52 protein-coding genes and 5 pseudogenes (1 of these 57 running past the window's edge) are annotated in these 57671 nt (G+C 57.6%); 28 read left to right on the forward strand and 29 right to left on the reverse strand.

Features of this window, described 5'->3' with window-relative positions:
* From repA to EYD00_RS23305, 4 genes are all read left to right on the forward strand, one after another.
* Complete coding sequence (gene repA, locus EYD00_RS23290; protein ID WP_051674229.1) at positions 1-1224, forward strand: plasmid partitioning protein RepA; 1224 nt, start codon at positions 1-3, stop codon at positions 1222-1224.
* Positions 1221-2246 (forward strand): plasmid partitioning protein RepB, encoded by a 1026-nt coding sequence (gene repB, locus EYD00_RS23295; RefSeq protein WP_034499240.1) that lies wholly within the window; start codon positions 1221-1223, stop codon positions 2244-2246. The genes repA and repB overlap by 4 nt, the downstream gene beginning before the upstream one ends.
* 196 nt (positions 2247-2442) lie before the next feature.
* Positions 2443-3657, forward strand: coding sequence for a plasmid replication protein RepC (gene repC, locus EYD00_RS23300; RefSeq protein ID WP_034499242.1), 1215 nt, complete (start codon positions 2443-2445; stop codon positions 3655-3657).
* A gap of 607 nt (positions 3658-4264) precedes the next feature.
* Positions 4265-4465, forward strand: coding sequence for a hypothetical protein (locus EYD00_RS23305; protein ID WP_034499244.1), 201 nt, complete (start codon positions 4265-4267; stop codon positions 4463-4465).
* 105 nt (positions 4466-4570) lie between these two features.
* Here the strand turns inward: EYD00_RS23305 and EYD00_RS23310 are convergent, their stop codons facing one another.
* The 9 genes from EYD00_RS23310 to EYD00_RS23350 form a co-directional block, all read right to left on the reverse strand.
* Entirely contained in the window at positions 4571-5128 is a 558-nt protein-coding gene (locus EYD00_RS23310) for a hypothetical protein (RefSeq protein ID WP_131258940.1), read from the reverse strand.
* Positions 5125-5580 (reverse strand): hypothetical protein, encoded by a 456-nt coding sequence (locus EYD00_RS23315; RefSeq protein ID WP_107341555.1) that lies wholly within the window; start codon positions 5578-5580, stop codon positions 5125-5127. The genes EYD00_RS23310 and EYD00_RS23315 overlap by 4 nt, the downstream gene beginning before the upstream one ends.
* A gap of 224 nt (positions 5581-5804) precedes the next feature.
* Positions 5805-7010, reverse strand: coding sequence for an arsenite efflux MFS transporter ArsK (gene arsK, locus EYD00_RS23320; RefSeq protein ID WP_034499249.1), 1206 nt, complete (start codon positions 7008-7010; stop codon positions 5805-5807).
* The gene (gene arsH / locus EYD00_RS23325; RefSeq protein ID WP_034499250.1) at positions 7007-7732 is read right to left on the reverse strand and encodes an arsenical resistance protein ArsH; all 726 of its coding nucleotides are present in this window, start codon (positions 7730-7732) and stop codon (positions 7007-7009) included. Before arsH ends, arsK begins: the two co-directional genes overlap by 4 nt.
* Positions 7707-8129 carry an arsenate reductase (glutaredoxin) gene (arsC, locus tag EYD00_RS23330; RefSeq protein ID WP_022557054.1) on the reverse strand — a complete coding sequence of 141 codons (423 nt, stop codon included), beginning with the start codon at positions 8127-8129 and terminating at the stop codon, positions 7707-7709. Before arsC ends, arsH begins: the two co-directional genes overlap by 26 nt.
* Positions 8130-8134: 5 nt before the next feature.
* Positions 8135-9175, reverse strand: a complete 1041-nt coding sequence (gene arsB / locus EYD00_RS23335) for an ACR3 family arsenite efflux transporter (RefSeq protein WP_022557055.1) — start codon at positions 9173-9175, stop codon at positions 8135-8137.
* Entirely contained in the window at positions 9151-9624 is a 474-nt protein-coding gene (locus EYD00_RS23340) for a GNAT family N-acetyltransferase (protein ID WP_286084905.1), read from the reverse strand. The genes arsB and EYD00_RS23340 overlap by 25 nt, the downstream gene beginning before the upstream one ends.
* The gene (locus EYD00_RS23345) at positions 9621-10151 is read right to left on the reverse strand and encodes an arsenate reductase ArsC (protein ID WP_034499253.1); all 531 of its coding nucleotides are present in this window, start codon (positions 10149-10151) and stop codon (positions 9621-9623) included. Before EYD00_RS23345 ends, EYD00_RS23340 begins: the two co-directional genes overlap by 4 nt.
* Positions 10148-10504, reverse strand: a complete 357-nt coding sequence (locus EYD00_RS23350) for an ArsR/SmtB family transcription factor (RefSeq protein WP_022557058.1) — start codon at positions 10502-10504, stop codon at positions 10148-10150. The genes EYD00_RS23345 and EYD00_RS23350 overlap by 4 nt, the downstream gene beginning before the upstream one ends.
* A gap of 41 nt (positions 10505-10545) precedes the next feature.
* Here EYD00_RS23350 and EYD00_RS23355 point away from each other — a divergent pair, with 41 nt between their 5' ends.
* The 3 genes and pseudogenes from EYD00_RS23355 (at position 10546) to EYD00_RS23365 (ending at position 12576) form a co-directional block, all read left to right on the forward strand.
* Entirely contained in the window at positions 10546-11067 is a 522-nt protein-coding gene (locus EYD00_RS23355; RefSeq protein WP_034499255.1) for a DUF6428 family protein, read from the forward strand.
* Between the two features lie 221 nt (positions 11068-11288).
* Positions 11289-11348: pseudogene (locus EYD00_RS26455) on the forward strand (DUF7673 family protein); the annotation flags it as partial.
* A 138-nt stretch (positions 11349-11486) separates the two neighbouring features.
* Positions 11487-12576: pseudogene (locus EYD00_RS23365) on the forward strand (site-specific integrase).
* A 75-nt stretch (positions 12577-12651) separates the two neighbouring features.
* Here EYD00_RS23365 and EYD00_RS23370 read toward each other — a convergent pair.
* The 7 genes and pseudogenes from EYD00_RS23370 to EYD00_RS23400 all read right to left on the reverse strand — a co-directional run bounded on the left by EYD00_RS23370 (position 12652) and on the right by EYD00_RS23400 (position 17871).
* Positions 12652-13065 (reverse strand): PIN domain-containing protein, encoded by a 414-nt coding sequence (locus EYD00_RS23370; protein WP_034499257.1) that lies wholly within the window; start codon positions 13063-13065, stop codon positions 12652-12654.
* A complete protein-coding gene (locus EYD00_RS23375; RefSeq protein WP_034499259.1) occupies positions 13062-13310 on the reverse strand; it encodes a type II toxin-antitoxin system VapB family antitoxin in 249 nt (82 codons plus the stop codon). The genes EYD00_RS23370 and EYD00_RS23375 overlap by 4 nt, the downstream gene beginning before the upstream one ends.
* Positions 13311-14353: 1043 nt before the next feature.
* Entirely contained in the window at positions 14354-14884 is a 531-nt protein-coding gene (locus tag EYD00_RS23380; RefSeq protein ID WP_051674232.1) for an isocitrate lyase/phosphoenolpyruvate mutase family protein, read from the reverse strand.
* Positions 14802-14999: pseudogene (locus EYD00_RS23385) on the reverse strand (helix-turn-helix domain-containing protein); the annotation flags it as partial. The pseudogene EYD00_RS23385 and the gene EYD00_RS23380, both read right to left, overlap by 83 nt.
* Before the next feature lie 67 nt (positions 15000-15066).
* Positions 15067-15138 (reverse strand): annotated as a pseudogene (locus tag EYD00_RS26235) (type II toxin-antitoxin system VapC family toxin); the annotation flags it as partial.
* Between the two features lie 952 nt (positions 15139-16090).
* Positions 16091-16612 carry an AAA family ATPase gene (locus tag EYD00_RS23395; protein ID WP_051674234.1) on the reverse strand — a complete coding sequence of 174 codons (522 nt, stop codon included), beginning with the start codon at positions 16610-16612 and terminating at the stop codon, positions 16091-16093.
* A 113-nt stretch (positions 16613-16725) separates the two neighbouring features.
* A complete protein-coding gene (locus EYD00_RS23400) occupies positions 16726-17871 on the reverse strand; it encodes a tyrosine-type recombinase/integrase (RefSeq protein ID WP_034499261.1) in 1146 nt (381 codons plus the stop codon).
* Between the two features lie 201 nt (positions 17872-18072).
* On the opposite strand from EYD00_RS23400, the gene EYD00_RS23405 reads away from it, so the two are divergent.
* Together EYD00_RS23405 and EYD00_RS23410 are read left to right on the forward strand one after the other, a co-directional pair.
* Positions 18073-19212: an RHE_PE00001 family protein gene (locus tag EYD00_RS23405; RefSeq protein ID WP_131258944.1), complete on the forward strand. Its 1140-nt coding sequence runs from the start codon at positions 18073-18075 to the stop codon at positions 19210-19212.
* 106 nt (positions 19213-19318) lie between these two features.
* Positions 19319-22939, forward strand: coding sequence for a YobI family P-loop NTPase (locus EYD00_RS23410; protein ID WP_502685805.1), 3621 nt, complete (start codon positions 19319-19321; stop codon positions 22937-22939).
* Between the two features lie 52 nt (positions 22940-22991).
* Here the strand turns inward: EYD00_RS23410 and EYD00_RS26240 are convergent, their stop codons facing one another.
* Together EYD00_RS26240 and EYD00_RS26245 are read right to left on the reverse strand one after the other, a co-directional pair.
* Positions 22992-23462, reverse strand: coding sequence for an NUDIX hydrolase (locus EYD00_RS26240; protein WP_286084915.1), 471 nt, complete (start codon positions 23460-23462; stop codon positions 22992-22994).
* Positions 23463-23546: 84 nt separating this feature from the next.
* A pseudogene (locus EYD00_RS26245) lies at positions 23547-24071 on the reverse strand (P-loop NTPase family protein); the annotation flags it as partial.
* A gap of 699 nt (positions 24072-24770) precedes the next feature.
* Between EYD00_RS26245 and EYD00_RS23425 the strand changes: the two are divergent.
* Complete coding sequence (locus EYD00_RS23425) at positions 24771-25703, forward strand: DUF4238 domain-containing protein (RefSeq protein WP_034499265.1); 933 nt, start codon at positions 24771-24773, stop codon at positions 25701-25703.
* On the opposite strand, the gene EYD00_RS23430 is transcribed toward EYD00_RS23425, so the two are convergent.
* Complete coding sequence (locus tag EYD00_RS23430) at positions 25648-26148, reverse strand: DUF5677 domain-containing protein (RefSeq protein ID WP_131258946.1); 501 nt, start codon at positions 26146-26148, stop codon at positions 25648-25650. The two genes, EYD00_RS23425 and EYD00_RS23430, sit on opposite strands and share 56 nt — an antisense overlap.
* Positions 26149-27134: 986 nt before the next feature.
* On the opposite strand from EYD00_RS23430, the gene EYD00_RS23435 reads away from it, so the two are divergent.
* Positions 27135-28076: a hypothetical protein gene (locus EYD00_RS23435; RefSeq protein ID WP_131258948.1), complete on the forward strand. Its 942-nt coding sequence runs from the start codon at positions 27135-27137 to the stop codon at positions 28074-28076.
* A gap of 193 nt (positions 28077-28269) precedes the next feature.
* Here the strand turns inward: EYD00_RS23435 and EYD00_RS23440 are convergent, their stop codons facing one another.
* Genes EYD00_RS23440 through EYD00_RS23450 form a run of 3 tightly spaced genes read right to left on the reverse strand, consistent with a single transcriptional unit; the run spans position 28270 to position 31644 of the window.
* Positions 28270-28731: a Mov34/MPN/PAD-1 family protein gene (locus tag EYD00_RS23440; RefSeq protein WP_051674236.1), complete on the reverse strand. Its 462-nt coding sequence runs from the start codon at positions 28729-28731 to the stop codon at positions 28270-28272.
* Positions 28706-30430, reverse strand: a complete 1725-nt coding sequence (locus tag EYD00_RS23445; RefSeq protein WP_051674238.1) for a ThiF family adenylyltransferase — start codon at positions 30428-30430, stop codon at positions 28706-28708. Before EYD00_RS23445 ends, EYD00_RS23440 begins: the two co-directional genes overlap by 26 nt.
* Positions 30427-31644: a nucleotidyltransferase domain-containing protein gene (locus tag EYD00_RS23450; RefSeq protein ID WP_034499270.1), complete on the reverse strand. Its 1218-nt coding sequence runs from the start codon at positions 31642-31644 to the stop codon at positions 30427-30429. The genes EYD00_RS23445 and EYD00_RS23450 overlap by 4 nt, the downstream gene beginning before the upstream one ends.
* A gap of 109 nt (positions 31645-31753) precedes the next feature.
* Between EYD00_RS23450 and EYD00_RS23455 the strand changes: the two genes are divergently transcribed.
* The 7 genes from EYD00_RS23455 to EYD00_RS23490 all read left to right on the forward strand — a co-directional run bounded on the left by EYD00_RS23455 (position 31754) and on the right by EYD00_RS23490 (position 40459).
* On the forward strand, positions 31754-32887 hold the full coding sequence (locus tag EYD00_RS23455) for an SAVED domain-containing protein (protein WP_034499272.1): 1134 nt from the start codon (positions 31754-31756) through the stop codon (positions 32885-32887).
* Positions 32888-32977: 90 nt separating this feature from the next.
* Positions 32978-34303, forward strand: coding sequence for an AlbA family DNA-binding domain-containing protein (locus tag EYD00_RS23460; RefSeq protein ID WP_034499273.1), 1326 nt, complete (start codon positions 32978-32980; stop codon positions 34301-34303).
* Positions 34304-35837: 1534 nt separating this feature from the next.
* Entirely contained in the window at positions 35838-36791 is a 954-nt protein-coding gene (locus EYD00_RS23470; RefSeq protein ID WP_034499276.1) for an N-acetylglucosamine kinase, read from the forward strand.
* The gene (locus EYD00_RS23475) at positions 36788-37654 is read left to right on the forward strand and encodes an amino acid ABC transporter permease (RefSeq protein WP_034499278.1); all 867 of its coding nucleotides are present in this window, start codon (positions 36788-36790) and stop codon (positions 37652-37654) included. The genes EYD00_RS23470 and EYD00_RS23475 overlap by 4 nt, the downstream gene beginning before the upstream one ends.
* Positions 37651-38433 (forward strand): amino acid ABC transporter ATP-binding protein, encoded by a 783-nt coding sequence (locus EYD00_RS23480; RefSeq protein WP_034499280.1) that lies wholly within the window; start codon positions 37651-37653, stop codon positions 38431-38433. Before EYD00_RS23475 ends, EYD00_RS23480 begins: the two co-directional genes overlap by 4 nt.
* Positions 38434-38593: 160 nt before the next feature.
* Complete coding sequence (locus EYD00_RS23485; RefSeq protein ID WP_286084907.1) at positions 38594-39385, forward strand: ABC transporter substrate-binding protein; 792 nt, start codon at positions 38594-38596, stop codon at positions 39383-39385.
* A 66-nt stretch (positions 39386-39451) separates the two neighbouring features.
* On the forward strand, positions 39452-40459 hold the full coding sequence (locus EYD00_RS23490; RefSeq protein ID WP_034499283.1) for an SIS domain-containing protein: 1008 nt from the start codon (positions 39452-39454) through the stop codon (positions 40457-40459).
* Here EYD00_RS23490 and EYD00_RS23495 read toward each other — a convergent pair whose 3' ends face one another.
* From EYD00_RS23495 to dctP, 6 genes are all read right to left on the reverse strand, one after another.
* Positions 40460-41641: an ROK family transcriptional regulator gene (locus EYD00_RS23495; RefSeq protein WP_131258950.1), complete on the reverse strand. Its 1182-nt coding sequence runs from the start codon at positions 41639-41641 to the stop codon at positions 40460-40462. It lies immediately after the preceding gene.
* A gap of 325 nt (positions 41642-41966) precedes the next feature.
* The gene (locus tag EYD00_RS23500) at positions 41967-42821 is read right to left on the reverse strand and encodes an ROK family protein (RefSeq protein ID WP_034499284.1); all 855 of its coding nucleotides are present in this window, start codon (positions 42819-42821) and stop codon (positions 41967-41969) included.
* Positions 42822-42824: 3 nt separating this feature from the next.
* Positions 42825-43940: an L-tyrosine/L-tryptophan isonitrile synthase family protein gene (locus EYD00_RS23505; protein WP_034499285.1), complete on the reverse strand. Its 1116-nt coding sequence runs from the start codon at positions 43938-43940 to the stop codon at positions 42825-42827.
* Positions 43937-45196, reverse strand: a complete 1260-nt coding sequence (locus EYD00_RS23510) for a TRAP transporter large permease (protein ID WP_286084908.1) — start codon at positions 45194-45196, stop codon at positions 43937-43939. The genes EYD00_RS23505 and EYD00_RS23510 overlap by 4 nt, the downstream gene beginning before the upstream one ends.
* A 29-nt stretch (positions 45197-45225) precedes the next feature.
* Positions 45226-45702 carry a TRAP transporter small permease gene (locus EYD00_RS23515; RefSeq protein ID WP_034499287.1) on the reverse strand — a complete coding sequence of 159 codons (477 nt, stop codon included), beginning with the start codon at positions 45700-45702 and terminating at the stop codon, positions 45226-45228.
* A 3-nt stretch (positions 45703-45705) separates the two neighbouring features.
* On the reverse strand, positions 45706-46701 hold the full coding sequence (gene dctP, locus EYD00_RS23520; protein ID WP_193604433.1) for a TRAP transporter substrate-binding protein DctP: 996 nt from the start codon (positions 46699-46701) through the stop codon (positions 45706-45708).
* Positions 46702-46929: 228 nt separating this feature from the next.
* Here dctP and EYD00_RS23525 point away from each other — a divergent pair, with 228 nt between their 5' ends.
* From EYD00_RS23525 to EYD00_RS23535, 3 genes are all read left to right on the forward strand, one after another.
* On the forward strand, positions 46930-47790 hold the full coding sequence (locus EYD00_RS23525) for a helix-turn-helix transcriptional regulator (protein ID WP_051674243.1): 861 nt from the start codon (positions 46930-46932) through the stop codon (positions 47788-47790).
* A gap of 45 nt (positions 47791-47835) precedes the next feature.
* Positions 47836-48870 carry an SIS domain-containing protein gene (locus EYD00_RS23530; protein ID WP_081859555.1) on the forward strand — a complete coding sequence of 345 codons (1035 nt, stop codon included), beginning with the start codon at positions 47836-47838 and terminating at the stop codon, positions 48868-48870.
* 519 nt (positions 48871-49389) lie between these two features.
* Positions 49390-49818, forward strand: a complete 429-nt coding sequence (locus EYD00_RS23535) for an ATP-binding protein (protein ID WP_286084909.1) — start codon at positions 49390-49392, stop codon at positions 49816-49818.
* A 198-nt stretch (positions 49819-50016) separates the two neighbouring features.
* Here the strand turns inward: EYD00_RS23535 and EYD00_RS23540 are convergent, their stop codons facing one another.
* Positions 50017-50856: a sugar phosphate isomerase/epimerase family protein gene (locus tag EYD00_RS23540; protein ID WP_051674244.1), complete on the reverse strand. Its 840-nt coding sequence runs from the start codon at positions 50854-50856 to the stop codon at positions 50017-50019.
* Between the two features lie 396 nt (positions 50857-51252).
* Between EYD00_RS23540 and EYD00_RS23545 the strand changes: the two genes are divergently transcribed.
* The 7 genes from EYD00_RS23545 to EYD00_RS23575 all read left to right on the forward strand — a co-directional run.
* Positions 51253-52251 (forward strand): asparaginase, encoded by a 999-nt coding sequence (locus tag EYD00_RS23545; protein ID WP_034499294.1) that lies wholly within the window; start codon positions 51253-51255, stop codon positions 52249-52251.
* Between the two features lie 117 nt (positions 52252-52368).
* Positions 52369-53115 carry a GntR family transcriptional regulator gene (locus tag EYD00_RS23550; protein WP_051674245.1) on the forward strand — a complete coding sequence of 249 codons (747 nt, stop codon included), beginning with the start codon at positions 52369-52371 and terminating at the stop codon, positions 53113-53115.
* A 203-nt stretch (positions 53116-53318) separates the two neighbouring features.
* Complete coding sequence (locus tag EYD00_RS23555) at positions 53319-54089, forward strand: amino acid ABC transporter ATP-binding protein (RefSeq protein WP_051674248.1); 771 nt, start codon at positions 53319-53321, stop codon at positions 54087-54089.
* A 97-nt stretch (positions 54090-54186) separates the two neighbouring features.
* On the forward strand, positions 54187-55038 hold the full coding sequence (locus tag EYD00_RS23560; protein WP_034499296.1) for a transporter substrate-binding domain-containing protein: 852 nt from the start codon (positions 54187-54189) through the stop codon (positions 55036-55038).
* Positions 55039-55103: 65 nt separating this feature from the next.
* Positions 55104-55763, forward strand: coding sequence for an amino acid ABC transporter permease (locus EYD00_RS23565; RefSeq protein ID WP_034499298.1), 660 nt, complete (start codon positions 55104-55106; stop codon positions 55761-55763).
* Positions 55764-55766: 3 nt separating this feature from the next.
* Entirely contained in the window at positions 55767-56501 is a 735-nt protein-coding gene (locus tag EYD00_RS23570) for an amino acid ABC transporter permease (protein WP_051674250.1), read from the forward strand.
* Positions 56502-56511: 10 nt separating this feature from the next.
* A protein-coding gene (locus EYD00_RS23575; protein WP_051674251.1) for an MmgE/PrpD family protein crosses the window boundary here: on the forward strand, positions 56512-57671 show its 5' portion. It continues 244 nt past the right edge of the window; only the first 1160 of its 1404 coding nucleotides appear in the window; it begins with the start codon at positions 56512-56514; the stop codon falls past the right edge of the window.

The raw sequence follows: 57671 nt of genomic DNA on the forward strand, positions 1-57671 counted from the left end.
ATGGCGATAGCGAATAAGATCGAAGCGGCGATTGTGCAGAAGGAAGATGCGGGCGGAAAGATAGCACGTCACGCAAGCCTTTTGTCGCAGCAATTGCAGGAACTGCGAACACGCATGTATCCGCCTAAGTCAGAAAAAAGCCTGCGCCCCTTCCTGACCAACGAAGTATCCAAACTGACGTCCATTCCTGATTCTACCCTGAAACTTCTTTCGAGTGAGGGGCGCGGTCCTGTTCCCGGACGGCTGGAAAACAATCATCGCGTCTACACCCTGGCCCAGATCAACGAATTGCGGGAGCTTTTCGCAAGCCAGAAGCCTGCCGATGCATTGAGATTCTTGCCCCGGCGCCGCGAGGGTGAACACCTTCAGGTGGTGGCAATCGCCAACTTCAAGGGTGGCAGCGCCAAGACCACGACCTGCGTCCACCTTGCGCACTATCTCGCCTTGCAGGGCTATCGTGTCCTCGCACTGGACCTCGATCCGCAGGCGTCACTTTCCGCTCTCTTCGGCGCCCAGCCTGAATTTGACGTCGGCGCCAATGAGACCATCTATGCGGCGTTGCGCTATGACAATGCAGAGCGTCGTCCGATCCGCGACATCATTCGCAAAACATATTTCGACGGCATCGACCTGATACCGGGCAACCTCGAGGTCATGGAATATGAGCACGAGACGCCCAGGGTTCTGGCGCAGAAATCCGGCTCAGGGGCAATTTTCTTCGAGCGCTTGAAACTGGCATTGGCCGAGGTGGATCAGGACTACGACGTCGTGATTCTCGATACCCCTCCTTCCCTTGGGTTCCTCACCCTCAGCGCGATCTACGCCGCCACCAGCATGATCATCACCGTCCATCCGGCAATGCTTGACGTGGCTTCGATGAGCCAGTTCCTGTTGATGATGGGAGACCTGATCAGCGTGCTGAACGAAAGCGGCGCACAACTCGATCAGGATTTCATTCGCTATCTGGTTACCCGCCACGATCCGAACGACGCGCCGCAGTCGCAGGTAGTTGCGATGATGCGTCATCTGTTTGGCACGGATGTCCTCCTGCCGACCTTGATCGAGAGCACGGCTGTGGAGGCAGCGGGGCTTGCGAAGCGCTCCATCTATGAACTCGAAATGGGCCAAATCGGTCGTGACACGCATAAACGTGCTCGCGAGGCGGTTGACGCCGTGAACGAAGCGATCGTGAAACTCATCAACACAAGTTGGGGGCGTACATGACGAGCAAGTCGCGCAAATCGATTGTGGCAAACTTCGGTTTGCTTTCTGCCGAGTTGGAAAACCGGCTCTCGACTGAGAACCCGACCCCCGCTCCCCAGCCCGTGCCAACTGCGCGAGTGGGCGCAGGCGTGATCGGTGCGGCGCATCGGGCGATCGACGACATCAAATCTGAACGCGACCGCCTGAAGGCGCTGGTCGAAGCCGGCGGAGGCACGATCCGCGAACTCGATCCCTTAAGTATCGACCCCTCGCCCTTTCCTGATCGTCTTCCTGACGATGATGCGGCCGATTTCGAGGCGTTCCGGAACTCGATACGGTCCGAAGGCCAGAAGGTTCCCATACAGGTCCGCAAATCACCTTCGTCTCCCGACCGCTATCAGGTGATCTACGGCCACCGCCGGCTCCAGGCAGCCAGAGACCTTGGAATTCCGGTCAAGGCGATCGAGGTCGAGATTTCCGACATCGAACTTGCTATCGCACAGGGTATTGAAAATGCTGATCGCCAGGATCTGACCTGGATCGAGCGCGCCCTCTTCGCCCGCCGCATGGATGATGCTGGTGTAAAGCCTCGGGATATCAAGGCTGCGCTGTCTATCGATGACCCCGAACTCGCTCGCATGCGGTCCGTCTACCGTGTCGTCCCGACCGAAATCATCGAAGCAATCGGGCGGGCGGGCAAGGTCGGTCGCCCGAGGTGGGCCGACTTTGCAAAGAACTATTCCGAAAGGCCGGATCTCCACGATGCATTGAGGAATGTTTTATCCGGCAGCGCCGAAAAGCGCCTGGGATCGGACCAGAAGTTTCTTGCAGCATTCAATGCTCTCAAACCTGAGGCCCCCCAGAAGGACACTGGAAAGTCCATTGCTGGACCCGCAGGCGAGCAACTGGGCAGGCTTGTTCGCACCGCGAACGAGGTTCGTATTTCAGCGCACACAGCGTCAGCGAAGGAATTCCTGAGCTTTATTGAATCGGAATTGCCGACGCTGGCTGAGCGCTTCAGTCGTGAGAAGTCTAAGAACTGATCGAAGCCGCAAGCGGATTTCGACGCGAATTCAGGAAGGAAAGCGCGCAAAAGAAAAAGGCCCCCGAAACGTTGCCGTCATGGAAGCCCTTCTCGTTGTGTGAGAGCTTGAGAATCGCATTTCCATGAATCCTAGTCAAGAGTCTTTGGCACCGTTTTGGTGAGGGTTTTTCTTTTGCCTTTTGAGAGGCGAGGACATGGAAGGTGGACAAGTAACGACGCCCTTTGGGCGGCGACAGGTTACCCTTGCGCTTGTGAGGCGGCAAATTGCCACGAGCAGGATCGAGGAAGGTAAATCGGCAAACAAGTGGAAGGTTTTTCGCGACGCATCTGAAGCTCGAGAGGTGCTTGGTCTGCAGGATCGCAGCCTCGCGGTTCTCGATGCGCTTTTGAGCTTCTATCCGGAGAACGAACTGCGCCAAGACGCGCAGCTCGTCGTCTTTCCCTCGAACATTCAGCTGTCAATTCGTGCCCATGGCATTGCAGGCGCGACCTTGCGCCGGCATCTTGCGGCCCTCGTTGATGCCGGCTTGATTATCCGCAAGGATAGCGCCAACGGGAAACGCTACGCGAGAAAAGGCGACGATGGCTCGATCGAGCACGCGTACGGATTCGACATATCACCTCTTCTTATGAGAGCTGAGGAGCTTGCGTGCCTCGCACAGCAGGTTGCTGCCGATCGGATCGCCTTTAGACAGGCAAAGGAAAATCTGACGATCTGCCGGCGGGATATCCGCAAGCTGATCGCTGCAGCTGTTGAAGAAGGGGCAGCAGGCGATTGGGACGGAATAGAGGAGCGCTATATCGCGATCGTGGGAGAAATTCCGCGCAATCCCACCTTGGCTGAACTCAAGGACCTCGGTCTCAGGATGAGCCGTCTACGTGAGGATATCGTCAAACTCCTGAATTCTGAAGATTTTTCGTCGAAAATGAACGCCAATGATGTTCATATTGAGCGTCACATACAGAATTCAAATACCAACCCTCCTAATGAACTTGAACCTAGCTCTCGAAACGAGCAGGGAGCGAAGCCGAGTGAGGACGGGCAGCCCCAGCATGTGCCGATCAAGGCTTTCCCAATCGGACTTGTGCTGCGGGCCTGCCCCGAAATTTCAAACTATGGGCCCGATGGTCAAATTCGGAACTGGCGTGAACTCATGACAGCCGCAGTGGTCGTCAGATCCATGCTTGGGGTCAGCCCGTCTGCATATCAGGAAGCCTGCGAGGCAATGGGCCCAGAGAACGCGGCGGTGACGATTGCCTGCATTTTGGAGCGCGGTGGTCACATTAATTCACCGGGCGGATATCTCAGAGATTTGACAAGCAAGGCTAAGCGAGGCGAATTTTCACTTGGTCCGGTCCTAATGGCTCTGCTGCGTGCCGGGGGCCACAACGTCAAAGCCACTGGGTAATGTTGAGGCAACATAAGTGCGGGGGGAACAAAAATTGTTCCTCCAGGCAAGCTGAAGCCAAACGGACCGTGAATTCTAGGCGGAGCGCAGGTTACTGTGCGAATACCCTCGGTCGAGGAGACACTGGTGGCTGTACTGAGCCAGAATCGCAGGTGAGAATTGACGCGTAGGATCGTAGTTGGGGGACCAGCACATAGTGCCAAGTTCTGTCGCGGACTAGAATGCATCGATGCTAACCACGGTGGGGCGATCGCGGACACCCATGAATTTCAGTTCGTCGATACAAGGCGTGCTCGGATGTCGTGCCGTCATTGGTTTCAACATGACCGAAATCTGCTCCCAGCCCCGACCCTCGTCGCCTATCCCTGCGGGGACTCAGCCTGGCAATGTCACGTCGGCAGGCGGCCGGGCGCTGCTTGGTGACCCGTAGCTGTTCTCGTTTTCTAGGCGCTGGGCGGCAAGAGCCTCGATCTAGGCCGACCGTGCCAGACGCTTGTTTGGCCCCCTGTTGCGACGTCGGAGATCGGGAAGTTTTGCGTAAACCAAAATCTTCCCATTGGCGCGAACCTGCCGTCTCCTCTGGTGCAAGCCTTCGAGAAGACAGAGCATGATGGACAAAGTGCGGGCGACACAGCGCTTACGATTTACCGACAGTTTCCTCGCTTCCAGCGACCGTGCAGGTATCGCTGGCGACAGGCTTTCATTCGCACCTAACTTGAACGAGATATCCCGCTTCTCGGGCCGAGTGTTCCCCTGCGCCATGCTCATCCGGTACGACCTGCGCTCGCCGCGCTTGCTGCGCCAATGAACTGCACCTTCACCCGACAGAATCGTCAATGTCGCTCCCGAGGGGGGTAGCGCGTCGAAAGAACGAGCCGTTCAACGCAGGTCAGCATGAGGATTGATAACAGGCTCATGAAGCCCACCAGTTCAATATCAGAAATGGGCGCGGGGCATCGGGGGTGGATACGAATATGTCACCGCGGCCGCAATGGTCACCGCAACGCATTCCCAAATAGCGAATTTGTACGGTGCGAACTGGTTTTCCGTTGTCGGTGAATACTGCCGCTATCCCGTTCTCGATCAGCTCGAGCACCAGGTACGTCCAGTCGACCCCGGCATTTCCATCGGCTCTTCCTACACAATCGCTTAAACGAGCCGTCGGTTTGAGCGCTTCAAGCAGCTCTTCTGCGCGCTTACCCCGAATTTTTCCGAGCCGGTCAGCTTCGCTCCGCGGCTGACGCGGAGACGAGTTGGCGAGAGTCTCAAGATCCGCGTGCGATAGCGCCACTGAAATTAGACCGAATGAGGCCTCGGCGCACGGAGCGGGCGTGGCCTCCAACAAGCGAATCGTTTGAGTTCGATCGACATCCCCGCCAGGCATGGGCCTTCCGGATTCTGCCGAAGTTGATCCAAGACTGCCGATGAGCAAAGCAAGAACACCAAAATTCGTTTTGCTGGCTGAAATCATAGTGTTTCGGGTAGCCGAGGAAATTCAGCCGATGTCACCATGACCGAAAAATTGTGCTTGAAATCGTGGTCTCCAACGTATGTTCGTGCGATCTTGCCAAACCACGTGATCTTGAAACGATTGGAATTGCCGATCCGGTCGAATTTGATTTTGTGCTTGGCAACCGTATCATGGCCGAGCAGGTATATCTGAAACGCGAAATCATTCCGGTCTGTTATCGTTTCCGGGCTGGGGTCAATAAGCAGTTCGAGGCCGTCGAGAAACTCCGGCGTATATTCATCCTTGGAGCAGATTCTAATCCGCCCATTGTGCCAGTCATCCGACGACAATACGCAGGATTGATAGTTTTCCCAAGAGTAAGGTGCGTCCCAGTCGCTGGCGTAGTTCGAACTATCCTTTATATCACGCTCTGAATTGTAATTTGCCGTCTCGAGATGAATGTCGAACCACACTTCTCCGTCGATCTCTTTTGCTGACCATAAAGCTCTTTGATTGGATGTCCCTCTGGCCAGGGATTACCTTCGAAGTAGATCCTGTTTGATTCCATATATGTTTCTCCTCTTTCAATCAGGCGTGACTTGAGAAAATTCAGTCAGTCGCTTCGGGAGAACCCGAGAGACCACGGCGGCAAGTGGCGCGACTACGATGGCGAAACCCTTGCCGCCAACGCCTCGCGCTATCCGGAGGTGAGAACGGTCCGGGTGGCCCGCTGCAACGGGAAGATCAGTCCGAACATGACGATCGCTGCGCCGCCAAGTATGGCTACGACTATTAGAGAGACGGGGATGCTGAAATTCGCCATCGCGGACGCCATCACGAACGGCGCCAAGGCCGACAGCACCAGCTTGGACGCCATGGTCTTTCCCTGCAGCTTGCCATAGCCATCACTGCCGAACAGGTACAGAGGTAGAGTGCCGGCGACGATGCTCAGCAGGCCGTTGCCCATGCCGAAAATCACCGCAAACACCATGGCGCCGGGTACCGACGGGGCGAGCGCCAACAGGATCAGAGTGCCGCCGGGAATCAGGACGGCCGCGACAATCGCCAGAGAAAGCGCCGGCAAGTTCTTGCCGAACACCATGTTGATGAGGCGGCTGGCAACCTGGGATGGGCCGAAGAGCGTACCGACCAGGGCGGCCGTGGTGCCGAGTCCGAGACCGGAGAGCAACGGCACCATATGCACCAATACAGCCGCGCTGGAGAGCGACAGCAGCGAAAACGCCGTGACCATCAGTGCGAAGCCAGCGCGGCGTTGTTCTGGTGGCAGTATTCCTTCAACCCGCTGCGGCGGAGCTTTGGTCGTCGACCGGCGCGCGGTAACGCCGTGCGAAAGCCAGGCGTGGATCGGCAGACATATGAACAGGTTCAGACCGGCATAAAGCAGATAAATATTTTGCCAGGAGATGTGCGCATGGAGAGCCGTCGTGATTGGCCAGAACATCGTGGAGGCGAAGCCGGCGAGCAGCGTCAGGTAGGTAATACTGCGCGAGGCCACATGCGGTCTGATCTGGACCAGGAGCGCGAACGCGGCGCCGTACTGCACCAGGTTGGCTGCCACCTGGATTGCGATAAGGGCAACGACGTAGGCCGACTTGCTTGTTGCAAAAGCGCAGGCTGCAAGGGCGACGGCGGCGATCGCCGATCCTATGGTCATGATCCGTCCGGCCCCAATGCGGTCGAACAAGCCGCCGAGCCAAGGCGCCGTCAGGCCGCCGATCAGGAGCGCAACCGATAGCGCTCCGAAGATCCATTCGGTCGACCAGGCAAAATCCGCGGCCATGTCGGGTGCTAGGATGCTGAAGCTGTAATAGAGGGTGCCGTAACCGATGTTCTGCGTGACACCGAGCGCGACAATAGCGGCGACGGGAGCGCGCTCGCTCATATGGATTTCAGGCTCACGCGCTGCTCCAGCTTTTCGGCTTCTTCTTTTCGCTCGCTGTAGCGATCGGTGAGGTAGGCAGAGACGTCACGGGTCAGGATCGTGAACTTCACCAGTTCCTCGCAGACGTCGACGACGCGATCATAATAGGAAGACGGCTTCATGCGGCCGTCGGTGTCGAACTCTTGGAAAGCCTTGGCCACCGACGACTGGTTCGGGATGGTGATCATCCGCATCCAGCGACCGAGGACCCGCAGCTGGTTGACCGCATTGAACGACTGCGAACCACCGGAAACCTGCATAACGGCCAGGGTCTTGCCCTGCGTCGGCCGCACCGAACCAACCGAAAGCGGGAGCCAGTCGATCTGCGCCTTCATGATACCGGTCATGGCGCCGTGGCGTTCCGGACTAATCCAGACTTGGCCTTCCGACCAGGCAGAAAGCTCACGCAGCTCCTGCACCTGTGGATGGCTCACCGGCGCCGCATCGGGAAGCGGCAGGCCCGCTGGATTGAAGATCCGAACCTCGCAGCCAAAATGTTCGAGCAGGCGCGCCGCCTCATTCGCCAGGAGCCGGCTATAAGATACGGCGCGCAGGGAACCATAGAGGATCAGAATGCGCGGCTTGTGCGATGATAATGGAGGACGCAGGGCGCCCAAATCTGGCTGACAAAGATGCGAGAGGGATGCGGCAGGAAGATCAGACAATGCGTTTGCCCTCCGCATCGAGGACCTGCTCACCATCTTCTTTGGTGAAGGCGCCCTTGTGGGTGTCGGGCAGAATGTCCAGCACCACTTCGGATGGTCGTGCCAAGCGCGTGCCAAGCGGCGTCACGACCAGAGGCCGGTTGATTAGAATCGGGTTTTTAAGCATCGCGTTGAGCAGCTGATCGTCGCTCAGCTCCGGATTGTCGAGGTTCAACTCCGCATAGGGCGTGCTCTTTTTACGGATGGCGCCGCGCACCGTCAGGCCGGCATCAGCGATCATCTGCACAAGCTGTGCGCGCGTCGGCGGGGTTTTCAGGTATTCGATCACCGTGGGCTCAATGCCGGCGTTGCGGATCATCTCAAGGGTGTTGCGCGACGTTCCGCAGGCGGGGTTGTGATATATTGTGACGTCCATGGTCGTCAGGCCCTTTCGATGGTGGAAGTGGAGGAGCGGACGGCGGCGCCGCGCTCGTACCAGCCCTTGCTGCGGTTGACGATCCAGACCACTGACAGCATGACCGGCACTTCGATCAGCACGCCTACGACGGTCGCCAGGGCTGCTCCGGAATCGAAACCGAACAGGCTGATGGCCGCTGCCACCGCCAGTTCAAAGAAGTTGGATGCGCCAATGAGAGCGGAAGGGCCTGCAACGCAGTGCTGCTCCCCACTCGCGCGGTTGAGAAGGTAGGCCAGGCCGGAGTTGAAATAGACCTGGATGAGGATCGGCACGGCCAACAGGGCGATCACGCCCGGCTGCGCGAAGATCTGCTCGCCTTGAAAGCCGAACAATAATATCAGGGTCGCCAGTAGAGCGACCAGGGATACCGGCTGCAACCTGGCAGCGAGACGGTTTACGTCGGTCAGCCGACGCAGGATTTGCGCCGAGATTACCGGCAGGACGATATAGAGCACGACCGACAGGATAAGAGTATTCCACGGGACCGTAATGGCCGAAAGGCCGAGTAGCAGCCCGACGATCGGTGCGAAGGCCAACACCATGATCACATCGTTTAACGCGACCTGGCTCAGCGTGAAATGCGGCTCGCCTTTGGTCAGGTTCGACCAGACGAACACCATGGCGGTGCAGGGCGCGGCCGCAAGGATAATCAGGCCAGCGATATAGGAATCGATCTGGCCTGCCGGCAGGTAAGGCCGGAACAGATAGCCGATAAACAGCCAGCCAAGCAGCGCCATCGAAAACGGTTTTAATGCCCAGTTGATGAACAGGGTAACGCCGATCCCTCGCCAGTGGCGGCCGACCTGCCCGAGGGACGCGAAATCGATCTTGAGCAGCATTGGGATGATCATCAGCCAGATCAGCACTGCCACTGGCAGGTTGACCTTCGCGACTTCGGCCGCGCCGATCGTCTGGAAGGCCCCGGGCGTAAGGTGGCCGAGGGTCACCCCGACGACGATGCAGGCGATGACCCACACCGTCAGATAGCGTTCAAACGTGGACATGATTTTACCCTTGGATAGTCTTGGCAAACAGGCCGGCGGAGGCCGGGAAAAGGCTTGCCGCCTGGCCTGTTTGCAAGATTGCGGCCGGCGCGCTTGTGCGATCGACCTTCACGAAGCCCAAAATAATCAAAGAATGCAGTGGCCGTTTCTGTCAGCAGGTAAAGGGTGGGGGCGCCATCGCGCGCTGCCTGGTCAAGCATCTGGCGTGAAATGGCTTCGCCATAACCGCGTTTGCGTTGGTCGGGCAGCACGACCACAGAGCGCAACAGCGCATAGTCTCCATAGGGCTCCAGCCCAGCGAAGCCGATAATCTGGGCCCGGTCCGCAAAGCGAAAGAAGGTGCGCCCGCTTTGCTCCAGATCGTCGATCGGAAGTCCCGCCGCCTGCAGTGCTGCCTGGAGGTCCTGATCGCGCCCGCTGGCCGACTGCTGATCCAAAAAGTCGCTCACGCGACGTCGCCCTTGCGGCTGGTGCTGCCTTCCATCGTGCCGATCGTGCGGAGCTGAGTTTCCAGCGCCAGGTTGTCGATCGACGCGAGGGGCAGATTCACAAACGCGGTGATGCGGTTCTTAAGGTAGCGGGCGGCTTGGGAGAAGGCCTGGCCCTTCTCAACCAGAGAACCTTCGACGGCTGCCGGATCTTCAACGCCCCAGTGGGCAGTCATCGGGTGGCCGATCCAGACCGGACAGGCTTCGCCAGCGGCATTGTCGCAGACCGTGAAGATGAAATCCATTTGCGGCGCGCCAGGCTCCGCGAAGACATCCCAGCTTTTTGAGCTGAACCCCGTCGCCTCGTATCCGAGGCTGCGGAGCGTATCCAAAGCAAGCGGATGGACCTCGCCCTTGGGCTGGCTGCCAGCGGAGAAAGCGCGGAATCGGCCCTTGCCTTCCCCATTCAAGATGGACTCGGCGAGGATCGAACGGGCCGAATTGCCGGTGCAGAGAAACAGGACGTTATAAACGCGATCAGCGGTCATTGTAGGTTCTCCTTTGCGGTTGGCGCGCAGCAGGCGGCGACCTCGGTGGCCGGTGCGCATATCTCCGGGTGCCCGGCGCAGCAGTCTTCCATCAGGAAGCGAACCAGCGCGCCCAGCCCATCGTAATTGGCGGTGTAGATAATCGAACGGGATTCCCGCTGCTGGTTGATCAGCCCGGCGCGTTCCAGCTCCTTCAGATGAAAAGACACGTTGGAGGGCGAGACCTCGGCCTTTTCGGCAATAGCACCGGCAGCCATTCCGTCCGGACCGGCTACCACCAGCATGCGGACAATATGCAGCCTTGTTTCCTGCGACAGTGCCGCAAATGACATCAGGGCTTGACGTTCTTCCATATTTCTACAATCCTTGAAGTATTGAAACAGGAGTAGCCGAAATGAACGCACTCGACAAGCCCTTTCTCGAAACGGATATCAGCCTTGGCCACCTGCTCGACACCCTCGACGGCGTCCGGGATCTGCCGTTGATCTTCTCCTACGACGGCCGCCCGGTGAAAGGTGGCTATCACGTGACCGAGGTGAAGGCGGGACAGTTCGCAGCACTCGACTGTGGCGCCGAGCACGAAGAATGGTCTGAAATCTTCGTACAGCTGTGGGACATCCACGAAGACGACCGCTCGCATATGCCGGCCGGCAAGTTCGCCGCCATCATCCGCAAGGTATCGGAGCATCTGCGGCTCGATGGATCGGCCAAGCTGACCTTCGAAGTCAGTGACGGCGTCCGCCCGATGCAGCTTTACTGTGCGGCGACCCCCGCCCTGCACAGCGGTGCGGTACATGTAGACCTGGTACCGCGGCCAGCGTGCTGTAAGCCGCGCGATCGATGGCTCGCCGAAGAAAATCGGAAGGCCTCGGCGTGCTCTGGCCCAACACAACAGACGGGCTCGTGCTGCTCCTGAGTCCGCCCAATAGGGTCAATCCGGCGATTTGGGAGAGCGCTTTGTTTCTTTGAATCAGCGAGTTAGAATCCGCTCGGTTAGGACAGCCGACACACTTAACCTGGGCCAAATCACGCTCTGCAAAGGCTTCAAAACATGGAAGATCGCGTCCGCTTCGCGCTGGAAAAGTTGCTCAACGTCCCCATGGCGATACCGGCCAGAGCCGGAGGGTCGCCAACTTCATTCTTACCTGGTGGAACGCAGACGTGCATGGCGACTTTAATCTCACATACCTGCCCGACGTCGATCGCGACGTCTGCGAAGACATGGTGACAGTCGTCACTTTTCTCGCGCGAAGAGGATCTTGTTTACCCCGAGGCTTACAAACCGGAGATCATTCAAATCATTCGCCGCTGGCGGCCGGACGTCGAGATCGATTGATGTCGAAACCGCGCAACCAAGCTTCCCTGTCTAACAGCGAGCGGCGCGCTGTCGAGCTCGACACGATCGCATCGGTGCTGCCAATCGAGCGCAGGGACGAACTCGCCGAACTTCTGACTGACCAGGATGTCGAAACGCTAAAACATCTGGTCAACCAGGGCATGGGCGACAACACGCTGCGGGCGCTGACCTCCGATCTGGCGTATATTGAAGCCTGGGGATTGGCGGCGACCAAAAAATCACTCCCCTGGCCGGCACCCGAGGCGCTGCTGCTGAAATTCGTCGCCCACCATTTGTGGGATCCGGAGAAGCGTGCCAGCGACCCCGACCACGGCATGCCTGATGACGTTGAGGCAAACCTCAGACGCCAGGGTTTCCTGAAATCCATCGGCCCGCCCCCGATACTCTGCGGCGCCAGCTTGCGGGTTGGTCGACCATGACCCAATGGCGCGGCTTATCCGGACCCTTCTCCTCCCCTGCCCTCAAACAGGCGATCCGGCCCGCGGTCCGCACCGTTCCACGAAAGCGTCGTCGAGAAAGCGCAAAAGCGGTCACGGGGGAAATCCTGCAAATGCTGCTCGCCAAGTGCGCAAGTGACAGCTTGCGTGACATCATGGACCGAGCGATTTTGATGGTCGCCTTTGCGTCAGATTGTCGCTGGCGCAGCGAGATCGCAGGCCTCCGCATGGTGCAACTGACCGAGGAAACACCGATCGAGGTGCCTGACAGCCCCCCCTGTCCTCTTTGGCAATTCATCTTGGGCGGACCAAAACGACGACCGGAGAGGACGACGAAGTCGTCTATCTCACAGGCCGGCCTGTCGAGGCATTGAATGCCTGGCTGACGGCCACCAGGATGGACATGGGAAGCGTGTTTCGGGGGATCGGAAGGTGGGGAACGGCCTCGCGCCGGGCGCTCGATCCGCAGTCGATCAACGCGATCCTTAAACATCGAGCGGAAATGGCGCGATTGGATCCCGGGGAGTTTTCTGCGCACGGTTTGCGGTCAGGATATTTGACGGAGGCCGCCGATCGGGGCATTCCGCTGCCTGAGGCGACGGAACAGTCGCGCCATCGATCAGTGCAATAGGCGTCCAGCTACTACAACAACGCGACAAGGCGAAGCGGGCGTGCGGCCCGATTGTTGTAGGATCCGATATCACTGTTAGAATTGCCAAGGCGAGATCAATTCGAGTCCTGTTGTTTCGAAATCTTCGAGGTCTCTGGTCGCCAACCGGCCACCATTGATCCGCGCTATCGCCGCGATCATGCCGTCCGGAGCCGACATCCTCCTCCCCTGCCGCGCAGCGTCTTCCATGATATCGCCATAGGCCAATGCTGCTTCTTCCGTAAAGGCAAACATCTTGTCGGAGAACCGGCGACGCCAACTGACAAGTCCCTCTTCCAAGCGATCTGCTCGCTGATCCGGCCTGATCTTTTGAATACCAAAAGCGACCTCAGCAACTGCAACCGTCGGCAATGCCAATTCGGCATCGTGGCGAACCAGCCATGCTATGACCGCAGAATCGGGAGCTTTCTTAAAAGTCTCAGACATCACGGTCGTGTCCAGAAAAATCAAAGCTCTACGCCTTTGTGACCGCGTCTGTTTTCATTGATGATACTGTCGAAATCTATATCCGTACCCGACTGCGATGAAAGACGGCTATAGAATTTCGCAGCGGGTTCACGTCCCGCCTCTCGAGCCTCATAGGATTCCAGCGCGCGCTCGACGATGTCGGCAATCGTGCGATTTTCTCGGCGGGCGAGCTTATGGGCAAGGTCGCGCGCTTTGGAACTGCGGACAGATAGTTGCGGGATTACCATTAAGTGCTCCTTCCTCTGGATCAAATTTAACTTAGAACGACATAGTCATGAAGATGGCATCTGCCATTTTGATGGCTATCCGGTGTTTCTGATTTGGTGGCCTGTGCCATCATGCACGGCCGTCCCGCGTGGAGACCGACACGTACCCTCCCCCGGACGCCATACGCTAAGTAATTTCGCCGTAGACGGCCACCAAAACACATTTCACGCTGGTTTTAACCAGACGGCCGTCCGACGTCGGATCTCGAGGGTCGCGAGCCTGCATTTAGGGCATAAAACACGCTTGCAACTGTTCAATTTCTCGCGCATTCCTTATCTGCACAAAGCACCGAAGATCGGGCGCGAAAATCATCAGTGCCTACAATGCCGCAGGCTATGTCGAGAAAAACGACACCAACCTATATACCCCCAACAATCTGACCGCCAATAAGGAGGGTGACGGACCGGTTCACGTGAAGTTTGGCGACTGCTCGGGCAAGACCGCTCATTGTATCCCGATTACCGCTAGTTGGAATTGCGCGAGAAGGCTCGTGGGCCGCAGCAGAAACTCTTGACGGCAGTTGGTCCTTCCCTGAAGCGGTTCCCGCACCTCATTCGCGGGCGAAGGTAGAACCGGCCTTTCCTGGCCGAAGGTATCGCCACGTTCAACATATTCCAGCGCAGTCCGATGGGTTGCAAATCTGCGTCCCCGCTACGCCCCTAATCCCAGCCTTTGCGGCCGCGCACGGTCTCCAGTGTACATCTGCGCAACTAACTGGTCTCCGCCCATCTGGCGTCGCTTGTCGCCTCTGGTGAGGCTGCGTTTGAATCATGTAGCGCGCCTGTAACTGACCAATTCGCCTCCGTTCTTTACAAAACACCTGAAGAACGCGTGCGAAAATCGTGGCAAGCAGCATCTGCCAATCAGTTCGCCCCAAAACGCCTTATCGACTACGCCACGCTTCTCCACCGACGACCAGGTCCATGAGGTGCAGATGGACTCAGTGGCTGCTGAGCACTAAAGGGCCAAGGGGATAATCTAATTTCCGGAACATCCTTCCAAGTTACAGAAGAGCGTTCGCTTCTTCTTCAACGGCAGAGATGAGAGCGATATATCGTGCCGGTCCTAAACCCATGCGGGCCACGCCGAACTCTCTTAACCTATGGACGTCCTGGCTGCTAGTTGTCATCACATCAACAGGCATTGTTGCCACGTCACAGACTCGGTGGATCAACGCATCATCTGTCAATCCAGGAACGAGAAAGCAGTCAGCGCCGGCCGCTGCATATCCTTTCTCGCGGACAAGCGCCTCCTCGACTAAATCAGCGTGTGCGGTTCCCTGATCGGTTTTTAGGAAGACGCCTGTCCGGGTATTGATGAAGGCTGAAACACCGGTAGAATCGGCTGAATGGCGAGCCGCGGGTATCCGAGCAGCCTGATCCTCAACACCATAGAGGCCGAGGCCATCCACGATCTGGTCCTCAAAATTGAAGCCGACAATGCCGAGTTCTAATAAGACGCGCGAAATCGGCGCAAAACGCACTGGTAGGTTCAAAGCTGGCCTCGTGTTGAGCCGAAACAAGTTTCCCGCCATCGGCCAGCGTCTCGAATCCTTGGCAGAGCCGCCGTTGACGCGCCATTTCAAGGAACGTCATTCCGAATTGACGTCTGAAGCTCCGCCGCACGGTTGAGGGGTCATAACCGCGTTCGATCACATGGTTTTCCATTGGCCAATGCCGCTTCTTCCATGAAGGCAAACATCTTGTTGGAGAACTAGCGACGCCACCTCACAAGTCCTTCTTCCAGACGATCTGCAAGCTGATCCGGTCTGATCTTTTGGATATCAAAGCGATCACACCAACCGCCTTCGCTATTATAGGGCATTCCCTGCCCTGCCAGCGCCCGAGGCGCTACTGCTGTGATTCTTTGCTCGACGCCTGTGGGATCTAGGAAGCCGCGCCAGGACCCCATTCACGGCAAGCCTGTTGAAATAGGCCCTGACGCACTCCGTTAGGATAATCCGGGCTATATTCTCCTAGGTCGGACACGAAAACCTTGTCAGCTGACAAGGTTTTTGCCACCGAAGTAATGCAATATTCGCGGTCGCTCGGTTTTCTGATGGTGTACCCGGGACGTGACTACCGCCGCAGACCCTTGTCAGCTGACAAGGTTCTAATCTAATCCTATGTGCACCGGTCCCTGAAAAAGTGGTACTTCGACAAGCCTGGAGCAGACTACCACTGCGAAACCTTGTCAGCCGGCAGCGCATTCTACTGAGGAAATGCGAAAAAATTCGCAGCCGCTCGGTTCTCTGACGGTGCACCACGGACACGACTTACGCCGTAAACCTTGTCAGCTGACAAGTTTCCACCATCCGGGTTGAACTCGTTCGTGACCGCGGGGGACTTCGGTACTGCGCTTTACACTAGAGTGCTGGCTCTGGAGGTTGCGGACGGTCCGCCAGGGGAGGAATGGTTGCTTTCAACGTTGCTACTCGGACCTATTCCCGGACAAGACCAGAGCTAATTTAAATTTCAAAGCAAGCGTCGGAACTGGCCATATAGCAAAGCCGCTTTTTGCGGAGGAGGAGAGGGGCGGGGCTCGTTGCATCGGCAACAAGCATCCCCGTATTTAGTAAAGCGCGTCAAAGCACCACCCAGAAGATCGAGCTGCGCGATGGCCGCAGAATGGGCTTCAGTGTTGTTGAATTCTTCCGTTTCCGTCGCTTGCGAATAGGATGTTGGAGGTCTTCACGCCCGCAAGTGGGTCCTGTTCCGCGGCCGGCCATTGGCGATGAGCCTCACGTCGCCCGCGCCGCGTCGTGAGGACCTCCGGTGTAGTCTCCATGGAGAAACTCCTTGTCCCTCGTCCATGGAACGTCGATCACAATCAGGCGAGTGCAGGCAACGTGGGGGCAGAACACCGGGTACGGTAAATCTCGACGTGACCAAAGCCTGTCGAGCGTGTGGTCCGGCACTTCTACCCCATCGACGGGTTGCATTCCAGGATAGGCAATGCGGCAAGCCAATGCTTCCCCGGATTGTTTGAGGTCGATCGAAGCGTAGCCAAGTAGCAGAAACTCGCCAGTTCGCCGTCCGGCAGGGCGATTGCGATCGATCAAGCCCCGCAGAATTTGGAATGCGTTTGGCAGGCGATGAACTTCGTCACGGATGACCAGCTTGTTACAAAGGCTTGCAAGATAGAGTTCTAGTTCCGCCAGTTTGGCCCAATCCGCCTCCGACTCCAGATCGAGATAAGTCGAGGGCCGGCTTTCGCCAATATTGCCTGCCGATGTCGCTTTACCGACCTGACGACGTCCCAACAGCGCCCCGCAGGGCTTTCGTTGACCATGTGTTGGAGTTCGGCTTCAATTCCTCGTTTAATCAGCCATGCGTTCATGGAGTTGTGTTCCGTGATTGCAAGGAGGAAAATCAATTATGTTAGGAGTCTGGTTGCCCGACCGCTTCTCCGCGTAGCATTGTTATAATAGCTCGAAGCCTGCTGCACCGATCGATGGCGCGACTGTTCCATTGCTTCGGGGAGGGGGATGCCGCGATTGGCGGCTTCCGTCAGATACCCTGACCGCAACCCGTGCGCCGAAAACTCCCCTGGCTCCAACCCTGCCATTTTGGCGCGCTGCTTGAGAATGGCATTGATCGACTGCGGGTCGAGCGCCCGCTTCGAAACTGTATTCCACCGGCCAATCCCCCGAAACACGCTGCCTTTTTCAATGCCTGCGACTGCCATCCAGGCATTAAGCGCCTCCACCGGCTGGCCCGTCAGGTAGACGATCTCATCTTGTTCGCCGGTGGTTGTTTTCGTCCGGCCGAGATGGATGGCGAGAGAGGGGAGGGGAGGGCTGTCGGGCACTTCGATCGGAGCCTCGACAGTCAGTTGCTCGACGTGCAATGAGGCAATCTCGCTGCGTCGGCGACCACCCGAGGCAAAGGCGACCATCAGTATCGCCCGATCGCGAACGTCGCGCAGGCTATCACTTGCGCACGTGGCTAGCAGCATTTGCAGGATGTCCCCTGTGACCGCTTTTGCGCTTTTTCGACGGCGCTTTCGGGGAACAGCACGAACTGCCAACCGGATCGCCTGTTTGAGGGCAGGGGAGGCGAAAGCGCCGTCAAGACCGCGCCATTTGGTGAGTGTCGACCAACTAGCCAGCCTGCGGCGCACCGTATCAGGCGCATGCGGGCCGATGGATTTCAGAAAACCCTGGCGCCTGAGATTCTCGTCGACATCGGCGGGCATGCCGTGGTTGGGGTCGCCTGCGCGCTTTTCCGGATCCCACAGATGATGGGCGACGAATTTGAGCAATAGGGCTTCAGGTGCCGGCCATGGTAGCGATTGTCCGGTCGAAGCCAGCCCCCAGGCCTCTAGATAAGTGAGATCGGATGTCAGTGCGCGCAGCGTATTGTCGCCCATGCCCTGGTTGACGAGGTGACGCAGCGTCTCGACGTCCTCATCGGTCAACAGTTCGGCGAGTTCGTCGCGGCGTTCCAGCGGCAACACCGATGCGATGGTGTCGAGTTCTTCGGCGCGGCGCTCGACGGCGGTCAGCGATGTTTTTGGCACGGGGTGCTCCAAAAGAATGCGCGTTCTGGCGGCCGTCAGGACCGGGATTTGCTACGATTTTCGGTGATTTGCGCCGCGAAATCAACTACCATCGATAAGAGATACTTATCGATGGTTATATCCTCAACCGTCGATCATAGCATGTGGCGAACTCTAATATTGATATAGAGTTCCTTTAAAAGATCATTTACCATAATAACAATGGCTTACGATCTCGCGAAAACTAGCATTTCGACTTTGATGCGACCGGCTTTCGACGCCGGTGTCGCGTTGGCGCGTCTCGACGAGCGCATTGCCCGCTCACCCGTCGGTCAGGGCTGGATTGAGCGGCAAAATTTCGCCGACGCCTGTGCCTCCCTCTGGATCGACGGCGAATTGGTGCACCTCCAAGACCTCGTCCTCCACGACGCCCTTCGCGATACCCGCACCCCGACCCACGAACTCACCATCGCCCGCGACGTGCTGCGAACCCGCCGGCGCATCGCTGCGCAGGCACCGGACTGGGCGCTGTCCGCAGAGGGTATCCGGACTTTGCGACAAACGTCGGACATCACTTCCGCCGGCACGGCCGAGGCTTCAGATCCGGCAGGTGTCGTTCGGCCCGCAGTCATGGCTAACGCGGAAGGGGAGGGGCGAGACAGCGACGAGGCCGAAGGGCTTCCCGGCGTCGATTATGCCGCCATCGATGCGGTGCTGGCCCGATCCGAAGCGGCGATTGAACAAGCAAGAAAGCCCGGTCGGGCTTCGGCCGATACTCGCGAACGAGACCCGCTCGTTTATGATCTCGACTGGGACGAGGATGCCCGGCTCGACGAATGGCGCGGCGTGTTGCGCCAGGCGCAAGATTTGCCGGCGGTGCTGCAGGCGATGGTCGCCCTCGATGCCTGGAACGAGTTGTCCGTGCTGCAGCATGCGCCCTGGCTCGGCCGGTTGTTTTGCGCCTCGATCCTGCGCCAGGCCGGCGTCACGTCAGGCGCCAATCTGGCCGCGATCAACCTCGGGCTCAAAACCATTTCCGTCGATCGGCGTCGTCATCGCGATCGCGAAACGCGCCTGCTCGCAATCGCCCACGGTTTTCTGGCGGCTGCCGAGATCGGCATGAAAGAACATGACCGGCTGACACTGGCGAAAACGATGATGGACCGAAAGCTCGATGGGCGGCGGACGTCTTCGAAACTGCCGGAGCTCGTGGAGTTGGTGATGGCAAAGCCGTTGGTGTCGGCGGGGATGGTGGCGAGGGCACTGGATTTGACGCCGCAGGCGGCGCGGCGGATTGTTTTGGAGCTGGGTCTCAGGGAGATGACCGGCAGGGGGAGGTTTCGGGCGTGGGGAATAGTTTAGCCGCCGAAGATCAGGGTCTGTGTACAACCTGAAATTTCATCTTTCCGAGGCATCCTCCACCAGCTACAAAACAAGAACAGTGGCTTTCTTACAATGGGTGCATCGAGTGAAAATCACATCGTTATTTAGATGGTGCTCGTCAGCGGTTTCACAAAAAGCCAAAGATATGCCATCTAAGTACGTGGATCTTGCTCCAACTGATGAGGCTGACGAGCACGGCATTTACGCGGATGCGTTGATGGTCGCGACCAGCAATCCGAATGTCTCCAACATTGCGCTGACTGGCCCCTACGGATCTGGAAAAAGCAGCATCATCAAAACTTTCCGTCGGAGGTATAAGAGACCAGTCCTTCAAATTTCGCTTGCCGCTTTTCTACCTGAGGCCGATGGGTCCGTAACGACCAACGAAAGCCAATCAACATCCCCTAAAAAAGGCAATGTCAGCAAGCAGGAGATCGAACGGAGCATTCTCCAGCAGATGCTCTACGGCGCGGATTCCAACAGTTTACCGCTTTCGCGTTTCAAACGCATCCAGACACCCAGATGGTGGTCAAAGTTCACGTCGCTGTTCATCATGGCTGGGCTGTTTTCCTGCTGGCACCTCTTTAGCAACCGGGAGGCCGTCCTGAGCGGTGAGTTTTTTAAGCCCGTCGCACGTGCAAATTGGCTTAATTTCGCAACGACCTCAGTTGGGTTTCTCTTTATCTGGCTTGCCTTCCACCAGATATACATAAAAAGTCTCGGCCTCTCTCTCAAAAGTATTTCTCTTAAAGATATTGAGATAACGCCCGAGACAGCGAAAGAAGAGTCGATTCTCAACAGGCACTTGGACGAGATCATATATTTCTTCCAAGCCACCAAATACGATCTGGTCATCATAGAGGATCTGGATCGGTTCAATAACCCTGAAATTTTCGTAACGCTTCGGGAAATCAACAGCCTGGTAAACGCTAACGCTGGAATTAAGCGACCAATCCGCTTCCTCTACGCCCTTCGCGATAATATGTTCGTAAACACGGATAGGACCAAGTTTTTCGAATTTATTGTTCCCGTTATTCCGATCATCAATAGCTCAAACTCCATCGACAAGGTGATCGAACAGGGGCAGCGACTGTCCTTGGATGAACGGCTGGACAGGCAGTTTCTTCGTGAGGTGTCCCGTTATCTAAGCGACCTGAGATTGATCCATAACATTTTTAATGAATACACCGTCTATGTTGCAAATTTGGAAACTGACGGCGAGAACATTCTCGACGCAAACAAACTACTTGCCATCCTGATATATAAGAATGTGCTGCCAAGCGATTTCGAGGACCTACATCGCGAGAAGGGAAAACTCGCGGAGATTCTTAGTCGTCATGATGCATATGTGACAAAAGCTGAAGCGCTATACAAAGCGCGGATTTCGCAACTGGAATATGAAATCAGCGACGCCGAGAAGCTTATACCGGGTGATCTGGAAGAACTTCGCAAGATTTATGCTATGGCTTTAATTGCGAAACTTCCGCAGGGCTTCACGTCGATCGTGACATCGAATGGTGAAATCGTCCCATTCCCCGGCCTGACAATGCATCCAGATTTCGAAGAGATCATCGAACAGGACCATATTGCTGCGTTGCAAGCATACTATAATAACCGCCAGATCGTTAACATCAAAGGATTTCAGAAAACGGTAAGTGAAGTCCTGACCTATAAAGACCGAAAGGCCATAATCGAGCGCAAGTCCGCCGAGTTTAGAGCTGCGGCGGCCAAGGATATCCAAGCACTCAGGTTCAAAATCGCCGCTCTACGCACAGCAAAATTCAACGAGCTGGTTCGCGCAAATTCGGAAGACGTCGAAGAGCTATTCGACGCCTTCGGAGACAATACCGACCTTGTAAGGTTTTTGGTGCTCGAAGGGTTTCTGGACGATACGTACTATCAGTATACTTCCTTGTTCCATCGCGGACGGCTTTCACCGTCAGACAATAAGTTTCTCATCCAGATCCGGAGCTTCAAGACTCCGGATCCTGAATTTCAGATCGATAACCCGACGGAAGTCATCGCGGCCATGCGTGACGATGATTTTCGCCAGAAATTCGTGTTGAACGTCACGTTGGTTGACTGCTTGTTTGGTAATTCTGGCCAATACCGAAGCCAAATCGCGAAGCTTATCGACTATGTCTCATCGAACCTTGATGAATGTGCACCCTTCTTTTCGGCATACTATCAAACGGGCCAGCGTAACAGCGAGTTCCTGACAACCCTCGTGAATCGATGGCCAGGGTTTGTAGCCGCCGCAGTTGCGGGTCCACAAAACGCGGTTCATGTTGCACGCTTGATCGCACATCTGCCTGCGAAAGTGCTTGAAACGCTAGCTCGTAAATCTACCGAAATCTCTGACTATTTGGCTTCGAATCTTGCTTCGGTTCTTGCTCTCCAAGTCGATTTCGAACCGAGCCGATTGGCCGCTTTTCAATTTGAGATCGAAGACCTTGGCAGCGTTGGCCCCTATCCGGCAGCCGTCCGGGTGTTGAGCGATCGCGGCCTTTACACGATCACCGCGGAGAACGTCGGTTTCATATTTCGCAACGTATTGGGATCCGGCGGTGCGGCGGACTTAGAGACCAAGCACTACTCAACCATTTTGCGGGCGCAATACGCTCCGTTGATCGACAAGGTCCATAGCGATTTTGATCGCTACCTCAAAGGCGTACTTCTCCGGCCCAGCAATTCGGAGGAGGATGTTTCGGTGATTCAAGATGTACTCAACCACGAAGAAATAGATCCGGAGTTTTTGGAGCAGTTCCTTGAACAGCAGGGAGCAAAGCTGCCGACGCTTGAGCGGGTCCCGGCCCGACTTCGATCCGCGGTATTCCGATTATCCAGAATCGAACCGTCTTGGGAAAATTGCTTAACTTATCTGTCGAGCGAAGAGTTCGATGCTCAAACACTTACTGTCTACCTGGAGAAAACCGAAGTCAGGTCGATATTGTCGCAGGTACCTGTCGGTGGGCAGAATGAAGCTCGTCCTCTTCGTCTCTTCCTCTTCAACAACGATGATTTCGACATCGATTCCTTTCGAGCCTATGTTCGTAGACTACCCAGGAAATTCGATCAGTTCTCCGAGACTGTTCGTGAGGAAAAGCTGCGTGTTCTCGTTGAAGAGGAGGCCGTCACCTTCTCTGAAAAAGCATTTTCATTTCTTGCTGGGAAGGAAGCGCTACAGGTTCAATTTGTGGCGAAGAATATCGACAGCTTCCTGACCAATGAAGACAAATATTCGGTAAACGATGATTTCCGTGAGAAACTCCTCGATTCCGCGATTGGCGATGAGCAGAAGCTCAAAGTCCTCGACAAAATGGACCTGACCGCACTAGGTGTCTCGGCACATCGTGCTTCACTCGTCGGCCATATTATACATCGCACAGACGCAAACGTGAGCAGCCTGCCAGCAGAAGCTGCCTTCGCCATGGTCATAAACCTTGAGCCCGTCGAGATCCAAGTCGCAATGCTCAATAGATGCCAAAAGCTGATGTCTGATGACCAGGTCAGAGCCGTAATCCAGCAGTTGCCGAAGCCATATTCGGAAATCGAGCCTGGCTGGAAACAGCCGACAATACCAAACACGCCAGAAAACCAGGAGCTTGTACGATGGCTGCAATCGCGCTCGATCATTTCATCGTCGAAGTTGACAGTCTCCTTCTTTTCCGATGCCGAAATCCGAATATTCAATTTCAGGAAATAGGGTGATGGCTGTTGCAGCCTGATAAGTTGACGTTTGAACCTGTTTAAATCAACTAGGCGGATTGGCCGTCATCACTTTCGACCAGAACCAGATCGTACCTCCCGATCGGTGGCAATCGATCGAGCATCTCTCCGCTGCCAAGGTCAAGGCGGGCCCGTGCTAGCGCGATGTCGATCGAGAAAAACCGGAACAGAATAGGTGCGCCGCCGCCGGACGGCATGGTCTCGAAGTGAGTCCAGGTCTCAGGAAGATCCTCTTCAAGCGGCAGATGGAAGTAGGTGCGGTGGAGATCATGATGCACCCCGTCTCGTTCGAAGGTGCGATGGCTGTCGCCTAGAAGCCGGAAACCTGTTCGATTCAACAATCCGGTTTCCTCGCCGAATTCACGACGGGCGGCATCGGTCACTTGTTCCCCCGGCTCGACCGTGCCTCCCGGTACTTGTATGGGAACTTCGGGAAAATCAGGCTCATCGAACACCAAGAGGCCGCGAGAGGTAGTGCCGTAAATCAAGGCCTTCTCCATCAAAGCGTTCCCTCTAGCCGATCTGTGTTCATCGGCCCAAATTCGAGTTCTGATGACATCCGCAACAGCCGGGCCATCTCCCGGGTGGGAGCGGAGCACCGCGACCGGGACATCCGGCCCATGCCGGTCGATGCATTGAATGAAAATCGGCACGTACTTTCTCTCGAAGTTCCAGATATAGGAGAGAAATTCCCGGTCCGGCAGCCGTTCAGGGCAACCCGGCGCCATGGCCGGACGCACCGAACCGTAGAAGCGGCCAACGCGTCTTGCCAGTCCCAATAAGGCAACGCGCCGGGGAACACGTACCCACAGAACCAGATCAGTTCGCGTTAGTCTCAGATCGAAAGATGATGCGCCACTGCCGTCCATGACCCATCGGCTCCGTTGCGCCAAATCGGCAACTAGAGCTCTTTGTTCCTCACGGGCACGCTCTTTCCACCCGGGTAGCCACCTGACATCGCGATCGAGCGACTGAAACTCTAACCCGAACGTAGTCGAAATGCTTCGGGAAAGGGTCGTCTTCCCGCCCCCAGAGCAGCCGATTACGAGAACTCGATCGGCTCTTGCCAGATGCGACGCCGCTTCGGTTAAAGTCACGTATCGAGGCATTGCAACGTCTCCTTGTCGTTCAGGCCGTTGGAGAAGCTGCTGCGATTAGCAGATGCCGAACCGGCTCATGCCTTACAAATTCTGCCTTCACATGCCTCAGCACATGACGTCGCCCAGCAAATGGCTCCATTCCCAAGCCGGTCTCGAATGACACCCATCGAAACTCGCTGTGCTCGTGATCATCTAGCGCGCACGAGGTAAAGCACGACTGATACCGCGGAACATTGGTTACGACAAACGCATGCTCAAGGAACATCGACGTCCGCCTAGGGATGGTCGCTTGATGTGATGGACGGTCCCAGCTTGTGCCAGAGGACCTCCAACGTCTTGCCGCCGGCTTCATCTAAGAATCCGCTTACAAACAGAAAAATGGACGCAAGGAAGAGCCGCTTGAAAAGCGCTGTTATTCTCATAGCAGTGGCCTCAGTTGGGAGCAAGCAACTTTGCTTGCGAGTCAGATGCTATGCTTCAACTCTTAATTTTTAGTCGCGTTTCATTTGCATGACCCAAAATGGGATGTAAGGATTTGTCAACTTGTGAAGCTAAAATGCCAATGATTTCAACCATGGTAACGCAAAATTAAGGCGGAAACAGTGGGAATCATTTTGCGCATTTTCGCTTTGTCAAAAATGCTCGTTTACCTTTCTGCTGCTGGAGCAAGTGATATAAAGGCAGGGAATTCCTCTTGGAGGGGCATCCGTGGCCGCAGGCGCAGAAGACCATCATTTTATACCGCAACTCTATCTGCGGCCTTGGCTGAGCAAGACAGACCGGAAGCTAGTGGAGTATGGTCGTGTCCCGCCGACGATGGAAATCCGCTCACGCCGCTGGGTAACGCAGAAGACGGGCAGGGTGTCGAACCTCTACACGCTCCCTGGCGCGACCGAGGAGACGAAACAGAACGTCGAGCGGATCTTTAATCAGGGAGTAGACACCTCCGCCGCCAAGGTGCGGGACAAGCTGCTGCGGGCTGAGCCTCTGACTGATAAGGAGAAGTATGAGTGGGCGCGGTTCCTCCTATGGCTCGGCATGCGTAATCCCGCCGAAATTGCCAAATTCAAGGAGCGGATGAGGCGGGACTTTTCCACGCCCGACGCGAAAACGGAGGAGATCTGGCGCCGCATTCGCAAGGAAGGAATGCCGGAGAGGGCTGAGGAGGCTTTAAGGCAGGCTAATCTAGATATGCCGGAGCTGTCGGCGATTATCGTCAGCACAAGGCTGGCGCAGAACAGGAAGGTTCTGGACACGCTGGTGGGCATGGATTGGATGGTGACGGATGTGCAGACGGCAAACCGCCGCCTCCTGACCTGTGATCGCCCGCTCATCATGACGTCAGGGCTCGGCGGGCCAAACGGGCATGTCGCCATTCCGATCAGCCCTGACAAGCTGTTCACGATAGCCAAAACCCGTTTCAATGATGCGCTTTCGATGGCTGCACCACATGCGGTGGTGGCCGGGACAAACAAGGTCATCGTCGCCCAGGCGCGGGAAAAGGTTTATGGGGTGGATCACACCTATCTGGAAGAGGTGAGGGAAGGCATGAGCAGCGGCGAATACTTTTCGCTGGCGATGGAGCCTACGCGTCCAGCTCATCCAACCACGACAAACCCTTCTCCTCCCGGTATCGCTTGAAAGCTGAGAGCTTTTCTTTCACCGCTTCATCCGACCTGAAGTAGTCGTGCATGATGTAATTCGACTGGTTCAGGATGGCGATGAAGGAATCCAGCGTCGCGGCTAGATCTTCCCGGCTGGGCTTGTCAAATATGACCAGCTCGTGACCCTTATCATGGACGCGAAAATGCCGGGACGTCAGCGCCCTGATGTTGTTATGGCTGTCGTTACACAAGCTGTTGTAGATCGAGCGGTACTCGTTCTCCATCCCCGCCATCTTGAACTTATCGAAGTTGGTCAGGATGCTGTACTGGTCGGTGAAGGCCTTCAGCTCGGCCTTGTGATAGTCAAGCTTTTCCACCACCTCGGGGTTATCCCTGAAGTAGGAAAGGAACGGGTTCTCCCCTTTCACTCCGTCGGTTGCGAGCTTGATCACCGACCAAAAATAGGAAGGGCCGGTTCTCACCGGCCCCTCCGTCTCAGTCGATATCTTACATGAAGTAGGCTAGGATGAATGCGACAATCCAGTAGATCGTCCGCAGCTCCACCTGACCTTCAACTTCCAACCGTACACGCATATTGGCGTCTCCGGTCCTGCTGGCGCCCTCAGGAACCCTAATGGATTGATGAGGAAACTTCTCGAAGTCAGTTCGGGCATTTCGGAGAGGTACTTCCAGCCGGCCGACCGGGCGGCACCTCTAGTGTTCGTTTGTTCGTGAGAGCGTAGATTCGTTTTAAGAGCAGGTTCGTGAGCGCGTTTTCAGAGGGCGTTTTCTTCAGCGATACGTTTTCAGCGTTTGGTCCAGTTTCACGGTAAGATTCGACTTGACGTTGGTTCGTTGAGACCTAGGAGCGTTTTCAGACTTAAGCGTTTTTTTCAGAGACAGATCTTCAGAGCTTCAACAGGTTCGTAGGCGCCGGCGCGTCCGCCAGCACATAAAATGTATGATCGGCCATGAGGACCTTCAAGATCTGCCGAAACGAAAAAAATCGGCGCGAGACGGGGCGTTTGGATTGGTGCGCGTGGCCGGAGTGACCTGCCTTATGGCATCTTCGGCACTTCAGTCTGCACCTGAGGATATCCACATTGGCTAGAGCCGATGACACCGTGGTTGGCGTTCGGGAGCGACGTCTCATATGCCAACGAACTTCTTGCCTCTTCGAAGTTCAAGGTGCCGGCATCATCTTCAATTAACCCTAGTGTGATTTCGATCCGCTGGCGCTTGCTTTTCGGTTGCTGCTTATTCTGCCGGGCTGCTACCGCCCGCCCACCCTATTAGAATACAGGCGCTTTGAGCGCGATTGAAAAGAAAATGAAAGACACCCGACATGTTTGAAACGAGTGAGACCCCCGTGCCCCACAGCGAACGCGTTGTTCGCTTGTCGGACGGAAGCGCATTAATCTGGCCATACTACAACGTTCGGGTCGGTAGCGGGCCATGGGAAATCGCCGTGGATAGCAACCGCCTCGAACGCACGCAGTGGCTCACCAGTTTCCGCCAACAATGGTCGACTATCGAATTCTCGGTCGACCTTTTTCCGGCTCTTGCTGAAAAGTGGCTTGCAAGCCCGGCCTTCCGCGAAGATACGGCAGAGCAAATACAGGTGATAGCGGAGCGCTACAGACAAGGTGGTCTAGACCTTCCAGAACATTATGCCGTTGAAAAGGCTGATGAACTCAAGAAAGGCCACAAGACACTGTCCTATCAGTGGACATTGATTTTCTATTACGTCGCAATTTTAAAAAAAATCATGGAGTTGCGGACCGCTGAAGAAGGCATGCTCCGGCTTGCCGAGATCAGCTCTGCGCAGGTGCCGCGCGCATCCGCGCTCCTAAGCCTCGGTGCGCTATCGCTCTATCTCAGGTCTCGTCAAGATGTGAAGCTAACCGGAGATTCCGATCGCGCGTATTCGCACGTCCAAAGATTTTTCTCGTTTCAGCCCGGTAAAAAGGGCGAAGAGAACCACATCAATATACCGTACCTGCGGAACCGCGCACTTGACCTTGCGCTGTTCTATTTCTGGCCTGTGCGTGACATCCAAAACCGCAAACCTCATGGCCAACCTGTGGTGATCACCGAAGACAAGGCACTACACAGTCTCGTGTTTCGAATCCTACCGCTTATGTACATGCCGGGTTCCACCGGATTAGCCATTCCAGTTGCAATCGCCATCGACGAATTTGAGCCTGTAGAAAGAGCGACCTTCGAAAAGTGGCGATCCCGGATAAATGTCTCGTTCCAGCCGCCTGCCGATGACGCGACGAAGCGTCAACGCCTTGAGAATCTTTATCGACTGGCGCGCACGTGCACCGATCGACACGATGAACGACAAGCCTTGGATGAAGTGTGGCAGGACTGGTCTTTGCCAGGGATACCCTATGCCGGGAGCTAGCCCGGTGGACGTCGTTTTGCCCTTTCGTGCAGCCGTCGACCGAAAGACTGCAGATCCCTGGGACTCTTTCATCGGTGCGCGATTGGCGCTGCACAGTGCTAAATGTTTGGGCTCCCGGCGGGAGCGTAGTGAGTCTCTCACCTCCGCTCGTTTTCGCGCGAGCTCTCTCCCGTATCGATGAGCGCCATAGCTCTTAAGTCATGACGAGCGCTGCTTTTATGGGAGTCGCGTGTCTTACAAACATATATGACCTGGCCTCGAGCATCATAAAGTATCGTAATCTAACGATCAGCAGCGCTGAAAAATCGATGTCGCGCTCACCGTCGACAAGGTTTTGCATCGACATGAGATCCTCTTGGCTTGGCCGGACGGGGAAACTGGGATGGGAATGCCATTCGCCGAGGTAGTTGAAGCGCTTGAAGTCGTGGGCAGTTTTTTGAAAGAATTCTTTGAGCGCTTCTGCATGATGCTCGGGGCTACGAACGAAATGGGCGGCTGTCCCAGTCTTGTTGTCCACGGAGAAGTCGACGATCCGAAAATGGTCCGGTGCGACCTGCTCACCCATGAGGATGCCGCCGATTTCGCGCCGGCCGGCGCGCCTCAGGTGTCTGCGAAGCCCCGCTCGTTGCTCACTTGGAAGGCTGATCGTGATCATCGAATGCTTTCGGCATAAGCTCGCGCAATAAAGCAAGGCTCTCTGCGACAGAGGCGGGGTCCTGTTCGACCTTCCAAGGCTCGGAGCCGGCGAGTTCGATCGGCCACGTCTCGAACGGCTGGGAGAAAATCCAAGCTGTGCGGAGGCCGATCGCATACGCCGGTACGGGAAAAGCGCTATCTTCCGGTCGCGTGAGCGCGTCGGTCGCGAGCCGCGCCAGATGGCCTGCGATGACGGACACTTCCGCATCGTCGGCCACAAGGGGGTCGCCGCTCCCGGCTGCCGCTGCGTATGGTACCGCGACGCCGGCGAGCGGGGCGGGGACGCCGTGGCTGTTACACCAAGCATTGATCTGGTTGCGGGCCGCTTGCGGTTCGGGCTCATGGCTGGACCGGACGCGCGCGACGAGGCCGCCAATTCCACCGGCGAACACCTCTCCCCAGACGAACGGCTTCAGGCTTTCTTTAGCGACCGCGGCACAGAAGTTGAAGCAATGAGCGTCGGCGCTGGCGTCGATGATTATGTCACAGTCGCGCAACGCCGACATCACCGAGTCGGTGGAATCGGCGCTTTCTTGGCCGCCCAGCGCCACACGCCGGACAGTGACATCGATTGTTCCGACGATCTCTATAAGGCGGCCGCGAACAGCGTCGGCTTTGTGAGCGCCCGCCGCTGCAGCGCCGAGCTCGTTGCGTACCAGGTTCTCCGCGAACATGACGTCATCATCAACGAGCGTAAATTTTCGCACCCCTGCGCGCGCCAGCATCGCGGCGACCTTAGAGCCAAGGGAGCCGCACCCAACAATGCCGGCGCTCTTTCCAGCCAGGACGGCATAGTCGTTCGGGAGCCGGCTGCTGGGGGCGACCTTCAGAATCTGGGAGCGACCGAAGTAGCGCTTCTGGCTGCCGTCATAGGCGTAGAAATGGGCGATCTCCGTGTCGGACACCAGCACTAGGTCCATGTCGCCGCTGGCTGCGATCGCTTTCTCGCGGAGGGGCGCGAAGCCGAGATCACCGAGCAGGTTTGCGATGCTCTCCTGCGCTGCTGCCGGCATCGCCGTTCCCTGCGGCAGTCGGATGGCAAGGCCGCGCTTCGTGGTTTCGCGAATGCCGGCAGGCCATGCGCGCGCACCGACGACGCCATCGATCTCGGCGACCGTCACGGTGAAGGTTTCCGCGTGATACTTTTCTGCAATGCCGATTTCGATCGACTGACCGGGTTCGATTGCCTTCAGGCGCTCTTCGGTAGCTTGCGTCAGCAGAAAGCGGAAGTATGAGCCCCGGACGCTTTGGCCGAGAGAAACAGCATGCGCTGATGGCAGTTCGGGACCATCGCCATCGCGCTCACCGACGATCAGGCGACGCGCGCTTTCGATCATCATCGCGCCGATGATCGTTGTCTCCCAGTTGTCGGCGCGATATTCGAGGCAAAGGTTTCCGCCGGCGCCATACTGGTGGCTGGAGAGGCGGCTGCCGTCTCGAGGCACGACGATGGGCGGGGCATTCGGGTGGAATTCCGCATAGGTCATCGTGAGCGGAATGCTGTCACCGTTGTGTTCAATCTCGAAGTCGACAGCGAACGCGGCGCCTTCCGAGAGATACCAGCGCACTCCTCTGAGCCAACTAACGCGTTCTGCGAGATCAGCGACGCTCTGGCGCTCGGATCGCGCACGTGCCGGGTTTTCGAGCCACCAGATCATTCCGCGCCGCCGAACCCCTGTGGCTTCGTCGGAACACGGCTTTTGTCCGGAAAAGAGAGGCCTGCGGTCGCCGGCGCGACCGATGCGGTTTTTAGCAGCGGGGATCGTGCCGGTAGTTGGCGGCGACGTGCCGCGCGATCGGCAAGCGAACCGCCGACGCCACGCCCGATCGTCTCGGTGATCACCGTCCTGTCGCTGGAATGGGCTGCCGTGGCGAATTCCGTCCTGGCCTTCTGTAGCCATTCGGCAAAGGCGGTCGCTCGCTCGGGGTGCTCCGCCCATTTGTCGGCAAAGTTTTCGAGCGGGTCAGTTGGGTTTGGGATCCAGTAGCGGTTGTCGTGCCACAAGATGTGCTTGTCCATGCCTGCAAGAATGACCGCGAGCGCTTCGCCGATTGTCTCTTCGCCATTGTAGGAGTGTGCCGCGAGCGTGGTGATGATGACGGAGATCGGTCGGTCTTCCTTGCGACCCGCGAAGGTATAATCTCGGTGTCGTTTGAGGATCATGATCGCAGCCTGAAGAGGCGTTCGGACTTTATAGTCGGGAATATCTTCGACGCTCGCCTTCACGCTTTCGGCGAGCATGCGTTTGCGTCGTTCGAGAGCAGCCGCCATCCGGCTCTTGAACCACTCGCAGTAGCCCTTAGGATTCGAGCGCGGCCAGTCATCCGTGACGGCGGCGTAGGTCGCACCCTCCTTGTCAGTGATGGCGATCGCGGTTGTGGTCCAGCGGGCGTCGAGGCCGCGGGATTCCAGCAGGATGCGGGCGCCTTGGCCATTCGGAACGGCAGGCACCACATCCATGTGGAACTGCGCGTCATCAGCATAGTCGAGGACCCAACAACGGCGACCCTCACGAAGCGGCTTGTTCATGTTCTGCGCATTGCGATAGGCTTCGATCTCCACACCGAGGAGGGTCTTGAGCTGCTGCTGCGTCAGCGAGGACTTGCCCAACTTCTGAAGCTCGCAAACGGAATCGACGTCGTATTCCTCGGCCTCGTTGGCGGGCCGGATGGTCGTGCCGAGGCGGAAGGACCCCTGGACGTAGACCTTCGGGCCGTACTGGCGGACCGTTGATGCGTCGCGGTGAAGCCAGTCACCCAATGACTTGTAGCTGCGCTCGGCCTGCTCGTACCGGCTTGGTGGCACGCTCAGTTCTTCGGCAAGATCTTCAAGGAATTCCTCGCTTTCGCGGGTACGCGTCTGCTTGTCCACTAACAGCCTCCCAGGTGAGCCCAGGCGCCGCATGTGGATTGTCAAAATGCGCGGTTGAGCTTTGAGGATAAAACGTGAACACTATACTGAACTCGAGCGGAATTTCACCATGGCAAAAACACATATTCCGGATAAAATTCAAGTGGCCCTTTGGTCGAAGGCCGCTGGGCGCTGCGAGTACCGCGGTTGCAACGAGGAACTTATTGGCGACCTCATCGCCGGGCGGGAGGATGGCAAGTTTGGTTTCATCGCTCACATCGTTGCCGACAGCGCCGAGGGGCCCCGTGGTGACGTGATCCGCTCGCCCTTGCTCGCAAAGGACCTGAGCAATCTCATGTTGCTTTGTGCAAAACACCATAAGGGCGTCGATGTCGATTATCTCGCGGATCATCCGGAGGATGTTCTTCTGGAGATGAAGGCCGAGCATGAGGACCGGATCGCTATTGTGACCGGAATGGCCCAGGAACGAGCTGCTCACGTGCTCAGGTTCGCCGCGGACATCGGCCAGCGAGACGCCTTGGTTTCAACCCGGTCGATTTTCATGGCAATGCCGCCGGACAGACACCCGGCAGAGGGCCGGACGATCGACATCGAGCTGGTCGGATCCGATTATGCCGATCATGAAGTGAGTTACTGGACGGTCCAGCAGGAGAACTTGAGGCGCGTTTTTATCCGGAAGGTGAAAGAGCGTATTGAGCAAAAAGAGATAACGCAGCTCAGCGTCTTCGCGCTCGCGCCGCAACCGTTGCTCATTGAGCTCGGGCATCTAATAGGTGATATTGTTCCAGTCACGGTCCACCAGCGATACCGCGAGCCGGCGACATGGCGCTGGCAACCCGGACAGCCAGCGATAACGTTCCAAACCGCAGAACAATCCGGTCCGCCCGATGCGCCCGTCGCGCTCAAGCTCGCGCTTAGCGCAACCATCACTGATGATCGGATTCGCGCTGTGCTCGGCGACGATGTTGCAATCTGGTCCTTGACCGCCGAAAATCCACACAATGACATCATGCGGCGCCCGGAAGATCTGGTTGAGTTCAAGCGACATCTTCGCCGGCTGCTCGATCGTATCAAGGCCGTTCACGGAGAGAAGGCTACGATCAACGTTTTCCCAGCAGTTCCGAATTCGGCCGCGGTCGAGGTTGGGCGGGTGCTGATGCCGAAGGCTGACCTACCGTTGCGCATATATGATCAGAATCGTTCCGTTGGCGGCTTCATTTCAACTCTGACGGTTTCCGGGTAGTCCACGTGTGGATCAACGAAATTCGGCAACAGGTCGTCTCCTCAGGGGACGACGGGGCGGGCTGGGTATCGACAATTTAGGGAGAGTTGAATGCTGGACGAGCTTCAGAGGTTGGTGGACAATCCTGTGGAGTCCCTCGAGGTCGAGCTTAAATCGTCGCTGGATCTGAAGGACGACAGGCAACGGGCAAGTCTGGCACGCCATATCGCCGCGCTTGCCAATCATGGAGGTGGAGTTGTTGTTTTTGGTTTCAACGACGATTTTAGCCCATGCGACCCTTCAACAGTTTTACCGCTCGACAGAGACACAGTTTCATCAATCGTCAAAAAATATCTCGAGCCAGCGTTTCAGTGTGATGTTCGTTTAGTGAGGTCGGGAAGGGGACAGGACCACAGTGTCATTGTCGTGCCTCCTCATGGGGCGGCGCCGATATGCGCCAAGGCAGGCGGTCCCGAGGATCGCGGCAAGGCTATCGGCATTGTCAAAGGTTCTTATTACATCCGTAAGGTGGGCCCTTCGAGCGAGGCGATTTCATCCGCGACAGAGTGGGCGCCCCTGATCCGTCGGTGTACGATTCACGATCGGCAGGCATTGTTCGCGGCCCTGCACGGTGCGCTGGCACCTACCCAGCCGCCGCAGGAAGACAAAGCCACTCTATGGCACGAAGCCACGCAACAGGCGGCTCTCAACGCCGTCTCAGGACTTGGCGAAAAAAGTCCCTACAGGACTGGCTGGAAGCAGTTCACTTACGTCATAACGCCTGAAGGCCACCTCCCTGAGAGCTCGTTCCTGCGCCTTCTCGCTGAAGTCAACAACGAAGTGCATGATCGGGTTAACACTGGGTGGAGCATGTTTTTTCCATTCGGGGCTCCTGGTGGCGAATACTGGCAAACAGACGCGGCGTCAGGCGAAGGTGAAGGCGACTTTATCGAATGTTCCCTCGGTAAAGACCCAAAAATGTTAGGTAGAGACTTTTGGAGGATCAGTCCGTCCGGCAAGGCGAGCCTTCTTCGGGAATACTGGGAAGACTCAAGTTTTCACCAGGAGAAAGGCATTCCTTCCGGCTCGTTGTTCGACGTGGATTTGTTTGCTCAGAATGTTGCTGAGATCGTTCGTCATGCCCAAGCTCTGGGCGTACGCATTGAGCACGCCGAAAGTGTTTCATTCATCTGCGAAGTCACAGGCCTCACGGGTCGTCGGGGGGGCACGTACAGAGGATATGTGAGGTCATTTGGCGCGGAGGCCCAGGCTGACAGAAGAAAAGTCAGCGCCAGCTTCCCATTGGCTGCACTGGTAGACGATTGGCCGGAGGTCGTAGAGCGTCTCGCTACCCCGGTAGCCAGGATCTTCCAGGCAGAACAACTCACCACCGCTAAGGCAATCCGCGCCAGTGCAGAGAGATGGCTTCGCTTCTGAAAATTTCATTACGCAGTTGATGCGAGCCAATGATCTCCGACCATCGAAGCTGGCCCGTCAGAACGGTTTGTAATCGGTCTACGGCGTCGCTGATGCAAATGACGATTTGAGGATCGCGCTGAGACTCGGTTGCCGGGCAGACCCCAGCAGTTGGACCATCCGAAACAATCCGGGCCTTGACCTCGTCGAGCCAATGTCGATGAACCTCGCGTCCAGGCTTTCCGGTTGTGAGAACCTCCAACGTACTCTCCGTGGAGAAACTCCCTGTCGCTCATCCATGGAATGTCGCTCCCAGATCAGGCGACAGCCGGCAATGTGGGGGCAGAACACAGGTTACATTGTTTGGACTGATCCCGCCGGTTTCTTTGGAGGGCAGTGGCTGGTCGTCTCGTTGGACCTCGCCCGATCAGGGCGTAAAGAGTTCGGGAAAATGCGTCTTCAAGTCAACTGCTGCCCCGTTCGATGGCAGCTTTGTGCCTTCAAATCGGTCGTCCGTGCGTTTCCGTAACCGCCCTGAAAGCCCTCGTCCGCACGCGCCGACGCTGACAGGGAAAGTGAGGCAAAGCGCCTCCGGCCCGGCCTGCCGATTTTCGTGGGGTGTTGCCACTGTATGAATACACACTGGGCCTTGACTTCAGCCAGAACTAGTGTGGACTGTTATACAGTATTGCTGTTTCCTAAGTCCAAGTCATAAGGTACGCGCAGGCTTATTTTCTTAATCAAAAAGGAGAGCATTCATGGCACTTAAACCAGGACCAAAGCCGATAGCGAAATCCACAGGGAAACCGGATCAGCGCCGCCGTGATAACAAAAGTACGCCAGGGAATACACCGTCCCTCAAACCTAGCAAGTCCACTAAATAAGGCACATAAAAGAGGGCTCTCGCTGATTTGCCTTCTCCCCGTATTCGATTGAACCTGCGCGAATGCCGCGTGGACTGCATTCCTATCGGACGTTGGATGCCAGCTTTCTCGAATTCCCCGCCGATACCTGTCAGGCAGATAACGGCGCCATATCAGCCGTTTCCGAGAGTAAGTAGCTGCCTTTTCACGGATATTCTCCGCGGTCCCATCGGCCAAACGAGGAGTCGGCGGTTCGAGTCCTTTCAAGAGCGGGGAACCGCGCCCCGCCGTCACAGATGAAAGTCGCCGAGCACGATTTTGCCGAAAACGCCCCCGGGTTCCATTCGACGATGGGCCTCCGAGGCAGCCGAAAGCGTGGAGCGCTCCAACGACGGGCAGAAGTTGTTTGCCCATCATCGGCAGAACATGTTCCCTGAACCGCCGAACCATCGACCGCTTCTCATCGCGATTTGGATTTCATGACCCTCCCCAGCAATTGCAGGTGGTTGTGAAGCACTGTGCCGAGGGGGATGATGGCATTGAGCTGGATAAAGAACCACCCTTCCGGTAGCGAGAGAAACGTCTCGCCGATTACTCACCGCCCTTTCGTAGTTTCGAGATCCGCAAAGGCCAGAAAATACTGCTTGCGCCTTCCAAATAATTAGGTAACTTACCTAACAAAAGGATAGGCGATGATAGCAGGTATCGATATCGGTGGGACGAAAACTCATCTGGCAGTTCAGACGAGGGGTGGCGTTGTCCGTGAGCAGGTGGTGGAAACCACTGAATGGCGAACGCGCAGGGACGCGCTGGCTGACTCGCGTGCTCTGCTCGAACTTCTCTGGGCCTTATCGGCTGGACAACCTGACGCCGTCGCCATTGGCGCGCATGGATGCGATACCGACACCGACTGCCTTAACCTGCAGGCGCTTATTTCTGGGCAGATGGCTGGAACAGTCCTGGTGCTGAACGATTCCGAGCTGTTGCTTCCGGCTTCTGCCAAACGCAGTGGCATATCGCTGATTGCCGGCACGGGTTCGATTGCGGTGTCTCGGGGTGTCGACCGCAAAATGATGGCAGCGGGCGGTTGGGGCTGGTTTCTTGGCGACGAGGGCAGCGCGAGCGGTCTGGTGCGCGACGCCGCGCGTGCAGTGCGAGCTCGGCTAGATCAATCCGAGGTGTTGGATCCGCTTGGCGTTATGCTCATCGAGGCACTTGGCGTAGGCGGTCCTGTCGACATCGGTCGTGCCCTGGGAGACCTTGGATCTGCCGCGCGTATAGGCAGCCTGGCACACCTTGTTTTCGAAGCGGCGGATGCGGGATCGGAACTTGCCGAAAGCGTAGTTGTCAGGGGCGGTGAGGCGCTCGCCAATCTAGTCGAGCAACTGGTGGGTCGCGGAGCCATCGGCAGCGACGTTGTTGCTGCGGGTGGCGTGATCAGCAGCCAGATCAGGCTTTTCAACGCCTTCGAGGAAGCGCTGGCACGGAGAGTACCCACTGCAGCGGCCACTCTGTTATCGAAGCCGCCGGTGTTTGGCGCTCTGCATCTTGCACGCGAGCTGGCCGCTGGTCACCGCCCGCCAAGGCTTCCCCTGCCGCATTCGGCCGGACGTCAGGAATTGCATAATAACGGGAGAGTAACATGAGCGCCGAGAACATCATCCCCGCGCGGCATTGGGGGCAGCGGCTCGTTGCCGTCTTCTTGATCGCGATCGTCGGCTTCGCGATCTACATGGTAGCCACCAGCCGACACATCAGCTGGTCAACAATCCCGCAGTATGTCTTCGACGAGACGATCCTTGATGGGATCCGTCTGACAATCCTGTTCACCATCCTATCTATGGTTATCAGCATTGTGGCTGGTGCCATCCTGGCGACGATGCGCCTTGCCACGAACCCGGTTCTATCAGGCTTTGCGAGCCTCTATATCTGGTTCTTCCGCGGCACGCCGTTGCTCGTCCAGATCATCTTCTGGTTCAACATTCAGCTCTTCATCCCAAGCATCGACGTCGGGTTTTTTCAGATGGATACCAACGTCGTTGTCACGGCTTTCGTAGCGGCGCTCTTGGCGCTCAGCCTCAATGAAGCCGCTTACATGGCGGAGATCATCCGCGGAGGGTTGCTCGCGATCGACGACGGCCAATACGAAGCTGCCAAAGCGCTGGGATATACGCCGACCCAGGCGATGATCCGCATAATCTTCCCTCAGGCGCTGCGAGTAATCATTCCGCCGATCGGCAATCAAACGATATCGATGCTGAAAACGACATCTCTCGTGTCCGTAGTGGCAGCTCAGGATCTCCTGACCCGTGCGCAAAACATCTATGCCCGTAACTTTCTGATCATCGAACTTTTGATCGTGGCCAGCCTCTGGTACCTGCTCATGACCACCATCGCATCCGCTCTCCAATACATGATCGAACAACATTTCGGCAGGTCCAGCCGGCAGCCGATGGGGCCCTGGCGCGCTGCGCTTCGTGTCATGCGAGCAGAAGGAACAAAGGGTTGAACGCTCATACGCAAACAGCTTCCAACGTCGTTGAAGCCATCGACGTTCACAAATCGTTCGGTCCTCTGGAGGTTCTCAAGGGTATCAACCTCTCCGTACGAAAGGGCGAGGTAGTCTGCCTCCTCGGACCTTCGGGAAGTGGCAAGTCGACCTTCCTGCGCTGCATAAACCACTTGGAGCGCATGACGCGGGGGCGAATTCTCGTAGACGGTCAACTGATCGGCTATCACGAGCGCGGTGGAGCCCTGCATGAGATGAGCGGCAGGGAGCTAGCAGTTCAGCGCCGGGACATCGGCATGGTCTTCCAACGCTTCAACCTGTTCGCCCACCAAAATGTCCTCACCAACATTTCCCAGGCGCCGATCCTCAACCGGGGTCAGTCAAAGGACACCGCCGTCGCGCGCGCGAAGGAGTTGCTCAAGATGGTGGATCTGGAGGGGCGGGAGCAGGCCTACCCTAACCAGTTGTCCGGCGGGCAGCAGCAGCGCGTGGCGATTGCCCGTGCTCTGGCTATGGATCCCAAGCTGATGCTGTTTGATGAGCCAACCTCAGCGCTCGATCCCGAGCTGGTCGGGGAAGTGCTGGGAGTCATGCGTAAACTTGCAGCTGATGGGATGACTATGATCGTGGTTACACACGAGATGGCTTTCGCCCGCGATGTAGCCGACCGCGTGGTCTTCATGGACCAGGGTGTGGTTGTCGAGGAGGGGCCGGCGCGGGATGTCATCGACAACCCGCAGCAGGAAAGAACACGAACGTTTCTCAAGCGAATGCACTGAGGAAGATGCAGTCGCGACACTAGGTGGCACGTCCTTCACGTGCATTCAGGAAAAGGGGAATGACATGAAAGGGAAGATCAGATTTCTAGCGGCTGCAGCCGTTGCATCGCTGATGGTAGGGCAGGGGTTTGCCGCCGGCCTCGACCAGAAGCTGCATGACATGCTGCCCGAGAAGATAAAGTCCGCCGCCGAGATCAAGGTCGGCACGGAGCCTCAAACGCCTCCCTATGACTTCTACGCCGAGGACAACAAAACCATCATCGGCCTTGAGAAAGATCTGCGCGACGAGATGGGTGTACGCCTCGGTGTCAAATTCACCGACATGCCGGCGCAATTTGCAAGCATCATCCCAGGCATTCAAGCGGGGCGCTTCGACCTCGGCATGTCGGCCATGGGAGATTTCGCCGAACGCGAAAAAATCACCGACGTTGTAAACTACATGCTCGAGGGAACCAGCATCGTCGTCCTCGAGGGCAACCCGAAGGGCATCCACAAGCTCAAAGATACGTGTGGTCTTAAGGCTGGCGCCGTCCAGGGATCGATCCCGCTGCAACTTCTTGACAAGCAGAAGGAGCTTTGCCCTGCGGATAAGCCGCTGACGGTGATGCAGTTCCCATCCAACGACCAGATCAAGATCGCCCTGCAGAGCGGTCGTGTCGATGCATCCATGGATACGACCGGCGTTGCAACCTACAGCCTGCAGCATGAGCCAGCTGGCAGCAAGAAGCTTGAGCTGGTCCCTGGTGCTCAATATGCCGTTGGCTATCAAGCGATGATCGTCAGCAAGGAAAATCCGCAGCTTCGGGACGCGCTTGCAGCCACCATGCAGTCCATGATCGATGATGGCAGCTACGCCAAGATCTTCGACAAGTGGGGACTTGGAGAAAACAAGCTCGACAAGGTGACGATCAACGACGCCGCCCGGTTCGCCGACTACCTCAAGCTCGATTGATTGACGACGACTGTGGCCGGGACCAGGACTTCCGGCCAACACCTTTGCAACATAACGGAATCGAAAATGAACGACAGAGAGCTCTATCGCGACGCCATCGCCTTGCAACCCGGCGCCCTTACATCCTGCATTGAGGCCGTATCAACCCGGCTGGAGACACTTGATGTCCAGCCAATCAAGGAAGGTCCGGTCGTCCTCGCAGGTATAGGCGCCAGCCTGTATGCCGCAATCGTCGCCGCCGCCCAGATGCGGAGTCAGGGGCTGCGGGCTTTCGCGCTTGCCGGTACGGATCTTTATGATCCGGCGATTGATGCTGGTAAGGCATATATTGCCTTCTCCGCTTCCGGACGAAGTGAGGAGCCTGCCCGTGCCATGGAACTGCGTCCGCAAGCAGAGACCTACGGCATTGCCAAGGCTGATGGGACGCCAATCTCGCGCGTCGTCAAGCACATGATTCCCACAAACAGTGGAGCCGACAGCGGGCCGAACACAACGAGCTATTTGGGTTCGCTGATGACTGCAGCGCTGTTGGCGGACAAGGCGGGAAGGTCGTCAAACGCGGACTGGCACGAACTGCCTGCGCTTGCTGCACAGGTTCTTGAGCAAAGCCGTCCACAGGCGGACAAAGCTGCCCGCCTGCTAGCAGGCAAGAGGTCGATTGATTGCGTCGGTGCCGGGTGTGCCTATGGCACGGCCGGTTACGCGGCCTTGCTGATCCGCGAGGCAGCAAGGGTCGCAGCCCAGGATTGGGACACGCTGAACTTTCTGCATGGACCTATGGAGCCGAACGACAGTCGCAGTGGCGTAATCCTGTTTGGCGACAGCCGAGAGGTTAAGCTGGCTGTTGATCTCGCCGGCTTCGGCATCCCGTCCGTCCTGATTACGACGCGCACCGATGTTAGTGACGCGGAGAACCTCGTTGTGATCACGGTTCCTTCGTTCTCGACGGAGATCGGCAACGCCATTCTGCAGGCGATCCCGGTGCAGCTTCTGACCGCCACACTTTCTGAGGATGCGGGCCTGCCGGTCTGCAACTTCCGCTACAGGCAGACCGACACAAAGCGCGACATCTGATCACGCCTCGCAGATGAAGGCAGCCTTCGCTTCCTCACCGAGAAGCCTTGCCAGGGTGAAATCCATGGCAAGGCGAACGGCTCCCAGCACCGTCGCCCGGTTTGACAATTCACCGGTCACAATCTCTACCGGCCAGCATAGTTGCTCGACCACTTTGTTGATGACCGGAAGAAGAACCGCGTTCTGGCCGACGCCGCCTCCGACGACAATAAGTTCCGGATCGAGAAGGCTGACACAAGCTGCCGCAAGGTTGCCGATATCGCGACCATGCTTCTCGACGGCGACGTGCGCTGCAGGCTCGCCCTGCTGCGCCCTCAAAAACAGTTCGTTTGTATCTCTGGGAGGACTTCCACCCTCGCCCCACCTGGCCCGAGCCCGCTCCACAAGCGCAGCAGAACCGAGATAGGTTTCGACGTGCGAAGGGCGCGGTTGCTCACCCTCCGACCATGGAAAGGGGAGGTGTCCCACTTCACCCGCACCGCCCTTGAAGCCCCGGAACAGCTTTCCGTCAATGACAATGCCGACACCGACCTTAACGCCGATCTGCATGTAAACCGCAAAAGAATGCTCTTTTGCAGCGCCGTAGTGATATTCTGCAAGGGCGGCGCAGTTGACATTGTTTTCCAGCAGCACTGGAACCCGGTACACTTGGCAGATCCGCTCTGCGGCGAGCAAGAAACGATCTCGCTCAGGCAAACGCTCGAGATTGGGCGAGATGATATTGGGCAACGCGATCACCACCGTACGCAGAAACGGTGCCTGGTCCGGGCATTGTCGCAGAACCTCCTCAATGACAGACCGCAACGCTTCGAACCGCTCGCCGCCTAGAACCGCGCGAGATGGCTTCTCAACTTCAGCAATTTTGGTTCCATCGACGGAGCAAACGATTGCGTGGATCTGCGTCGTGCCGCAGTCTATACCGATCACGACGCCCGCTTCTGGTCCGACCGAGTAGGTGACCGATGATCGCCCAACGCCACCGCGGTTAATCCCGGCGGGCACCACCAGCCGGTACCGTTCCAGTTCGGTGACGGCTGCAGACATGGTTGGTTTAGAGAAGTTGAGAGCTGCGCTGAGTTGCGGTCGCGTAGAAGGGCCTGAGGTTATCACTGTCCGAAGAACAGCACGCGCGCTCTCCGTAAGGTCGAGTGTACTGAGCTGTGAACTGGAAGTGCGGCGCACGTAGGGCAGTCTCCACTAAATAGTTAGGCCGCTTTACCATTCGATGAAGAAGAAGACAAACAAATCGAGCTGAAGCCCGCTTACCGTAAATCGCCGCAGTAAGCCCTAGTATCCTCAACACGCAGGCATCGCTCAGACATAACCGGCCCAAACGGGACAGCCTCCGGCGCACCTCGAACGGCTCGCCGACAATGGTTGAGCGCCTTCCTGTCACCCGGTTCGGAGCAAGGGAATAAGGCAACTCTTATTGAAGGCCGCTGCCCTATTCACGGCTTGGGTCGTGTGATCGGCCGTTTGTCTGCGCCGGTCAAGGTGCCTCCTTGGGTCAGGCTAGACCCACACAAGCCGGCGAGGCGAGCGCAGAGACGGTCACCAAATCCGGCCGGCAAGCAGGTTCGATTTCGCGTTCCAGAATGGCCTTCGCTCTATCGAGAAACAGCGGGGCCGCCCGGGAAACGGACCCTGCCAGAACGATACTGCGAGGGTTGAAGAGCCGCGACAATGTCAGGAGATAAGCGCCGAACTGGTCTGCGACGATCGCAAAAGTCCTCAAAGCGAACTCGTCGCCTGCCCATGCTGCGTCGGCAACATCCGAAGCGGACATGGCCCGACCTGCGAGCTTTTCGTACAGACGTGCAACGCCTCGGCCTGACAAAAGGTGATCGAGGATAAAGGTCTCGCCCACCTCCTGCACGTAGCGTTTCTCCAGGCAAACCAGACCGGCACCGCCGGTATTGCCGCGCATCAACTGGCCGTCATGGTAGCCGATTCCAGCTCCTGAACCCAGGTTGACCAAAAGAATGGGTGCGGCAGCCGGGCCAATCCCGAAGCGATATTCGCCGAGAACCATCGCGTGAACATCGCTTTCCACCTGTATATCGCGGTCAAACTTCTGTCTGAGACGGTCTGCGAGATCGACGTTGATGCGCCCACCGAGAAGCGAGCTCTGGGTCAGGCGACCTTGATGGACAGGAGCATTCCAGCTCAGGCCGATCTTGTCGTCGCTGTCGCAGACGTTGTCGTGGAACAGGTGGAAGGCCCGTTCAAGAAAGCTCGGTTCGCCAGGTCCAAGGCTGGCGGTTGCGACACTCTTGCGCGACAGGATTTCGCCGGCCTTTGTCATCCGGCAGATGTCGATCTTGGTGCCACCAAGATCAAATGCAATCGTTGTGGGCGCCACGATCTATTCCTCGATGTAGACGAACGGGGCGGGGTCGTTGTCGCCATCGAGAACAATCTTGCGGTAGGTGCCACGCTCCTGTTGAAGGTCCCAAAGATATTCGATCCTTAAGCTGGGCCGGTCTTTCGACAGCACTGAGACGCCATGGTACGGCAACTTGTCAGCCGGTTCCGGTAAAGGCCGAACGCCAAGTCTTCCAGGTCGCGGTGAAACTGTCATACCAAGCCCAGCCGGCACATGTTTCTCCAGCAGCGACATGCGATCCCGTGCCTCCAGAAACCCACGGTAGCCAAGGACACCTTCTTCGGCGCGTTTCTGGATCGAGGCCCGCAGCGCTTCGCGGCTACCGTCATCCAGATAGGCGCGTCTGAGGTCATCGATGGAAACATCCGCAACATAGATGTTATGGAAACGAACAGGCAATGCGTCGTGCAGTGCCGCAAGGGTCGCGGGATCCTTTGCATCCTTTCTGGAGCGCAGTTCCTCCGTCACTTCATGCCAGACCTGAGCAAATCCTGGGGTGTCGTCCACCACCACATTCAGATCATGAAGCGCGAGGTTGGAGCCTAAGCCGAACCGTGTGACCAACGCCTGGAGTGAAGAGAAATAGCCGTCGGCCCAGGAACGCTCGATCCCGTTCAGGACGTGGAAAGGCCCTTCCGTGAACACATGCACAACGGCGCCCGGCGCATAGACACCGGCAATCGCACGGCCGAGTTCATTGAGCCGCTTCAAAGAGACCAGCTCGCCGAAGTCCGCAGCCCTTCGGTCCGTTTTCAGCGGGACCGGCATCTTGAAAGGGAAGCCGAGGATGGTGAACTCGATCGGTCGCTGCTGGTCTATCAGCTTGGATAAGCGCAACAGCCAGTCGTCGGAGCGGCTGGTAATGAACGAAGCCTCACCAAAAAGGACCTCCGGGCTCGTGAAAAGCGCAAGGATACGCTCGGCAAGCGTGTCCCCCTCCGGCAATGACAGAGCCGGTGCGAAGGGCTTGGCGAGAGCTAATAGAGCCTCTGCATTCATGCTGGCGGGACCAACGAAAGCGGCCGAGTTGTCGGTTCTATCCAAGTGCTTGAAGGGCGTGAACGGAAAGATATAGGGACTGGTTTTGGTTTTCATGGTGAGGTCCAGTGGGGCAGGAAGAGGATGATCTGCGGGATCATCGACAGGGTGATGAGGAGAGCGATCAGGCTGGCGAGGAAGGGCGCGAGTTCTCGAAGGAAATCTCCGACCCGGCAGCCCGTAATAGAGCAGACGGTGAACATCACTATGCCGACCGGGGGCGTCAACGTGCCGATGGTCAGATTGAGAGTGACGAGCACACCCATCTGCACCGGGTCGATCCCGAAGTGCTGCGCGATGCCAACCAGGACAGGAGCAGCCAGGATCATGATTGCAGCGCCCTCGACGATCATGCCGAGCAGCAGAAGGGCAATGTTGAGCAAGAGCAGGATGAGGTATTTGTTGTCGCTCACGGCCGAAAGGGCCGCGATTACGTGGGCTGGAACACGCTCGATGGCGAACACGTAGGAGAAGGCCGCCGAAGCTCCCATGATGATCAACACGGTCGACGTTGTCGTAACTGTGTCTTTGAGAATATCCCAGAACTCCACCCAGCCGACTGTCCGGTAAGCGAAGACGCTGACCGCCAATGTGTAGAGCGCCGCGATGACGGCCAGCTCGGTGATGGTAAAGAGACCTGAGCGCAGGCCAAGCAGCAGGATGACCGGCATCATCAGCGCCCAAAAGCAAGCTCGAAGGGCTAAGCCGATCTCCGACCAAGTCGCGGAGGCCGAACGCACCGCGCCGTAGCTGCGGCGGCGCGCGATGATGTTGACAATCGCCATGCAGATGAGGGCAATCAGCAGAGCCGGAACAACGCCACCGAGGAAGAGCTGAGCAACGGAGACCTGACCGAGCAAGCCGAAAAGGATGAGTGACGTCGATGGCGGCAGAACGGGCGCGATCAGCGACGAGGCTGCCGAGACCGCTGATGAGAAGCCAAGCGAATAGCCATGGCGCTGCATCTGCGGCACCAGAACTCTGGAATCGACCGCGGCATCGGCGACAGCCGATCCGGACATGGACCCCATGATTAGGCTGTTCAAAACTGCAACTTGTGCCAAACCTCCGCGCCAGTGGCCGACCACCACGTAAGCAAAGGCAATGATCCTTTCGGCGATGCCTCCCTTTGCCATGACCGTACCGGCAAAAACAAAGAAGGGGATGGCGAGCAACGGGAACGAGCGCAGCGACGTCTGAACCTGCTGCATCATCACGAGCGTCGAGGTATTGTCGCCGGCAAGGTAATAAATGAGCGCGGCACCCAAGACGGCAAAGACAACTGGGACGCCTAGCACCATGGCGACGATCATGCCGACAAGATCGATAACAAGAAGCGAACTCATGATGCGCGTCCTTTTCTGACGAGACGCCAGGAGTGCCGGACATGCGCCAAGGCCATCAGGGCAAAGCTCAAGGGAAATACGAGGTAGAAATAGCCGAGCGGCAGCTGCATTCCCTCTGATGTACGGTTCCAACTCCGCATCGCGTACTGGAATGATGTATGCATCATGAGAAGCGCAACGACGGCGCAGAAGGCTTGGACAAACGCCGCGAGGAGGCGGTTGACGTTGGTAGGGAGGCGCGCCTGGAACAGCTCGACCTGAAAATGGGCTCCGGTTCGAGAAGCACCTGCCGCTCCGAGGAAGATCATCCAGACAAAGGCGTAAGTGGAGACCTCGATCCCAAAGGGAACCGAGCGTCCGGCAGCGTTACGCAGCACGACATCGCTTGCGACCATGATGATGATAAAGGCCGCCAGCAAAGCCGGGACCACCTCATCGACGAACTTGAAAAGGTAAGCGAGGAAGGAGCGCATGACTTACTTCATCGCCGCCCGAACCTGATCGACGAGGCCAGCGGGCCATTCGGGAAACATCGTGTAGAAAGCTTGTGTAGCCTTTCGATAGGCTTCCTGATCGGCTGCGACGAACTTGATTCCCTTGGCCTTGAGGGCTTCGACACGCTTGGCGGTGATGCCGTCCATCTGCGCGGAATAGGAGGCTCCCTCAGCCGCGAAGGCATCCGACAACACCTCCCGACAGGGTTCAGGCAGTGCCGCGAAGAGATCTTCGCTCATCACAAAGCCATAGAAGACTCGAAAGTGATTGGTGACCGTGACCGTATCGGCTACTTCCATCAGATTGGCATTCGCCATGCCGTCGATCCCTCCCTCGGCGGCATCGATAACACCTTGTTGCAAGGCAAGGTAAAGCTCAGAGAAGGGGAGCGCCATCGGTGGGCTCTTCAGGAGTTCGAACGTCCGCAGATAGGCGGGCGCTTCCGGCACCCGCATCTTGGTACCGACAAGGTTTTCCGGTTTGGCATAACCCTTGTGTCCAAGAATAGAGCGTGGTGAGTCGAACCAGTTCAGAGCCAAAACCCGCAAATTGCCCTTCGTCGCAAGGTCGTCCTCCATCGAGCCAACAACGTCCGACGCTTCCAGCTTCTGTGCCTCTCGCAGCGTTTCGGTCAGGAATGGTCCATTGAGGACGGAGAACGACGGGGTGCCGGCAGTTGCAAGTGCACCGGCTGTTGTGTAGAAAATGACGTTCTCTCCGAGTGCGGCTTGTTCAAGGGCTTGCATCTCGCCACCCAGCTGCGCGTTTGGAAAAACAGCCAGTTTGATCCGGCCATCGGTCTCCTTGGCGACAAGCTCAACCACATTTTCGAGATGAGGATGGATCGGGCTCGATGGGCTGTTCTGGTGCGAAATTCGGAACTCCACCGGTGCCGACAGTGCCTTGGTGCAGGCGGGCCCGCTAACGCTTGCGGATGCCGCAGTCGTTGAGACCAGAGCAGCGAAGATGGCCGTCATGGAGGTTGCGGTCTTATTCATCGGGTTCCCCTTTATTCAGATTTAGGACTGGCGCGAGCCTAGACGGCTGCCTGTGGCGGTTCTTGAATATTTGTGAAACAGCCTGCCGTTGGTGTAGCGCCGTCCATGAGTGTCAACGTGGCAGCGACGCGGCGAACTTTGCCTCTTGAAAAATCGATAAGGCTGTGCCGAACTTCAAGCTGGAGATAAGGCATCAGAACAACGCCCATGATCGAATTTCGGAATGTCAACCATTGGCGCGTCGGGCCGAGCATCGATGTGTTTGATATCGTGTCGTCGGCTGAGGTCGGCGTCATGCATTGCCACCCGACAATCAACATCGGCGCGGTTGTTGAAGGTGATGCAAGCATCGAACGGAACGGCGTCGTTCATGCGCAACCGGAGGGCTCGGTTGTATTGCTCAACGCCTTCGAAGCACATGCGAGCGCATGGCATTCAACAAAAAACCACTACTTCGTCATGAACATAGGGCAGGCTGCCTGGGTCCACCTCTGCGCGATGTTAACGCAAGGAGACGACCGTCTGCGCCTACGCGGGCCAATCTGTCACGACCAGATCATCTATCATTCGCTGTTGGGAATACGCGCCGAGCTTATCTCCGGGTCTCATAACGTTTCCTTGGATGATATTGCGGGACTGCTTGAAACCATGAGCCGACGCAATGCGCTGGTCGAAGACGATGCTCCCTCGGCCGAAACAATGGAGGAATTCCGTTTTAGGATCGGCCAAGTGCTCGATTGCGGCGATGGTGGCGGCCCGAAAATTGAACAGATCGCTCACGACCTTGGCTTGAGCCGTTTCCAGCTTTCAAAGCTGGTCCGTCAGGCAGCCGGCATGCAGCCTCGCCGGCTGCGGCTGCAGTTGATGGTGGCGACTGCCCAATTCAACATTTCCAGTGGCCTCAGCCTGTCCTATGCCGCCGCAAATTCCGGATTCTCCGACCAAAGCCATATGAACCGCGAGTTTCGACGGACACTGGGAATGACGCCTCGCGAGTACCAGCAGGTGAGAGCGCGCCTGCCGGAAAAGCCACAGTCGGACGAAGAAGTCTCAAATCTTCAAGAATAGTCAGAGATCATATGGAACATCCGGCTCCTCACAAACAGGAGCCAGATGAAGATGGTAAGCCCGATGCACTTCCTTAGTGATTTTGCACATATTCCAGAGACAATCGACGCGTATGCGAAGAGCCCTCTACCTTCAGAAGCACTCGATCTTCTGAAATCTCGAAATGACAATGCGGGTCGGGTGAGATTAGTCGGAATGGGCGGGTCTTTTAATGCCGCGACGGCGGCAGCGGAGCAGTTTTTGAAGCTGGGCATCGATGCCCGCGCCGAACTCGCCTCTCACCTGCTGCATTCCTCCGCAAAGACGGTCGGTTCCGACGAACTGATTGTTCTTATTTCCTACAGCGGGACCAGCATTGAAACGATCCGCGCTGCCGAGGAGCTACGTAAGGGCGCGCGTCCGCGTATCATTTGCATCACCAATGCGCAAAGCGGTCCGCTTGTTTCGCTTTGCGACGTGGTCCTGCGCCAAGGGCTGAATGAGACGACCCACAAGCCGTTCGGCCCATGGACGGCGACTTACTTGACACTGGTAAAGCTTGCTCATGCCATGGTCGGTCAGCAATTCAAGGCGGCCACCGGGTTGAAAGAGGAGTGCGGTCGGCTCTTGGCCGCCGCCGAATCACTGATTGCCTTACAACCTTCGCTTCCCATGTACATCGAGTTCTTTGGTCGTGGCGCGCTCGCGGCCACGGCGACGCAGGCCACCCTTATCGCCCGCGAGATTGCCCGCGTACCTGCGTCCGACTGGGATTCGAGCACCTATCGCCACGGGCCGATCGAAGCTATTAGCTCTACACAATTATCGGTCATTTTTGCTGCGCGAGACGGTCGGCAGGCTGGCCTTGATTCTTCCTTTGTCGCGGCGATGAAGGGTATCGTCAATAAAGTTTTGGTTGTTGGCCCCGAAGGCTCTGAGATGCCTGTGCGGGTTGATGAAATCTTACTTCCGCTGGTCTCGCTTTTTCTGCCTGCAATCCTATCCTACGCGTGGAGCGAGAAGGCAGGTCTGACCGCTGGCGAGTTCCGCTACACGTCTCATTCGATCACCGACGAAGAGGTCTTGAGCAATGAAGGCTGATTAGGCCAATTGCACATGTAAGGCGTTGAGTGTCACACCCAGGTCCGGGTCGTCCTCTGCAAAACGAGACCGTTTTCATGACCGGGCGACACATTGACGTTGTGCCGCTCGGTTTTTAGTGGTTAACTTCCCGCGATAAGCGATCATTGGCTCCACCAAGGCACCGGCTTCGCCAAAAGCGTCCGAGGGTCCTGGTCGCGAGGTTCAGTCGCAAAATACCGAGAAGATCGACGGTGATCTCACCATAGCCAAAGATCGCCTGATCTGAACTGAGGCCCTTGCTGCAGCAGAACCCTGCGAGGCTATCGGCGATGCTCGAGCGCATGGGCCGCGAGGTCGAGCGCCTCGACGTTTTGGTCTGTGAGATCCTGACCTTCCAGGCTGTCGGATCGCGGTACCCCGCGCTTCGAGCGACAGACGCTCGATGTTATCGATCTTGTCAGGGAGATCATAGAGGACGCCGGTTTCGAGGGGCAGGCGCGCGACATCAGCGTCCACTACGACGGTGTCGACAGCTTTGTGGCCTCCGTCAACGGGGAGCTGATCTACCGCGCGCTCGAAAATGTCATTCGCAATGCCATTACCCACACCAGACCCGGTACTGCGGTCCATGTTGCCTCCAAGGTCATGGACCGGCAACTGGTCGTTACCATCGAGGATGATGGGCAAGGCGTGCCGGCTGCGGAACTAGAAGTGACCTTTAAGCCGTTCTCGCAGAGTTCGACCGTCACTACGCGCTCCGGCTTTGGCCTCGGCCTTGCCATTGCCCGCCGGGCAGCCGAATGGCATGGCGGCGGCGCATGGGCGGAAAACAGGACCGCTGGAGAGCTCCGTGTATTCATCACGCTGCCGGCCCGTCATCCAGGCACTGGATCGGGCCTAATCAAGTCGGCAGTCTTCAGGTCTTATAGGGCATCAATCATAAAAGTCAGTGGCTTAGCTCGTTAGAGCCGACGGTATTAGGTTCATATTCTCTCAAGAGCTTGCAAGTGCGTCGAGCAACCTTTACTCCATTAAGGACCAAAAAAGGCGGCCATATTCATCCTGAATATGGGGCGCCAATGCTTCTCGCCGCGGATCGAAACAACAGTTTCACCAAGGCGATAGTTATCTCGGAGCCGACCAGATAATCGACGGCGGAATCTGTTAAGTTGGGGATGCCGACACGGCCGCATCGAAAGCCGCGAGGCTCTTCTTCATTGGTGTCAGCGGGTCTAGCCAGTAAGCCGGCGTGGTGAATTCGAAGGTGAGGTGGCCGTGATAGCCGATCTGCGACAGTTCGCGGAGGTAGCGTGCCAGCGGCAGATGTCCGTCACCCCAAGCCAGATGGCCTTCCGGAGTGCCATCGATAAGGTGGACATGCCTCAACCGGCTGCCGACTGCTTCGTTGTAGCTTTCAATCGTATCATCGACGACAGCCATGGCGTTGGTATCGAGAATGGCATTGACCGATGACGAGTCGATTTCCGCCAACATTTGCCGTAATTGCGCGGCGGTGGTGACGAGGTTCGATTCGCTCGGCGCGAGCGGTTCAAGCAGGAGCTCAATGCCACAACCGGCGGCGCGGCGCCCCAGTGTTATCAGCGCGTCGCGCGATCGTTCCCAAGCGGGGTCGGCTGGTTGATCGGCATAGCCCCAGCCCGGCGTGACCAGCAGTTTCGGGCACTCCAGTTCGTTTGCCAGATCGATACAGCGGATGAAATAAGCGATGCTGCGGTCGCGAATCCGGCTGTTTTCCGAAGCGATGTTGATGGGATAAATGCACTGTTCCGGTGTCAGGCAAATCAGCTCGAGATCGCGCTCCGCGATCTTGCCCCGCATATCGCGCGCATCGGCAATCGTTACGTCTTCGACCGAAAAATGCGGCATCGCGGCCCATAATTCGATGGCTTTGATCTCCAGCGAGACCATGTCGTTCAGAAAACGCTCGAAGCTGTGGCGGAAGTAATGAAAATTCATACCCGCGATATTGCTGCGTTCAAACATAGGCATATTCTCCCGTGTAGTTGTCAGACGACAGACCACAAATGAACGAACGGGTCAAGCCGATCTTGCAGGAGGTGGACCATTAACGACAGGTTCGCTTAGCGGAACGGTTCGCACCCTTCGCGTATAGGCGAGTCCATTGGTAGAGGTCGGTCTGTTCTTAGCCTGCAAGACTTCATGCACGAAGCACGGAGCCGAGTTGGAAGAGGGACGTTTGCTAACAAATGTGTTAGAGGCTCCCTGTTGGTTATCCGTGCCGTTCGAACGGAGTTGCAACCGGATATTGTCGAGCGGCCCAGGAAGTCGGGCGAACGGCAAAGCCGAGGTCATGGATATTGACATTGAGACGATCTTGTCAGACGTCTATTGTCAAGCGATAGCCATTGAGGAAATGCCGTGCCGAAAACCAAGATTGCCGTCATCGGGCTCGGGGGAACCATCGCGTCCCTCGCGGACCATCCGCTGGAAATACTCGATTACGGGGCCAGCGGCTCGCTGGAATGCGATGCGTTGGTCGATCTTTTCCCCGAGCTTGGCGAGCTTGCCGATATTCTGGCCGTGCGTTTTCGGGCTGTCCCGAGTTTCAACATTTTCTATCCGGACTGGAAGGCGCTGCTTTCGCTAATGGAGAAAATCGAGGCTGAAACGCCGGGTCTTGGGGGTTTCGTGCTGCTTCATGGGACCGGATCGATGGAGGAAACCGCGTTTTTCCTGTCGCAAACGGTGAGGACGGCGCTGCCAGTGGTGATGACTGGCGCGCAACGGCCGCCGAGCGCCCGTTCGAGCGATGCCGGGCTTAACCTTGCCAATGCTATACGGGCTGCCACCGCGCCTGCCGCGCGTGACCAGGGTGTCCTGATCCTGATGAATGACGAGCTTCACGCCGCGCGGGAGGCGACCAAGGTTTCGACGCTGCGCCTGAATGCATTTCAGTCGCCAGATAGTGGGCCGGTGGGCGTGGTCGATGGCGATGCCGTGACGTTCTATCGGCAGCCACTGCGCCGACGCGCGCCGCACCACCGGTTCGACCTTTCGAATGTCGACATGTTGCCGCGCGTCGACATCGTCTATAGCTACACAGGGTCAGACGGTACCGCGGCGCGGGCTTTTGTCGAGGCGGGTGCGTCGGGCATCGTTTCCGCCGGCTTCGCGCCGGGGTATACGGCGGATGCCGATGCCGGCGTGCTGGCGCAGGCCGTCCGGGAAAAGGGTCTTGTTGTCGTGCAGGCCTCGCGGGGCGGGGCGGGCAGAACCTTCGACAGCCGCCGGGCGCGGCAAAGCGGGTTCATTCCGGCCGATAATCTCAATCCCCAGAAGGCCAGGCTTCTGCTTGCTCTCGCTTTGACAAGAACTCGCGACACGGCGGAAATAGCGGATATATTTCGCATACACTGAGGCTCCGCGGTGAACGCCTGTTTACCGGATATGCTCGGAACTTCTATTTAAACACATAGTCCGGATTTGAAAGCCGTGTCGGCTTTGACCGGAAATGCTCTGGAAAGGCGCAGAAACATGCAGGAACTGGTGGCCAGTCGCAAAATGGGGCGTGAACGCACCATCGTGTCCCAGTTGCGGGATGCATTGCTCGAACTCATCAAGCAACGGGACATGCAGTTGGGCGAGAAACTGCCTAGCGAGGAGCGTTTGACCGAGCATTTCGGCGTATCGCGGCCGGCCTTGCGCGAAGCGTTGAAGGTGCTTGAGCAGGACGGCATCATCCGCACCGAACACGGGCGCGGCCGCTTTCTTATGGCGGGCGCGGCGCTGCATATCGACCGGCCCATTACCACGTTTGAAAGCGTGACCGAAATGGTCGGCGGCTTCGGCTACGAGACCACGACACGCCTTTTGAGCGTCAAGACGCTGGATGCCGATGCCGAGATTGCTGCAGGCCTCCACTGCGCTGAGGGAACGCCCGTTCTGCGGATCGAACGGGTGAGGAGCGAGGGCAAGCGCCCCATCCTCTACTCGCTGGACTTCATCCGGGTCGACACGGTCGGGCCGGGCCACGCCAGTATCGATTGGGAAGGGTCTGTGGTTCAGACCTTGCGGCGACGCGGCATGGCGCCGGTGGCCTCCACCGCCAACGTTTCGGCGACGAGCCTGCCGCAGGAGGCGCAGGAAAACGGGAGCCTTTTTGATTTTGGCCCCGTCCTTCTGGTGACGGAGACCTGCTTCACAGCGGAGGGGGTTCCGGTCCTCTTCGCGAAGGATTACCACCACGGCAAATACTTCACGTTCAGTTTCGCCCGCAGATAGAATGGAACCCGCAGCCCGCAAGGGCAGCGGGTTTTGCATTTTTGCACCCCTTGGCAGCCTCGCTCGTTATTGAGGCTGGCATTTTGAGAAATCCCTATGGGGCCGCTTGACACTCAGCCGTTTTTATAGTTGTTAGTCGTCAGACGTCTTTTGACATTGAGATGGTTTTCGCTCCCGGAGCGGAAGAACAGGGGAACCGCCAGATGATCAACGAGCCAACACCGCGATCCGTCGGGAGTGCGCTGCCGAGCGTTGAGCTGCACGGCGTCAACAAGTGGTACGGCCATTTCCAGGTGTTGACCGACATCGACTTTACAGTCGCCAAAGGCGAGAAGATCGTGGTTTGCGGTCCGTCTGGATCGGGTAAGTCCACCATGATCCGCTGTATCAACCGTCTTGAGGTGCATCAGAAGGGCGAGATTCGAGTGAAAGGCACCCTGCTCACGGAAAATCGCCGGGCGATCGATCGCGTCCGTCAAGATGTCGGCATGGTGTTCCAGAACTTCAATCTTTACCCGCACCTAACCATTCTTGAAAACTGCGTTCTGGCGCCCCGCTGGGTGAAGAACGTGCCGCGCCCGGAAGCTGAAGCGCGCGCCATGCACTATCTCGAACGGGTGCGCATTCCCGATCAGGCGCACAAATATCCGGTCCAACTGTCCGGCGGCCAGCAGCAGCGTGCAGCGATTGCCCGCTCGCTCTGCATGAACCCGGAAATCATGCTGTTCGACGAGCCGACCTCGGCACTCGATCCCGAGCTGGTGCGGGAGGTGCTCGACACCATGGTGGAACTGGCAAGCGACGGCATGACGATGATCTGCGTCACGCACGAAATGGGCTTTGCCCGGCAGGTGGCCGATCGCGTGGTGTTCATGGATCGTGGCAGCATTGTCGAGGCCGCCGCCCCGGCTGAATTTTTCGGTGCCCCGAGGCAGGAGCGCACCCGCAATTTCCTGAGCCAGATTCTTCACTGATGACCGGCTGAACGCGCGGCGGGAAACGACGTGTGCAAAAATAAGTCAGACGACAAACGTCTGCTTTTGACCTTACAACATTGAAGGGAACAAGACGATGAAAAAGCTCAATGCCAGCCTGCGCAGCTTCCTTGCTTCTGCTGCGTGCCTTTCCACGGTTCTTCTTGCAATGCCCTCCCAGGCGGCCGAATTTCCGCCGCTGCCGGCGGCGATCAAGCAGGCCGGTGTGCTTCGCTTCGGCGTGAAGTGCGATTCCCCGCCCTTCGGTTCGACCGGCTCCGACGGCAAGCCGGCCGGGATCGAAATCGAGATGGCCAAACAGATCGCGACCTATGCCTTCGGTTCGCCAGACAAGGCCGAACTGACCTGCGTGACCAGCGAAGCCCGCATTCCCTCCCTCAACGGCGGCAAGATCGACCTGATCCTCGCCACGCTTGGCCGCTTCCCGGCGCGCGAGGAAGTCATCGATTTCTCGAACATCTATTTCTGGGGCACGAGTAACGTCATCGTGCCGAAGGACAGCCTGGCGCAGAAGCTCTCCGACCTCGCCGGCAAGACGGTTCTTATCGTCAAAGGCGGTTCGCAGATGAAGTGGCTCAAGGAAAACATTCCCAACATCCAGCTCATGCAGCTCAACACCACGGCCGATGGCGTGCAGGCCTTGCAGCAGGGCCGTGGCGAAGGCTTCGTCGGCGATGGCGGCCTGATCTGGACGCTTGCGAGCAACTATCCGCAGTTGCGCGTGATCGAGGAAGGCCTCGACCTTGGCGTCAACGGCATAGGCCTGCGCAAGAACGAACCGGAACTCAAGGCGTTCGTCAACGCTGCGCTGGCGCAGCTGAAGGCGGACAAGTTCTACGACACCGTCGCCGCGAAGTTCATCGAAAACGTTCTCGTGCGTCAGGCCATGCTGAAGGGCTTCACGACCGAGCCGCCGAAGATGAACTGATCCGTTCGCCGCGCCCCGCCGGTTCGTCCGGCGGGGGCTTGCTAGACGACAAACGGAGTTTCGGCATGGATTGGCTGTATATCTACAAGGCGCTTCCGGATCTTCTCGGCGGTCTTCTCATGACGCTGAAGGTCAGCGGTGTGGCGATCCTGCTCTCGCTCATTCTCGGCCTCATCGGGGCGGGGCTGAGAACGAGCGGCATCAGGGCCGTCGAGGCGTGTGTTTCCGGCTACGTGGAGTTCATCCGCGGCACGCCTTATCTCGTCCAGATCTTCTTCATCTTCTACGGCCTGCCGAGTATTGGCCTGACATTGTCGATCTTCTGGTCCGGCGCACTGGCGCTGACCATCTGGGCAAGCGCCTTCCATATCGAGAGTTTCCGCGCGGGTCTGGCTTCGGTCGGGCAGGGCGTTCGCGATGCTTCGGCTTCGCTCAGCCTCAAGCGCTGGCACCATGCCTGGTTCATCGTCACGCCGCTGGCGCTGCGCGCTGCCCTGCCTTCGGCCATGAACACCATCGTCGCGACCGTGAAGAACTCCGCCTATCTGCAGGCCATCGGCCTCGTTGAACTGACCTTCGTCGCCGTCGACCGCATCGCATACGAGTTTCGTACCGTCGAAATGTTCGCCTCCATCTGCGTGATCTACCTGATCTGCGTCTTCATTCTTTCCGGTTTCGGGCACTGGCTCGAACGCCGTCTCAACCGGCCGTTCGCGGGGAGGTAGACCATGCTGCTGCTCGAATATCAGTCGTTCATTCTCGAAGGTCTCTACCACACGCTGCGGCTTTCGCTGGTGGTTGCTCTGGGCGGAACATTCTGCGCCATCATCCTCGCCGCAGGCATGGTGCAAAAGAACAGGATCATCAGTCGACCGGCTTATCTTCTGGTCGAGGTCCTGCGCGACATTCCGCTGATGGTCGCGGTGCTCTTGACCTATTTCGTCCTGCCGAGGATCGGCCTGTCGCTCGATCCGTTCTGGTCGACATCGCTGTCGATTTCGCTTTGGGGCGGCGCCAATGGCGCACAGATCATACGCGCCGGCCTCATGTCGGTGTCGCAGGCGCAGCGCGAAACGGCCGCCGCTTTCGGTCTTCGCTCGTGGAAGGGCCTTGTCTTCGTCATTCTGCCGCAGGCGATGCCCGTCATCCTGCCGCCCTATGTCAGTCTGTTGACCTCGCTTGTACAGGCAACGTCGCTTGGTGCCGTCGTCGGCGTGCATGAGCTGCTGCGCTCGGCGCAGGTCCTGATCGAACAGACCACGATTTCGCGCGGCGGCAGCCCTGCCTTCCTCGTCTACAGCTTCATTCTCGTCGTCTACTTCGTGCTTTGCTGGCTGATTTCGCGGGCTGGCCGCCTTCTGGAGAACCACTTCGCCCGTCCTTACAGCCGACAGGCTTCCGCAGGTCGAAAAGGCCTCCCAGGCGCTGCCGCGTCCAAGCTTGCCGATGCGCCCAATGCCTGAGGAGGATGCGATGAACCACGAGCTTCGTCTGGCGGACATGATCTGCGGCGCGGGGCCGGAAGCCTCGAGCCAGGAGGTCGACAAGGCGAGCCGCCATTTTGCCGATCTGGTCGGTGTGACGCTTGCCGCACTTGGCGAACCGCAGGTGGCGGCGCTCGCCCGGCTCGTTTCCGAAGCCGGTCAAGGCCATACCGGAGCGCGAGCCTGGGGAACGAACCGTCGCCTGAGCCTGCGGGACGCAGGGCTTCTCAACGGTTTCGCCGCGCATTTCCATGATTTCGACGACGACGAGACCGAGCTTGCCATGGCGCATGTGACGGTCAGCGCCATGACGGCGGCGGCGGTTGTCGGCGACAGCCGCAGCGGCCTCAGCGGCGATGCGGTGTTGCGGGCCTATCTGACCGGCACGGAAACGGCGATGCGGATCGGCGCGCTGGTCAATCCCCGCCACTATCGGCGGGGCTGGCACGCCACCGCGACGCTCGGTGTCTTTGCGGCATGCGCGGCCGCCGGCAGGCTTTTCGGGCTCGGCCCGCTGCCGATGCGCCATGCGCTTGGCATCGCGGCGTCCCTTGCGGCCGGCATTCGAAGCAATTTCGGAACGGACGCCAAGCCGCTGCAGGTCGGCCAGGCCGTTTCAAACGGCATCTTTGCTGCCGAATGCGCGCTTTCCGGCTTGCAGTCCGCGCCGGGCAGCCTGTTCGGGCCGCGTGGTTACGTCGCACTTCAAGAGGGCGACCGGAGCCGTGTCGAAGCGATTGTCGAAGGGTTCGGCACGCCTTACGGTTTTTCGGCGGGTGGCATGGTCGTCAAGGCCTATCCTTGCTGTACCGCGTCCCATAGCGCGATCTTCGGGTTGCTCTCGCTTGTTGGGGGAGAGCCGGGTCTGGCGGAACGCATCACCGGCCTGCGCTGTCATGCCGATCCCGCCGTTCGCAACATCCTTGTTTACGACAGCCCGGCGACCGTGGCCGAAGCGAAGTTTTCGCTGCCCTTCTCGCTTGCTGTCGCGGCGGTTTACGGGCGCGCCGGGATTGCCGAGTTCAGCGATGCCGCGCTGGCCGACCCGCGGGTGCGCGGCGTGATGGCGAGGGTGACGCAGATCGCCGATGCCGGTCTTCCCAAAGGGCCGAGCGGCATTTCCGTCGCCGCGCGGATTTTCGTCGACCT

It is taken from the genome of Agrobacterium sp. 33MFTa1.1 (assembly GCF_004328495.1).
Lineage (GTDB): Bacteria > Pseudomonadota > Alphaproteobacteria > Rhizobiales > Rhizobiaceae > Agrobacterium > Agrobacterium pusense.

Coding starts and splice junctions, on each gene's coding strand:
- repA (WP_051674229.1), top strand. CDS start 1: ATGGCGATAGCGAATAAGATCGAAGCGGCGATTGTGCAGAAGGAAGAT.
- repB (WP_034499240.1), top strand. CDS start 1,221: ATGACGAGCAAGTCGCGCAAATCGATTGTGGCAAACTTCGGTTTGCTT.
- repC (WP_034499242.1), top strand. CDS start 2,443: ATGGAAGGTGGACAAGTAACGACGCCCTTTGGGCGGCGACAGGTTACC.
- EYD00_RS23305 (WP_034499244.1), top strand. CDS start 4,265: ATGATGGACAAAGTGCGGGCGACACAGCGCTTACGATTTACCGACAGT.
- EYD00_RS23310 (WP_131258940.1), bottom strand. CDS start 5,128: ATGATTTCAGCCAGCAAAACGAATTTTGGTGTTCTTGCTTTGCTCATC.
- arsK (WP_034499249.1), bottom strand. CDS start 7,010: ATGAGCGAGCGCGCTCCCGTCGCCGCTATTGTCGCGCTCGGTGTCACG.
- arsH (WP_034499250.1), bottom strand. CDS start 7,732: ATGCGGAGGGCAAACGCATTGTCTGATCTTCCTGCCGCATCCCTCTCG.
- arsC (WP_022557054.1), bottom strand. CDS start 8,129: ATGGACGTCACAATATATCACAACCCCGCCTGCGGAACGTCGCGCAAC.
- arsB (WP_022557055.1), bottom strand. CDS start 9,175: ATGTCCACGTTTGAACGCTATCTGACGGTGTGGGTCATCGCCTGCATC.
- EYD00_RS23345 (WP_034499253.1), bottom strand. CDS start 10,151: ATGACCGCTGATCGCGTTTATAACGTCCTGTTTCTCTGCACCGGCAAT.
- EYD00_RS23350 (WP_022557058.1), bottom strand. CDS start 10,504: ATGGAAGAACGTCAAGCCCTGATGTCATTTGCGGCACTGTCGCAGGAA.
- EYD00_RS23355 (WP_034499255.1), top strand. CDS start 10,546: ATGAACGCACTCGACAAGCCCTTTCTCGAAACGGATATCAGCCTTGGC.
- EYD00_RS23375 (WP_034499259.1), bottom strand. CDS start 13,310: ATGGTAATCCCGCAACTATCTGTCCGCAGTTCCAAAGCGCGCGACCTT.
- EYD00_RS23380 (WP_051674232.1), bottom strand. CDS start 14,884: ATGGCGGGAAACTTGTTTCGGCTCAACACGAGGCCAGCTTTGAACCTA.
- EYD00_RS23405 (WP_131258944.1), top strand. CDS start 18,073: ATGGCTTACGATCTCGCGAAAACTAGCATTTCGACTTTGATGCGACCG.
- EYD00_RS26240 (WP_286084915.1), bottom strand. CDS start 23,462: ATGGAGAAGGCCTTGATTTACGGCACTACCTCTCGCGGCCTCTTGGTG.
- EYD00_RS23440 (WP_051674236.1), bottom strand. CDS start 28,731: ATGATCACGATCAGCCTTCCAAGTGAGCAACGAGCGGGGCTTCGCAGA.
- EYD00_RS23445 (WP_051674238.1), bottom strand. CDS start 30,430: ATGATCTGGTGGCTCGAAAACCCGGCACGTGCGCGATCCGAGCGCCAG.
- EYD00_RS23455 (WP_034499272.1), top strand. CDS start 31,754: ATGGCAAAAACACATATTCCGGATAAAATTCAAGTGGCCCTTTGGTCG.
- EYD00_RS23460 (WP_034499273.1), top strand. CDS start 32,978: ATGCTGGACGAGCTTCAGAGGTTGGTGGACAATCCTGTGGAGTCCCTC.
- EYD00_RS23470 (WP_034499276.1), top strand. CDS start 35,838: ATGATAGCAGGTATCGATATCGGTGGGACGAAAACTCATCTGGCAGTT.
- EYD00_RS23475 (WP_034499278.1), top strand. CDS start 36,788: ATGAGCGCCGAGAACATCATCCCCGCGCGGCATTGGGGGCAGCGGCTC.
- EYD00_RS23485 (WP_286084907.1), top strand. CDS start 38,594: ATGCTGCCCGAGAAGATAAAGTCCGCCGCCGAGATCAAGGTCGGCACG.
- EYD00_RS23490 (WP_034499283.1), top strand. CDS start 39,452: ATGAACGACAGAGAGCTCTATCGCGACGCCATCGCCTTGCAACCCGGC.
- EYD00_RS23505 (WP_034499285.1), bottom strand. CDS start 43,940: ATGAAAACCAAAACCAGTCCCTATATCTTTCCGTTCACGCCCTTCAAG.
- EYD00_RS23510 (WP_286084908.1), bottom strand. CDS start 45,196: ATGATCGTCGCCATGGTGCTAGGCGTCCCAGTTGTCTTTGCCGTCTTG.
- EYD00_RS23515 (WP_034499287.1), bottom strand. CDS start 45,702: ATGCGCTCCTTCCTCGCTTACCTTTTCAAGTTCGTCGATGAGGTGGTC.
- dctP (WP_193604433.1), bottom strand. CDS start 46,701: ATGACGGCCATCTTCGCTGCTCTGGTCTCAACGACTGCGGCATCCGCA.
- EYD00_RS23525 (WP_051674243.1), top strand. CDS start 46,930: ATGATCGAATTTCGGAATGTCAACCATTGGCGCGTCGGGCCGAGCATC.
- EYD00_RS23530 (WP_081859555.1), top strand. CDS start 47,836: ATGAAGATGGTAAGCCCGATGCACTTCCTTAGTGATTTTGCACATATT.
- EYD00_RS23540 (WP_051674244.1), bottom strand. CDS start 50,856: ATGTTTGAACGCAGCAATATCGCGGGTATGAATTTTCATTACTTCCGC.
- EYD00_RS23550 (WP_051674245.1), top strand. CDS start 52,369: ATGCAGGAACTGGTGGCCAGTCGCAAAATGGGGCGTGAACGCACCATC.
- EYD00_RS23555 (WP_051674248.1), top strand. CDS start 53,319: ATGATCAACGAGCCAACACCGCGATCCGTCGGGAGTGCGCTGCCGAGC.
- EYD00_RS23560 (WP_034499296.1), top strand. CDS start 54,187: ATGAAAAAGCTCAATGCCAGCCTGCGCAGCTTCCTTGCTTCTGCTGCG.
- EYD00_RS23565 (WP_034499298.1), top strand. CDS start 55,104: ATGGATTGGCTGTATATCTACAAGGCGCTTCCGGATCTTCTCGGCGGT.
- EYD00_RS23570 (WP_051674250.1), top strand. CDS start 55,767: ATGCTGCTGCTCGAATATCAGTCGTTCATTCTCGAAGGTCTCTACCAC.